Source organism: Pseudoglutamicibacter cumminsii, from assembly GCF_003143995.1.
Classification (GTDB): domain Bacteria; phylum Actinomycetota; class Actinomycetes; order Actinomycetales; family Micrococcaceae; genus Pseudoglutamicibacter; species Pseudoglutamicibacter cumminsii_B.
In genome coordinates, this window is record NZ_QFWG01000014.1 from 1 (window position 1) to 53,049 (window position 53,049).

At 61.6% G+C, this 53,049-nt stretch carries 45 protein-coding genes and 3 riboswitches; of the genes, 24 read left to right on the plus strand and 21 right to left on the minus strand.

Annotated elements, in window-relative coordinates; all coding sequences use genetic code 11:
- Window positions 1–1,247 (plus strand): DUF7507 domain-containing protein (locus tag CAY35_RS09655; protein ID WP_445934051.1); only part of this gene is annotated, 1,247 nt, incomplete at its 5' end.
- A gap of 112 nt (window positions 1,248–1,359) precedes the next feature.
- Here CAY35_RS09655 and CAY35_RS08745 read toward each other — a convergent pair.
- On the minus strand, window positions 1,360–1,623 hold the full coding sequence (locus CAY35_RS08745; RefSeq protein ID WP_109304266.1) for a GlsB/YeaQ/YmgE family stress response membrane protein: 264 nt from the start codon (window positions 1,621–1,623) through the stop codon (window positions 1,360–1,362).
- Between the two features lie 301 nt (window positions 1,624–1,924).
- Between CAY35_RS08745 and CAY35_RS09900 the strand changes: the two genes are divergently transcribed.
- Window positions 1,925–3,523 carry a proline dehydrogenase family protein gene (locus CAY35_RS09900; RefSeq protein WP_258265726.1) on the plus strand — a complete coding sequence of 533 codons (1,599 nt, stop codon included), beginning with the start codon at window positions 1,925–1,927 and terminating at the stop codon, window positions 3,521–3,523.
- Complete coding sequence (locus tag CAY35_RS09905; RefSeq protein ID WP_258265730.1) at window positions 3,490–5,535, plus strand: aldehyde dehydrogenase family protein; 2,046 nt, start codon at window positions 3,490–3,492, stop codon at window positions 5,533–5,535. Before CAY35_RS09900 ends, CAY35_RS09905 begins: the two co-directional genes overlap by 34 nt.
- A gap of 72 nt (window positions 5,536–5,607) precedes the next feature.
- Here the strand turns inward: CAY35_RS09905 and CAY35_RS08755 are convergent, their stop codons facing one another.
- From CAY35_RS08755 to CAY35_RS08785, 7 genes are all read right to left on the minus strand, one after another.
- The gene (locus CAY35_RS08755) at window positions 5,608–6,405 is read right to left on the minus strand and encodes an IclR family transcriptional regulator (RefSeq protein WP_109304238.1); all 798 of its coding nucleotides are present in this window, start codon (window positions 6,403–6,405) and stop codon (window positions 5,608–5,610) included.
- Window positions 6,405–7,490: an enoyl-CoA hydratase/isomerase family protein gene (locus tag CAY35_RS08760; protein ID WP_109304239.1), complete on the minus strand. Its 1,086-nt coding sequence runs from the start codon at window positions 7,488–7,490 to the stop codon at window positions 6,405–6,407. Before CAY35_RS08760 ends, CAY35_RS08755 begins: the two co-directional genes overlap by 1 nt.
- A gap of 179 nt (window positions 7,491–7,669) precedes the next feature.
- Window positions 7,670–8,590 carry an LLM class flavin-dependent oxidoreductase gene (locus CAY35_RS08765; RefSeq protein ID WP_109304240.1) on the minus strand — a complete coding sequence of 307 codons (921 nt, stop codon included), beginning with the start codon at window positions 8,588–8,590 and terminating at the stop codon, window positions 7,670–7,672.
- A gap of 166 nt (window positions 8,591–8,756) precedes the next feature.
- Window positions 8,757–10,307 carry an FMN-binding glutamate synthase family protein gene (locus CAY35_RS08770; protein ID WP_258265727.1) on the minus strand — a complete coding sequence of 517 codons (1,551 nt, stop codon included), beginning with the start codon at window positions 10,305–10,307 and terminating at the stop codon, window positions 8,757–8,759.
- Window positions 10,308–10,515: 208 nt separating this feature from the next.
- The gene (locus tag CAY35_RS08775) at window positions 10,516–10,719 is read right to left on the minus strand and encodes a cold-shock protein (protein WP_035756264.1); all 204 of its coding nucleotides are present in this window, start codon (window positions 10,717–10,719) and stop codon (window positions 10,516–10,518) included.
- A 277-nt stretch (window positions 10,720–10,996) separates the two neighbouring features.
- Window positions 10,997–11,395: an RNA-binding S4 domain-containing protein gene (locus CAY35_RS08780; RefSeq protein WP_109304242.1), complete on the minus strand. Its 399-nt coding sequence runs from the start codon at window positions 11,393–11,395 to the stop codon at window positions 10,997–10,999.
- Between the two features lie 14 nt (window positions 11,396–11,409).
- Window positions 11,410–12,648, minus strand: a complete 1,239-nt coding sequence (locus tag CAY35_RS08785; RefSeq protein ID WP_109304243.1) for an AI-2E family transporter — start codon at window positions 12,646–12,648, stop codon at window positions 11,410–11,412.
- Between the two features lie 79 nt (window positions 12,649–12,727).
- On the opposite strand from CAY35_RS08785, the gene CAY35_RS08790 reads away from it, so the two are divergent.
- Window positions 12,728–13,519, plus strand: coding sequence for an alpha/beta fold hydrolase (locus tag CAY35_RS08790; protein ID WP_181377549.1), 792 nt, complete (start codon window positions 12,728–12,730; stop codon window positions 13,517–13,519).
- Between the two features lie 23 nt (window positions 13,520–13,542).
- Here the strand turns inward: CAY35_RS08790 and CAY35_RS08795 are convergent, their stop codons facing one another.
- The gene (locus CAY35_RS08795; RefSeq protein WP_109304245.1) at window positions 13,543–14,823 is read right to left on the minus strand and encodes an acyl-CoA dehydrogenase family protein; all 1,281 of its coding nucleotides are present in this window, start codon (window positions 14,821–14,823) and stop codon (window positions 13,543–13,545) included.
- A gap of 217 nt (window positions 14,824–15,040) precedes the next feature.
- On the opposite strand from CAY35_RS08795, the gene CAY35_RS08800 reads away from it, so the two are divergent.
- A complete protein-coding gene (locus CAY35_RS08800; protein ID WP_109304246.1) occupies window positions 15,041–16,297 on the plus strand; it encodes a mechanosensitive ion channel family protein in 1,257 nt (418 codons plus the stop codon).
- 29 nt (window positions 16,298–16,326) lie between these two features.
- Here CAY35_RS08800 and CAY35_RS08805 read toward each other — a convergent pair whose 3' ends face one another.
- The 6 genes from CAY35_RS08805 to CAY35_RS08830 all read right to left on the minus strand — a co-directional run bounded on the left by CAY35_RS08805 (window position 16,327) and on the right by CAY35_RS08830 (window position 22,381).
- Window positions 16,327–17,085 carry an iron ABC transporter ATP-binding protein gene (locus CAY35_RS08805; protein WP_109304247.1) on the minus strand — a complete coding sequence of 253 codons (759 nt, stop codon included), beginning with the start codon at window positions 17,083–17,085 and terminating at the stop codon, window positions 16,327–16,329.
- Window positions 17,082–18,119, minus strand: coding sequence for an iron chelate uptake ABC transporter family permease subunit (locus CAY35_RS08810; protein ID WP_109304248.1), 1,038 nt, complete (start codon window positions 18,117–18,119; stop codon window positions 17,082–17,084). The genes CAY35_RS08805 and CAY35_RS08810 overlap by 4 nt, the downstream gene beginning before the upstream one ends.
- Complete coding sequence (locus CAY35_RS08815) at window positions 18,112–19,260, minus strand: ABC transporter permease (protein ID WP_109304249.1); 1,149 nt, start codon at window positions 19,258–19,260, stop codon at window positions 18,112–18,114. Before CAY35_RS08815 ends, CAY35_RS08810 begins: the two co-directional genes overlap by 8 nt.
- 150 nt (window positions 19,261–19,410) lie before the next feature.
- Entirely contained in the window at window positions 19,411–20,358 is a 948-nt protein-coding gene (locus CAY35_RS08820) for a siderophore ABC transporter substrate-binding protein (protein WP_109304250.1), read from the minus strand.
- Between the two features lie 274 nt (window positions 20,359–20,632).
- Window positions 20,633–21,436, minus strand: a complete 804-nt coding sequence (locus CAY35_RS08825; RefSeq protein WP_109304251.1) for an SDR family NAD(P)-dependent oxidoreductase — start codon at window positions 21,434–21,436, stop codon at window positions 20,633–20,635.
- 90 nt (window positions 21,437–21,526) lie between these two features.
- Window positions 21,527–22,381 carry an MBL fold metallo-hydrolase gene (locus tag CAY35_RS08830; protein WP_258265728.1) on the minus strand — a complete coding sequence of 285 codons (855 nt, stop codon included), beginning with the start codon at window positions 22,379–22,381 and terminating at the stop codon, window positions 21,527–21,529.
- Window positions 22,382–22,545: 164 nt separating this feature from the next.
- On the opposite strand from CAY35_RS08830, the gene CAY35_RS08835 reads away from it, so the two are divergent.
- On the plus strand, window positions 22,546–23,259 hold the full coding sequence (locus CAY35_RS08835; RefSeq protein ID WP_109304252.1) for a copper resistance CopC family protein: 714 nt from the start codon (window positions 22,546–22,548) through the stop codon (window positions 23,257–23,259).
- A 21-nt stretch (window positions 23,260–23,280) separates the two neighbouring features.
- Here the strand turns inward: CAY35_RS08835 and CAY35_RS08840 are convergent, their stop codons facing one another.
- On the minus strand, window positions 23,281–23,820 hold the full coding sequence (locus tag CAY35_RS08840) for a MarR family winged helix-turn-helix transcriptional regulator (RefSeq protein WP_101630847.1): 540 nt from the start codon (window positions 23,818–23,820) through the stop codon (window positions 23,281–23,283).
- Between the two features lie 169 nt (window positions 23,821–23,989).
- On the opposite strand from CAY35_RS08840, the gene CAY35_RS08845 reads away from it, so the two are divergent.
- The 6 genes from CAY35_RS08845 (at window position 23,990) to CAY35_RS08870 (ending at window position 32,412) form a co-directional block, all read left to right on the plus strand.
- Window positions 23,990–24,970, plus strand: coding sequence for an RNase H family protein (locus tag CAY35_RS08845; protein ID WP_109304253.1), 981 nt, complete (start codon window positions 23,990–23,992; stop codon window positions 24,968–24,970).
- A 59-nt stretch (window positions 24,971–25,029) separates the two neighbouring features.
- Window positions 25,030–25,875, plus strand: coding sequence for an SGNH/GDSL hydrolase family protein (locus CAY35_RS08850; protein WP_309136533.1), 846 nt, complete (start codon window positions 25,030–25,032; stop codon window positions 25,873–25,875).
- A 129-nt stretch (window positions 25,876–26,004) separates the two neighbouring features.
- Window positions 26,005–26,095, plus strand: a riboswitch (glycine riboswitch).
- Window positions 26,096–26,265: riboswitch (glycine riboswitch) on the plus strand. It abuts the riboswitch before it with no gap.
- A gap of 81 nt (window positions 26,266–26,346) precedes the next feature.
- A complete protein-coding gene (gene gcvP / locus CAY35_RS08855) occupies window positions 26,347–29,247 on the plus strand; it encodes an aminomethyl-transferring glycine dehydrogenase (RefSeq protein WP_109304255.1) in 2,901 nt (966 codons plus the stop codon).
- A 78-nt stretch (window positions 29,248–29,325) separates the two neighbouring features.
- Complete coding sequence (gene gcvT, locus CAY35_RS08860) at window positions 29,326–30,453, plus strand: glycine cleavage system aminomethyltransferase GcvT (protein WP_109304268.1); 1,128 nt, start codon at window positions 29,326–29,328, stop codon at window positions 30,451–30,453.
- 48 nt (window positions 30,454–30,501) lie between these two features.
- Entirely contained in the window at window positions 30,502–30,882 is a 381-nt protein-coding gene (gene gcvH / locus CAY35_RS08865) for a glycine cleavage system protein GcvH (RefSeq protein ID WP_109304256.1), read from the plus strand.
- Window positions 30,883–31,005: 123 nt separating this feature from the next.
- Window positions 31,006–32,412, plus strand: coding sequence for an L-serine ammonia-lyase (locus CAY35_RS08870; protein WP_109304257.1), 1,407 nt, complete (start codon window positions 31,006–31,008; stop codon window positions 32,410–32,412).
- 26 nt (window positions 32,413–32,438) lie between these two features.
- On the opposite strand, the gene CAY35_RS08875 is transcribed toward CAY35_RS08870, so the two are convergent.
- The 3 genes from CAY35_RS08875 to CAY35_RS08885 are packed head-to-tail and all read right to left on the minus strand — an operon-like array spanning window position 32,439 to window position 35,982.
- Entirely contained in the window at window positions 32,439–33,164 is a 726-nt protein-coding gene (locus tag CAY35_RS08875) for an ABC transporter ATP-binding protein (protein WP_109304258.1), read from the minus strand.
- Between the two features lie 3 nt (window positions 33,165–33,167).
- Window positions 33,168–34,922, minus strand: coding sequence for an ABC transporter permease (locus CAY35_RS08880; protein WP_258265729.1), 1,755 nt, complete (start codon window positions 34,920–34,922; stop codon window positions 33,168–33,170).
- Between the two features lie 25 nt (window positions 34,923–34,947).
- The gene (locus CAY35_RS08885) at window positions 34,948–35,982 is read right to left on the minus strand and encodes a thiamine ABC transporter substrate-binding protein (RefSeq protein ID WP_109304259.1); all 1,035 of its coding nucleotides are present in this window, start codon (window positions 35,980–35,982) and stop codon (window positions 34,948–34,950) included.
- 51 nt (window positions 35,983–36,033) lie between these two features.
- Window positions 36,034–36,139: riboswitch (TPP riboswitch) on the minus strand.
- Window positions 36,140–36,557: 418 nt separating this feature from the next.
- On the opposite strand from CAY35_RS08885, the gene rpmB reads away from it, so the two are divergent.
- The 7 genes from rpmB (at window position 36,558) to CAY35_RS08925 (ending at window position 43,842) form a co-directional block, all read left to right on the plus strand.
- Window positions 36,558–36,794, plus strand: coding sequence for a 50S ribosomal protein L28 (gene rpmB, locus CAY35_RS08895; RefSeq protein WP_035756281.1), 237 nt, complete (start codon window positions 36,558–36,560; stop codon window positions 36,792–36,794).
- Window positions 36,794–36,961 (plus strand): 50S ribosomal protein L33, encoded by a 168-nt coding sequence (rpmG, locus tag CAY35_RS08900; RefSeq protein ID WP_035756283.1) that lies wholly within the window; start codon window positions 36,794–36,796, stop codon window positions 36,959–36,961. The genes rpmB and rpmG overlap by 1 nt, the downstream gene beginning before the upstream one ends.
- A 3-nt stretch (window positions 36,962–36,964) precedes the next feature.
- Window positions 36,965–37,270, plus strand: a complete 306-nt coding sequence (gene rpsN / locus CAY35_RS08905) for a 30S ribosomal protein S14 (protein ID WP_101630840.1) — start codon at window positions 36,965–36,967, stop codon at window positions 37,268–37,270.
- 310 nt (window positions 37,271–37,580) lie between these two features.
- Entirely contained in the window at window positions 37,581–37,859 is a 279-nt protein-coding gene (locus tag CAY35_RS08910; RefSeq protein WP_101630839.1) for an HU family DNA-binding protein, read from the plus strand.
- Window positions 37,860–38,056: 197 nt separating this feature from the next.
- Window positions 38,057–40,363: a cytochrome c oxidase assembly protein gene (locus CAY35_RS08915; protein WP_109304261.1), complete on the plus strand. Its 2,307-nt coding sequence runs from the start codon at window positions 38,057–38,059 to the stop codon at window positions 40,361–40,363.
- A gap of 187 nt (window positions 40,364–40,550) precedes the next feature.
- Complete coding sequence (locus tag CAY35_RS08920; protein ID WP_109304270.1) at window positions 40,551–42,404, plus strand: NHL domain-containing thioredoxin family protein; 1,854 nt, start codon at window positions 40,551–40,553, stop codon at window positions 42,402–42,404.
- Window positions 42,405–42,582: 178 nt separating this feature from the next.
- The gene (locus CAY35_RS08925) at window positions 42,583–43,842 is read left to right on the plus strand and encodes an MFS transporter (protein ID WP_109304262.1); all 1,260 of its coding nucleotides are present in this window, start codon (window positions 42,583–42,585) and stop codon (window positions 43,840–43,842) included.
- A gap of 69 nt (window positions 43,843–43,911) precedes the next feature.
- Here CAY35_RS08925 and CAY35_RS08930 read toward each other — a convergent pair whose 3' ends face one another.
- A complete protein-coding gene (locus tag CAY35_RS08930) occupies window positions 43,912–44,739 on the minus strand; it encodes an AEC family transporter (protein WP_109304263.1) in 828 nt (275 codons plus the stop codon).
- Window positions 44,740–44,948: 209 nt separating this feature from the next.
- Here CAY35_RS08930 and CAY35_RS08935 point away from each other — a divergent pair, with 209 nt between their 5' ends.
- Window positions 44,949–45,521 (plus strand): NADPH-dependent FMN reductase, encoded by a 573-nt coding sequence (locus tag CAY35_RS08935; RefSeq protein ID WP_019174205.1) that lies wholly within the window; start codon window positions 44,949–44,951, stop codon window positions 45,519–45,521.
- A 112-nt stretch (window positions 45,522–45,633) separates the two neighbouring features.
- Here the strand turns inward: CAY35_RS08935 and CAY35_RS08940 are convergent, their stop codons facing one another.
- Window positions 45,634–47,499, minus strand: a complete 1,866-nt coding sequence (locus CAY35_RS08940) for a phosphoenolpyruvate carboxykinase (GTP) (RefSeq protein WP_070491708.1) — start codon at window positions 47,497–47,499, stop codon at window positions 45,634–45,636.
- A gap of 244 nt (window positions 47,500–47,743) precedes the next feature.
- Here CAY35_RS08940 and nrdI point away from each other — a divergent pair, with 244 nt between their 5' ends.
- The 4 genes from nrdI (at window position 47,744) to CAY35_RS08960 (ending at window position 53,009) form a co-directional block, all read left to right on the plus strand.
- Complete coding sequence (gene nrdI, locus CAY35_RS08945; protein WP_019174207.1) at window positions 47,744–48,259, plus strand: class Ib ribonucleoside-diphosphate reductase assembly flavoprotein NrdI; 516 nt, start codon at window positions 47,744–47,746, stop codon at window positions 48,257–48,259.
- Window positions 48,256–50,430, plus strand: a complete 2,175-nt coding sequence (gene nrdE / locus CAY35_RS08950; RefSeq protein ID WP_109304264.1) for a class 1b ribonucleoside-diphosphate reductase subunit alpha — start codon at window positions 48,256–48,258, stop codon at window positions 50,428–50,430. Before nrdI ends, nrdE begins: the two co-directional genes overlap by 4 nt.
- Window positions 50,431–50,544: 114 nt before the next feature.
- Window positions 50,545–51,573, plus strand: a complete 1,029-nt coding sequence (nrdF, locus tag CAY35_RS08955) for a class 1b ribonucleoside-diphosphate reductase subunit beta (RefSeq protein ID WP_082784698.1) — start codon at window positions 50,545–50,547, stop codon at window positions 51,571–51,573.
- A 215-nt stretch (window positions 51,574–51,788) separates the two neighbouring features.
- Window positions 51,789–53,009, plus strand: a complete 1,221-nt coding sequence (locus CAY35_RS08960) for an ATP-binding protein (protein ID WP_109304265.1) — start codon at window positions 51,789–51,791, stop codon at window positions 53,007–53,009.
- Window positions 53,010–53,049: the final 40 nt, after the last annotated feature.

A 53,049-nucleotide genomic window follows, 5' to 3' on the forward strand; every position in this document is an offset into this window, starting at 1 on the left:
AGGGCGTGAAGCTCGCAGTTGGTCAGGCTAAGACCTTCACAGTGACCCTGACTGGTGATGTCGCAGCTTCCGGTGTCAACTGGGTTGCTGTTGGCGAGTGTGAAACCGTTGGCGAGGGCAACCCTGCCAAGGGCTTGTTCAACAAGGTCGCCATGGAAGATGATTCCGATGGGCCTGAGAACAACGACGCCTGCGTTCCAGTCATCAAGGAAGGCAAGCCAGCGATCAGCTTGATCAAGAAGATCAACGGCCACGACGCCAACACCATCGATGAGGCAGCGTTTGTCCGCGCAGGCGAGGACATGGACATCACGTTCATCGCCCGCAACACTGGTGACGTCACTCTCAACGATGTGAAGGTAACCGACGACAAGGTAGCCACGAAGGACATCAAGGCTCCGAAGGTGAAGTACAACGCAAACGGCGAAGAAGCCGGAGCGTTCAACGGAACCCTCGAGCCAGGTGAATACGCAGTCTTCACTGCAACCATCAAGGCACCTAAGGCTGGCGGTCACCACGTGAACGTCGGTACTGTCGAGGGCGTTCCTGAGATCCCAGGTGAGCCAGGCGAGCCAGGTAAACCAGGCGAGCCAGTCACCGACGAAGACGAAGCGCATGGCCTCGTACCGTCGCTGCACATCATCAAGTACATCAACGGCGAAGACGCCAACACCGAGGAAACCTCAGTTGCCGTCAAGCCAGGCTCGATGATGGACGTGACCTACAAGGTGACCAACACCGGCAAGGTCGAGCTGAAGGACCTCCGCGTACACGATGCGATCAAGGACCCAGCAGGCGACATCCGCGTTGACGGAGTCACCTGTGAATCCACGGTTCTGCAGCCAGGAGAATCGACCATGTGCGCAACGAAGATCAAGGCCCCAACCGGAGACGGTGAAAAGCACTTGAACGTTGCATACGCGGAAGGTGTGCCACCACAGCAGACCCCAGAGGATCCAATCCCGGGCGAGCCAACGCCGAAGGAGCAGCCGGAAACCCCGGTACGCTCCAACGACGACCCTGCGAACGCTCACACCCCGGTACCGAACGTGCCTCCAACGGAACCACCAACTCCAAGTGAGCCACCGGTACCGAGCGAGCCACCAGTGCCGTCGGAGCCTCCAGCGCCGGGGAACCCGCCGTTGGCACGCACAGGTGCGGAGGTTACCCCGTGGATGATCTCCGGGCTCGCAGCTATCGGCTTCGCTACCTCGCTCTTGCTGGTAGCGCGCCGACAGAAGGCATAACGCCCACCACGAATAGTTGCCCTAGCTAGCAACAAAAAGGTGCCGCACCAGGTTCAACCTGGTGCGGCACCCCTTTTAAAGCCTCGTGTTCGAAGCTCAGAAAACCTATCGATTACTTAGCACGAGCCGAGCCTCGGGAGAAGATACCCAAGATACCCAGCAAGATGCACGTTCCTGCGATCGCGCAAATCCACGTACGCAACTCGAAGAAGGTGCCCGTACCCGTGCCAAAGATAACGGAGCCAAGCCAGCCGCCGAGCAGGCCGCCCAAGATGCCAACCACGATGGTTGCAATGATTCCCATCTGGTCGCCCATGATGGCCTTAGCGATTGCACCGGCAATTAGACCTACGAGAATCCAACCTAGAAAACCCACGGTCAACACCGCCTTTCATATATAGGACACCCCCAAGGTGAGGGCGCCATCTATCTACGAGCCTACGGCAAATCTGAGAAATAGCGAGGAAACAGCGGAAATTACGCCGTAAGCATCGCTACTGTTAGGTAGATTTTTCAGTGGATAGTAATTTCTACCGAATGATAAATGACGGATGTAAGTAAGTCGGCGTTCTGTCTATCATGGCGGTGCAATACACGACGGAAACATCCACGCGACGGACACGAGACGCTCGAGCGCCTCAGATTCCGAGCGGCTCAAAAGATAGGAGCGCGTACGCATGACGGGACGTCACACGGCTGAATCGATCACCCGCCGGCCCATCGCTTGGCACGGGTCAGAGATGCAAGGCATGGTCCGCCCATGGGACCTCACAGACGAGGCCGTACAGCAAGTGCGTGACTGGCTCACCGCTGCTCGTGACTACCCCGTAGATAAAGCGGCGCAACAGCTCGCCGGCGTGCTCTCCGACCCTGACGGCCTCGACTTCACCGTGGGCTTCGTCGACCGCGTGATCCGCACCGAAGATGCTGCCGCCGCGGCCAAGGCACTCAACGAAATCGCCGCGAAAGTTCCAGCCTTCCTCCCGTGGTATCTGCAGAGCGCTGTGAAAGCCGGCGGTACCCTCGGCAAGCTAGCTCCGCGCGTCGTGATCCCGGCGGCACGCGCGGCACTGCGCAACATGGTCTCCCACCTCATCGTCGACGCCCGCCCAGACAAGCTCACCAAAGCTATCAAGGCGCTGCGCACCGAGGGCATCGACCTCAACATCAACCTGCTGGGCGAAGCGATCCTCGGCCAAGAGCAGGCCGCACACCGCGTTAAGGGAACCAAGGAACTCATCGAACGCCCTGATGTTGACTATGTGTCGATCAAGGTCTCCGCGACCGTAGCCCCGCACAGCCCGTGGGCTTTCGATGAAGCCGTCAACGACATCGTCGAGCACCTGCGCCCGCTCTACCGTGCAGCCAACAACTCGAGCCCGCGCACCTTCATCAACCTTGACATGGAGGAATACAAAGACCTCGACCTCACGCTCGCGGTCTTCACCGAACTCCTGGCCGAAGACGAGTTCAAGAACACCGAGGCCGGCATCGTGTTGCAGGCATACCTGCCGGACTCCTACGCCGCGATGAAGCGCCTTCAGCGCTTCGCGGCCGAACGCGTCGCTAACGGTGGCGCCCCGATCAAGGTCCGCCTCGTTAAGGGTGCGAACCTCCCGATGGAACAGGTTGAAGCGCAGATGCGCGGCTGGACCCAGACGGTGTGGTCCACCAAGCAGCTCACGGACGCGAACTACAAGGCGATCCTCGACTACGCGCTCACCAAAGACCATGTCAAGAACGTTCGCCTCGGTATCGCAGGTCACAACCTCTTCGACATCGCGCTGCATTTGCACCTCATGCGTGCTCGCGGCATCGAACCGGGCGGCAAGGACGTCGAATTCGAGATGCTTCTGGGCATGGCAAGCCAGCAAGCCCAGGCCGTGCGGCAGGACGTGGGTCGGCTTCTGCTCTACACGCCGGTGGTCAAGCCGGATGAGTTCGATGTTGCGATCTCTTATCTGGTGCGTCGCCTCGAAGAGGGCGCGACTGAGGATAACTTCATGTCCGAGGTCTTCAACCTCGACGATGACCCTGCCGCGTTCAAGCAGGAAGAAGACCGCTTCCGTGAATCTGTCAGCATCCTGTCAGAATGGACCGAGGCGCCAGTTCCGCGCCGCTTCCAGGACCGCAACGAAGAGGACTTCAGCAAGCCAACCTGGGACGCACGTTCACAAACGAGCCAGACACCGACCCGGACCTCGCCTGGAACCGCCTATGGGGCGGAGAGATCCTCAAGAAGATCCCGACCAGTACCCTCGGCAACGAGACGGTAGCCGGCGCGAAGGTCAAGGACACCGCCCGACTCAACGAGGTCTACGACGCCGCCCAGAGGGCTGCCGACGTGTGGCAGGGACTCAGCGCAGACCAGCGTGCCGACGTGCTGCACCGCGCCGGTGACAAGATGAAGGCCCGCCGCGCGGACCTGCTCGAAGTCATGGGCTCCGAAGTTGGAAAGACGCTGGCCCAGGGTGACCCTGAGGTCTCCGAAGCCATCGACTTCTGCAACTACTACGCAGAACAGGCGCGCAATCTCGGCAACTATGCCGGCGCGGAAGCCGAGATGGACAAGGTCACGCTCGTGACCCCGCCGTGGAACTTCCCAGTCGCGATCCCAACCGGCTCGACCGTCTCCGCGCTCGCCGCGGGCAGCGCGGTCGTGATCAAGCCGGCCCGCGCATCGATCCGCTGCGGCGCGGTGTTGACCGAATGCATCTGGGAAGCCCTCGACGAAGCCGGCCTGCCGCGCGACATCCTGCAGATCATCGACGCCTCCTCGCGCGACCTGGGCGATGCGATGATCACCGATGAACGCGTGGGCCGCGTCATCCTGACCGGCGCGTACGAAACCGCGCAAGCCTTCCACGAGATGCGTCCAGGCCTGCCGCTCTTCGCGGAAACCTCGGGTAAGAACGCGATCATCGTGACCCCATCCGCTGACTACGACCTCGCGGCAAAGGACATCGTGGACTCCGCGTTCGGTCACGCCGGTCAGAAGTGCTCCGCGGCATCGCTCGTGATCCTTGTGGGCCAGGCAGGCCGTTCCGATCGCTTGCACCGCCAGATCGTCGACGCCGCACAGTCGCTCGTGGTGGGCTACCCGGAGAACCCGGAGTCGATCATGGGTCCGGTCATCGAGAAGCCAGGCGAGAAGCTGCGCCGCGGACTGACCCAGCTGGAGCCAGGGCAGACGTGGGTCCTCAAGCCACAGCCGCTCGATGACTCCGGCAAGCTGTTCTCCCCAGGCATCCGCGCCGGCGTCCAGCCCGGATCCGAGTTCCACCTCACCGAATACTTCGGTCCTGTGACCGGCGTGATGCAGGCTGAAACCCTCGAAGAAGCCGTCGAATGGGTCAACCAGATCGACTACGGACTCACGAGTGGTATCCACTCGCTCGATGCCGAGGAAATCCGTTACTGGCAGCAAAACATTCAGGCCGGCAACCTCTATATCAACCGCGGCATCACCGGCGCGATCGTCCAGCGTCAGCCGTTCGGCGGCTGGAAGAAGTCCGCAGTCGGAACCGGAACCAAGGCCGGTGGCCCGAACTACGTCCCATCTATGCTGCGCTGGAAGGACTCCAGCAACGGCCTCGGCCCAGTGGACCGCCGCGTCATCGTCTCTACCCCGCACTATTCGATGCTCGTGCACACGTTCGCGCAAGAAGCACGCGCCTGGCTCGAACCGGCGCTCGTTCAGGACGACGCGGACATCAGCTTCTTCGAAGGCCTCCAAGATGCCACAGGCCTCGACGTTGAGGTCAACGGCTTGCGCTACCGCCCTGTCATGGTCCGGATGCGTGTGGCCACGGTCGAGGAAGAAGACCTTGTGCGGCTCGCCCGTGTGGTTGCGGCTGGCTGGCGCGTACTTCGTGCAGTCACCGACCGCGTAGGCACCGCCGCTAAGCAGCGCATGGAAGTCTCGCTTCCAGCTGATGCGCCCGTTGGCATCGCTGACGCCTACCGTCAGCTGGGTGCCGAGGTTGTCGTCCAGAGCGAAGAGGCGTGGCTCAAGACCTGCGCGAAGCTATCTGAGAATCCAGATGGCAGTCGCGTGCGCCTGATCGGCCGGGAAGGCACCCCAGAGATGGAAGCCCTGGCTCAGGCCACCTTCGAAGCGACGACGCAGGCCCCTGACCTCTCCGTCAACGACCATCCGGTGACCCGCTCGGGCCGCATCGAAATGTTGCCGTTCGTCCGCGAACAGGCTGTGACGATGACCGCGCACCGCTACGGAACGGTCAACAAGCTCGCTCGCGAGGCGCTCGGCGACGTCACTCGCTTGTGATGTGACCTAGCCCAGACGTTTGTGGCCCGCTCGAAACCTTCGAGCGGGCCACAAACGATGTATACGGGACTATCAGCGTCCAGGCAGCTTAGGTACCTTCGGCGGGAGGAACGTGCCCACACGCTCAAGCATCTCCTGCGTGATGCTACTGGAGGCTTTCTGGAGGCTCTCAATCAGCGAGGCAGGTTCCTCGGCTGGATCCGCGAGGATCACGTCTATAGCGCCGATCGCATGCCCGTGAGGGCCTATCACCGGTACGGCGAGGACTTCGGTGTTCTCGTGAACAAAACCGGGGTAGCGGGCGTATCCCTGGCTGCGGATCGTCTCGACCTCGTGGCGCAGCCGCGGGTGCGCTGTGGTCATCGCTTCGCCGTGTTCTTCCATGTACTCCGAAACCACCGACATGGATGAGTAAGCGAGTGTTGCCATCCCGGTCGCCGTGTCGTGCACGGGGAGACGCATGCCGCGGTGGACTCCAATGTAATCGGCTCCCTCTTGCTCGCACACGTACTCGACGATGAGCATCTCGTTATCCTCAAGGATCGAGAAATGCACGCCCGTGCGCACGATGCTGTGTACATGAAGCATGTGTAGGTGGGCTACCTGAGCCACCGTCTTGATGCATGACCCACGGTTTCCGATCTCCCACAAGCGTAAACCTGGCAGATATTCGCCATGCTCGTCCCGGAGCAGTAAACCCAGCTCTTCCAGCTGGTTCACAATCCGGTAGGTCGTGGTGCGTGGGATCCCGGAGAGCTCAGAGATCTGGGCAACCGTGAGGGTCGGATGTCGATGATCGAAGCAATCCAGAATCCGGACGGCCCGCTCAAGTATGGGCTCGTTGCGTGTTGCCTGGCTGACGTCGCTCATCACCAGCCACCTTCCTCGCCGTCATCCCATAGGCCAAGCTCATCGTCCTGCGGCTCAAGCATGCGTGCGATCCGGTCAGTATCGACGTCGTCAGCCCGCGGCACCGACCACCGTGGCGCCTTATCTTTATCAACGAGTAGCGCGCGGATGCCCTCAACAACATCAGGGGTGTCCATGACGTAAGACGCGGCGCGATGTTCGCGCTCAAGGGCGCCCCGCAGCTCATCCTCGGCGCGAGACTCCCGCACGAGTTGCAGCGCAGTCTCGCACGCAATCGGGGAGTTAGCTCGGATCCGCTCAGCGGCCTCCGCCGCAGCCGGCCATGGTGAGGCATCCAGCTTCGCCAGAATCTCCGCGACATCGCTGCCCGCGTACGCTTCATCAATCCACGCACGCTGAACATTCAGTTCGGAATGCTGCGGAACCCCATGCATGATCTGCAAGCCCATCGCCAAGTCCTGCCCTGGCAACGCACACAAATCAGCAATCGAAGACAAAACCTCTTCAACCGCATCCTGCGCGATGCAGAAATCCGCGAGACCGAACTCAACGGCGTCACCCGCACCGATGGAATCACCCGTCAACGCAAGGTGCTCGCCAATCCGACCCGGCGCACGGCCGAGCCACAGCGAACCACCGACGTCGGGAACATAGCCGACCCGCACCTCCGGCATCGCAAGCCGCGAATCCGGGGTCACGATCCGCACCGAAGCCGCCGATGCGATACCAAAGCCCGCGCCCATCGTCACGCCGGTCATGAAAGAAACAACAGGCTTAGGGTAGGTCTGGACGGCGGCGGCGAGCTCGAACTCGGCGGCGAGGATGCCCAGCATCTGTTCGGCCTCGCCGGCGAGTAGTGCGCGCCGGAAATTCTGTAGGTCGCCGCCTGCGCTGAAGCCGCGGGGGCCTTCGCCAAGGAGCGCGATCGCTTTGACGTCACCGTTGTATCGCCAAGCGCGCAGGGAACTGTGAACGGCCTCGACCATATCGGGCATGAGGGCGTTCAGTTTGTCAGGCCGATTCAGGCGGATCAGACCCAACCCTTGATGCACGCTGACATCTACGTGCTCGCTGTGTATCGACATGAGCTTCTCCGGTTCCAAGGTTGATCTATGGTCATAGTAACCCGGAATGACCCGTGAGTAACATCACAATGTGCGAATTGTGGACACCGGAGGCCGAATTACCGACCATTCGTTCTGTAATTGAATAAAAATACTGTAATTCCGCGCTTAACTATCCGGTGTACCGGACAATTGGAGGCCTATTTCGACCACGCCTCACCCGTGGAAATGACGGATGCCAGGCGGTCCTCGTGGCTAATCGCATGGTGCGAAAGGATTAACTCATCAGCCTGAGTCTCCTCGGCCATCTGCCGCAACTGCTCAACCACTCGCTCCGGCGTCCCTACAGCGGAGTAGCTCATCATGTTGCGCACCTGGTTGCCGGCGGGCATCTGCAAAATCTGATCGATTTCAGCCTCGTTGAATGGCTGCGAACGGTTCCGTCCCAGCATCGATTGGACGCGGCGACGCAACGCGAACTGGAACTGATCGTTAGCCTCAGATGCCGTCGGAGCCGCCACAACGCCAGCCGCGACCGTGACGCGAGGCTTGTCCAGTCGTTCGGACGGCTTGAACTCTTCGCGGTACACCTTGATGGCTTCATGCAGGTGCGTCGGCGCAAAATGCGACGCAAACGAATACGGGAGGCCCAACTTTGCCGCCAGCTGAGCACCATAGAGGGAGGAACCCAGAATCGTGACCGGGATAGTGGAATCCGGTGTCGCCGGATAAGCCTCAACCCCAGGGATGCGCGACGGCCCATCCAGATAACCGAGCAACTCCATGACATCGGATGGGAAGTGCTCTGCCGCGTCGGGGGAGCGGCGCAGCGCGCGCACCGTAGCCTGATCCGTGCCTGGAGCGCGGCCCAGACCCAACTGGATCCGGCCAGGGTAGAGCGCCTCGAGCATCTTGAACTGCTCGGCCACAACGAGCGGCGCGTGGTTCGTGAGCATCACGCCAGCCGCGCCTACCCCCAAAGTTTCAGTGCGTGCGGCCACGTGCCCCATCAAAACCGCGGTAGCCGTCGACGCGATCTCACTCATGTTGTGGTGCTCGGCGTAGTACATGGTTTCGTAACCGCTACGCTCAGCCGCCTGCGCGAGCTCAACCGCATTCATAAACGGTTGTTGTGGCTGTCATTGCGGCGGGCCGGAACAAGATCCAGCAAGGACAACGCCGGAGCTTTGGTTGGAACAGAAGACGAAGAGGACGCCGTTGAAGTAGCCATAGTAGCTAGTTCAACGGCGGCCTCAGTGGAAATATTCCGATGCGCGGGCGGTCTGCTTATGCGCGGGCCGTCTTGGCGTTGCCCAATCCGTAGCGGCTCGAGCTCGCGTTCTCCCAGTGTTCCTTCCACATGCGTGGGGAATCGCTGAGCAGTTCACCCGGCTCAAGCCACGTGAACAGGCGTGCAAACGAATCGTTGTTGTCAGGCGAGACGTTGCGGCGCAGCATCGCAGGGGAGAGGTCCTCAACACGAGTCACGCCCATCGAAGCCATGATCTTGACCGCCTGAGCCACAGTCGCCTGGTGGAAGTTGTAGACGCGCTCAGCCTTCACATCCACATCCAAGCCGCGCTCAAGGCGAGGGTTCTGCGTAGCCACACCAACCGGGCACGTGCCCTCAGCGCAACGCAACGACTGGATGCAACCCAGCGCGAGCATCATGCCGCGCGCCGAGTTTGTGAAGTCAGCACCCTGAATCAGGCGCTTGACGATCGCGTTACCTTCAGCGATCTTGCCGGAAGCGCCGATCTTGACCTTGTCGCGCAAGCCAGCGCCCACGAGTGCGTTGTGCACAATCATCAAGCCCTGGGTCAGAGGCATACCCATGTGGGTTTCGAACTCAACCGGAGCAGCACCAGTGCCGCCCTCAGCGCCATCGACCACAATGAAGTCCGGCGCCGTGCCAACCTCGATCATCGCCTTGCACATAGCCAAGACGTCCTCGACCGACGTCACGCACAGCTTGTAGCCGGTCGGCTTGCCGCCGGAAAGCTCACGCGTCTTGGCGATGAACTCGATGAGCTCGGTCGGGGTCTTGAACGCCGAGTGCCCAGGAGGAGAAACACACTTCACACCCTCAGGAATGCCGCGAATCTCCGCGATCTCCTTGGTCACCTTAGGACCAGGCAGAACACCACCCAGGCCAGGCTTAGCGCCCTGGGACAGCTTGATCTCGACGGCCTTGATCTGCTCGTTGCTCGAAACATCGCGGAAACGCCCCGGGTCGAACTTGCCGTCCTGATCGCGGACGCCGAAGTAGCCTGTACCGATCTCAAGGATCAGATCGCCGCCCTGCTGGTGGTACGGCGTGAAGCCACCTTCGCCGGTGTCGTGCGCGAAGTTACCCATGCGCGCACCCTTGTTGAGGGCCTTGATCGCGTTACCCGAGAGGGAACCGAAGCTCATCGCGGAGATGTTCAACAGCGACATCGAGTATGGCTTGGAGCAGTCCGGTCCACCAATCTCAACGCGTGGCGGAGTCTGTGGCGGTTCAAGCGGGTTCATCGAGTGAACCATCCACTCGAAACCAACCTCGTTGACCTCAGCCAACGTGCCGAAAGCCTCCTCGGCCTTCTTGCCGTCGGCGCGTGCGTTGACAAGGTCACGCGTCGTCTTATCGAACGGACGGCCATCCCAGTCGCGTTCGATGAAGTACTGCTGGATCATCGGGCGGATCTTCTCCAGCTGGTACCGCGCGTGCCCCAGCACGGGGTAGTTACGCAGAACGGCGTTCTTCTTCTGGATGAGATCGCGAACAGCTACGCCGCCCACGGCAGCGGCGGCACCGATCGCTGCCCACGTACGCTTCTTGAGCTTCTTGCTTGCCACAGTCATCCCCTTGTTGGCGAGGTGAGATAGTCCCAGGCTATCCCTTCCAGCGGGTAGATAGCACGGTCACACACGGATAAATCGCCGCCGATGTGCCCGCAGCTCGATCTTCGCCCGTGCATTAAACGCCCGATGCGACGCAGGCTGAACACTGAAGTGTTCGCTTGCGCCGCATCGGGGCTTAAGAATGAGTTGAGTGAACCTGCGCTTAGAGCGGGGTGATCTCCGTAGCCTGCAGGCCCTTAGGGCCTTCAGCTACAACGAATTCCACGCGCTGGCCCTCTTCGAGAGTGCGGAAACCAGTCGTCTGGATTGCGCTGAAGTGAGCGAACAGGTCATCCGAAGAGTCATCCGGAGCGATGAAACCGAAACCCTTATCCGGGTTGAACCACTTGACGGTTCCAGAAGCCATACGAGCTTTGTCCTTTCTGCGCCCAGCCTTTGTGTGCTGGGCTAATGCCCAGGGTGTGGGCGGTGTTACTACCTTGACTCGCGGCGTGCTGACCGGTCCGGACTGCCTTCGGCGAACAAGATCTGCCTGCAGATGCACAGGCGTACGATTCACGCTACTTTATCGGCGCGCTTTCCTCTAGCGCCCCGCTGCACTCACAGCTCATTCACAAGGCAGTCGAGCGGCAAACGCGAGCCAGCTGGGGCGGACTCGGTGCGAGTGAGGCGCGGGTGCGGCCTCAGCTGAGGTCTAGATCCTCGATGTTTTCAACAGAAGGAACCCACGATGCGCGCAACTGATCCATCTGGCGGCGTTCCTTTTTCGTGGGGCGGCCGGATCCGCGTGGCCGGACAGGCACCGCGGGAATCGCAGGTTTGACGCGCTCCGGAGTGTGGTCGATGTATGCGGTCGCCGCTACTTGTGCAGAAACGCGTTTGACCAGCGGCTTCACGACCTGCAGATGCCGGTCGAAACCGTGCCTTCGAATGCGGACGTTATCGCCCGGCCTGATCGCATACGCCGGCTTCACGGGATCACCGTTGACGCGAATATGTCCTGCCCGGCACGCAGCTGTGGCCTCCGAGCGCGTCTTGTACACGCGCACGGACCACAACCATGCATCGATACGAGCCTTCATGAATGTGCCAGCAGTCAGCTTTGTGCGAGCTGCTTGACTCGCTTAGCTCGCTTCTTAGCGATTTTCCGGACCCGCTTCTTTCGCTGGCGGTACGCAAGGTCATCCACCTTGGACTCCCTACCCGTAAACACCTTGATGACGGCCCATGCCGCAGCGGTCAGCGGAACCGCGAGCAATGCGCCGATGATGCCAGCAAGCACCGTGCCGGCAGTCAAAGCGAACAACACAACGAGAGCGTGAACCCGCAACGCCGAGCCCATAACGACCGGCTGCAGGAAGTTGCCTTCCAACTGGTTCACCACAATCGAACCGATGATGATCGCAAGAGCAGGAATCCAGCCATTCGTCACCAAAGCGACCAAAGCCGCGAGGATCGAGCTGACCAACGCACCCACGATCGGGATGAAACCGCCAACAAAAACAACCAAGCCCAGCGGGAACCACAGCTTCACGCCAAAGACGAGCATGACCAGCGCGATACCTGCCGCATCGACCGCCGCAATAATCGCGGTACCGCGCACATAGCCGCCGAACGTGTCACGCGCACGCACCGCAGCGGTGTGCCACGTAGGCTGCGCCGACTCCGGAACCCACGAGTGCAGGAAACTCCAGATCTTGTCGCCATCACGCAAGAAGATCGCGATCGTGACAATGAACGTACCCATGCCAGCAAAGAATGTGCTCGCTGACGACAAGCCAGCAACAGCACCCGTGCTAAACGTTGAACTGGTCAAGAACTTCTTGACCTGCTCGAGCGCTTCATCCATCTGGCCAGAGTTGAACTGGATGCCCACCTTATTGGCGAGATCGCGCGCTTGGTTGAAACCCTGCACCGCCGAATCCACCAGGCCGCTCCACTGTGTAGCGATCGTCGCTGCGACGCCGCCGACGACACCGCCCAACACCAGAACGGTGGCCACCACAACGACAACCGCGGCCCACGTATCGGACATCCGCCGGCGAAGCCACTCGATCACCGGCCACGCGGCGCACGCCAGGATCGTCGCCAACAGAACGGGGATCACCAGAACAGAAACCTGGATCAGACCATAAATCAACACCGAAGCCAGCGCGATGATGAGCAAAACCTGCGCGCTCCGCGCACCCGCGCGACCCCAGCGGTCCTTCCACGGGTTAGGTAGACCCTCTACGGTCGGCAAGCCGTGAGACGTGTTGGCCTCCGTGCTACCGGAGACCTCCGCTGGCTTCTGCGCCGCGGCGGGGATATGGGTGCGGGTTTCGTGCTGATTCATAGCTCTATCTTGGCACGTTTACGGCTTCACTAGCCGGCCGGTGACGTCAAGCGGGACGCTTTCGCTAGAATCCACACTCGTGAGCTACGCAATCAACCCCACCGACGGAACCCGCATCTACTACGAAGTGACAGGCGAAGGGCCAGCGCTGATCTTCCTGCACGGGTCCGCTTTGTCGCGAGTTATCTGGCGCGGACTCGGCTATCTCAAAGGGCTGCCTGGCTACAGCCACATCCGCATCGATGCGCGAGGCCACGGGAAGTCCGATAAACCCCATGAACCGTCTGCGTATGCGATGGAGCGCCTGGCCGAAGACGTCCTCGCGGTCATGGACGCTGAAGAGATCGCAACCGCCGGAATCGTCGGTTACTCACTCGGCGCACGCACAGGCTGGCAACTCATGACGACGGTCCCGACCCGGTTCGCAGCGTTTGTTGCGCTCGCCGGAAGCCACCGGAAGCAAACCGGTGAGATCAAGAATATTTTCTTTCCCGGCTACCTCGAAACCTTGAAAAACGGCGACATCGACGCGTTCGTTGCGGGCTTCGGGCCGGGGCTTGACCGCGCCACAGCGCTCGCGTTCAAATCCAACGATCCTCTAGCCCTCTACGCGATGTTCGCCGAGATGGAAGACGCCGAGAGGAGCATTCCGGACACGCTCATCGCACAAGTCAGCACGCCAGTGCTCGCGATGGCCGGCGACCAAGACCCGCGGCGTTACGCCGATTCGCAGGACCAGGCGCAGATCGCCCAGAACTGCCGCTTCCACCCGCTACCTGGCCGCAACCACGCCGGAACGCTGTTCTACGCGCAAGACAACCTCGCCGTCATCAAGCCGTTCCTGGACAAGAACTACCCAGGAACGGCTTAGATGGGGCTGGGTTAGTACCTGGCCTAGCCGGTGAAGGTCGACTTGCCCGTAACGCCACGGCCGATCAACAGGGCCTGAACCGTTTCCGTGCCCTCATACGTGTGTAGCGCCTCGATGTCCGCGAAGTGACGAGCCACCCGGTTCTTGATCAAGATGCCGTTGCCGCCCAACAGGTCACGCGCATCGGCCGCAATAGAGCGAGCCGCACGCGTAGCGGTGAACTTAGCGAGCGATGCGAGCTCACCCGAAAGCTCCCCGCGATCCTCCAACTCAGTGCAGTGACGCGCCAAAAGTTGCGCCTGCACGAGGGTGGACTGCATGCGCGCCAAACGCTCATTCACAATCTGAGAATGCGCGAGTGGACGGCCAAACTGAGTCCGCTTGCTCGCATACTGCGCAGCCACCTCGTACGCGCCCATCGCAGCACCAACAGCCGCCCACGCAACACCTAGGCGGGTAGCAAACAAAACCTGCGCCGTATTCTTGAACGACTGCGCGCCCGGCAATACGTTCTCGTCCGGAACAAACACATCCTGCAGGTCAATCTCCGCCTGCCACAAGCAACGCAAAGCCAGCTTCTCCTTCAAATGGAACGCGCTGTAGCCCTCCGAATCCTGCGGAACAATGAAGCCCTTGACCTGGCCGTCGTCGGTATCGCGGGCCCACACAATCGAAATCGCAGGAGCGCCAAACTCAGGACCGATAGCGCCGTTACCGATCCACTTCTTGGCTCCAGTGATGCGCCAACCGCCATCGACCTTGGTGGCCGAAGTTTCGAGGCCGATCGAATCGGAGCCGTGAGTCGGCTCCGTCAACGCAAACGCGCCCGCAACACTGCCTTCAGCGAGCGCCGGGCCCCACTTCTGCTTCTGTTCCTTCGAGCCGCACAAATCAACCGAACGCAACGCCAAACCACCCTGGACGCCGACGATGGTCGACACTGACAAGTCAACCCGGCCAAGTTCCATGCCCACCATTGCGGCTTCGAGGCGGCTTGAGCCTTCGCGGCCATCGACCCCGATGCCGTCACGCAGCAGATCAGCCTCGCCCAGCTCCTTAGTCAGGTGGGCTGGGTACTCGCCGCGATGCCAAAAATCGTCGATGACCGGCGCAACCTTCTCAAGCGCGAAAGCACGGGCACGTTCGCGCGCAGCCTGAGCGGCCTCCGGAAGGTCATTGAAGACGCCCGCCGGGTCGACATTCGGTGCGTCAGGACCGGTTGGGTACAGATCGTAATCAGGTTCTGTGAGCGAAGCCGGGCGGGAAGGGGAAGGCTGTGGAGCGGTGGAGGAAGCGTCAGACATGGGAACTCCTGAAACGAGAAGAAGGCAACGGGCGGCAGGGTTTGAGTAAAACCCTGAGCTGAAATAAAACCTTGAGTTACCCGTAAGTAACCAGATGTGATCAGCCTAACATTTTGCGCGAATTTGACCAGATCCAGACGCGTGAAAACACGAGTGATCAGACCTACTTCACCGCGCATCTAGGCATCCACCAGCAACATGTGAAACGCTGACACCTATGAGATTCCTAGCGAACTGGTTCACAGCCCTGCCCGCAGAAAAAGCGAGCCCCAAGGCAAGTGACGGTGCAAGCGACGGGGCCAGCGACAGTGCAAGCCCAGACGCATCGGAATCTTCGCAACCATCCACGGGATCCAGCCCCTCCGCAGAACCCAGCTCAAGCCCCAGCGGTTTCCTTGAACCAGACCCAAGCGAGCCCACGCTGCCAGGCCTCGAGCCCATCGTCGAAAACGCACCATCCACCCTGCGGCCATGGCTCGCCTTCGGCATCCCGATCGTCGCTGCGCTCATCATCACGTGGCTCGTGTGGTTCATCCTTGCGCGGATCTTGCGGAAACGCCCACGCGTCAAAGAACAGCTCGGACGCCTCCAGATCCCCGTATTCTGCCTGCTGCTCTCCGTGGGGCTTATGTTCGGTACGCCGGGCGTCATCGAGGAGAAAGAGCTCGCGGTTGCGCTCGCCGTGATCCTCAAAGTCGCGGCCGTCGCGTCCATCACGTGGCTTGCTGTGACCGTGCTTTCGGTCGTGGAAGTCTCCGTGGTCGTCCACTACGAAGAATCCGGCGATCCGCGCCAAGTAGCCAAACTGCGCACCCAAATGACGCTCATGCGACGCCTCGTGACGGCGATCGTGCTCGTGCTCGGCGTGGGTGCGGTGCTGCTCATGATCCCGAGCGTGCGCGCGATGGGCGCAACAGTCCTCGCGTCCGCGGGCTTGATCTCGGTGGTAGCTGGCCTCGCGGTTCAAGGCGTGCTGACCAACGTGTTCGCGGGGCTGCAGCTCGCGTTCAGTGACGCGCTCCGTGTAGAAGACATCGTGGTCGTGGAAGGGCAGCGCGGTAACGTCAAGGAAATTACGCTGACCTACGTTGTCGTGAAGCTCGTGGACGGGCGGAAAATGATCCTGCCCTCGACATACTTCACCACCACGCCGTTTGAAAACTGGTCACGCGGCGGCGAAGAAATCAACGGCTCCGTAGTTCTCGACCTCGCCTGGGATGCGCCGGTTGCGGCGCTCCGCAAACGCGTGGAACAGTTGCTGGATGCAACCGACCTCTGGGATGGACGCGTTGGCGAAACGGTCGTCACCAACGCCGCCGGCGGCAACATGGAACTCACCGTCATGTTGAGCGCCCGTAACCCCGGCGACCTATGGGACCTCAGAAACTACATCCGAGAAAACCTCGTCCACGAAGTCATGACGAAGTACCCAGGCTCCCTCCCGGAGGTCATCGGTGGCGGCGGCGCGGCCTAACCGGCCAACGCCGTCTAACCGCCAACCGCCTAACCGAAATAGACGCCGATGCGCTTGCCATCGATCTCGTGGATCGGGATCTGCATCTGATACACCTCAGCGAGCTTTTCGGTCGTCATGAGCTCTTCCGGGGTGCTCTGCTGAACCAAACGGCCATCGCGCATCGCCACAATCGTGTCGGAATATACTGAGGCGAAGTTGATGTCGTGCAGCACCACAACCACCGTCTTACCCTGCTCATCGACAAGGCGACGCATGAGCTTCATCATCTCCACTGAGTGACGCATGTCCAGGTTGTTGAGCGGCTCATCCAAAAGGATGTAGTCGGTGTCCTGCGCCAAAACCATCGCGATGAACGCGCGCTGACGCTGGCCGCCCGAAAGCTCGTCGAGGTACTTGAACGCGAGCGGAGTAATGTCCATCTCCTGCATCGCCTGCGCGATGATCGCGCGGTCCTCACGAGTAGCCTGACCACCGTTGTGCGGGAAACGGCCGAAACCCACGAGGTCGCGCACACGCAACCGCAACGAAACGTGGTTGTCCTGCCGCAAAATAGCGAGCTTCTTCGCCAAGGCCTTCGACGGCGTCTTCGAGACGTCCAAACCATCGACCGTGACGCTGCCTTCCTCCATCGGAATCAGGCGAGAAACCATCGAAAGCAGCGTGGACTTGCCGGCGCCGTTAGGGCCGATGATGCTCGTGAGCCCACCCGCCGGGATCACCGTCGTGACATCGTCCACCACAGTCGTGGCGCCGTACTGCTTGGAAACGTTCTTGATTTCGATCATGACTTCAGCGATCCCTTCAGCAACAGCGTGATGAACACAATGCCACCAGCAAACTCAATCACAACGGACAACGTGGTCGAATGGCCGGCAAGCCGCTCAACAACGAACTGACCCACGACCAAAGCGACCGCGCCGATCAGCGAAGAAACAATGAACAAGGTCCCGTGACCAGCCCCTGGGAGAGCTTGATACGCGAGCGAAACCACAAGCAGGCCGAAGAACGTGATCGGCCCGACCAAAGCGGTGCACGTAGCAACCAGAACCGCAGACAAAATAAGCACGATGGTCGTGACCTTCTGGTGGTCGATGCCGAGGCTGGTTGCCATGTCACGCCCCAACGCCATCGCGTCCAGGGTGCGGCGCATACGCCACGCGAAGAACACGGCCACGGCGACAACCACAGCAGAGGCACCCAGAAGAGTAGGGTCAACGCGGTTGAACGACGCGAAGAATAGGTCCTGAAGTTGCGTGAATTCGCTCGGGTCCAGCAACTTCTGCAGAAGGGCCGAAATGCCGCGGAACAACGTCCCCAAAACGATGCCGACCAACAGCATCAAGTGCAGATTGGCGGTGCGCCCGGTGAACATCCAGCGGTACAGCAGAACCGCGAACAGGACCATGAGCCCCAGCTCGATACCGAAGCGCAGTAGCGGGGAAGCGGTCATCCATGCGGTGCCACCCAAAATGAATACCGCCGTGGTCTGCAACAAGATATAGAGCGCGTCCATACCCATAATGGACGGGGTCAAAATCCTGTTGGCCGTGACCGTCTGGAACGCGACAGTCGAAACCGCCACCGCAACCGCGCACACAATCATCGCGCCAACACGGGTGCCGCGCAGCTTCAACGCGAAGTCCAATGCCCCCAGGAGATCCCACGTCAAAAAGAACGCGACCGCAATCGCGAGCCCAGCACCCATCGCGGCAATCCAGATCCACGCACGCCGCGCATCGCGCCGTTCAGCCTTCATACCTTGAGCGACCAGCTCATCCAGGGTGGGGGACGGTGTTGCAATCGTCTTCTGGTCAGCCATGTGCAGCCTCCTGTGCAGCGCTCTTGCGCATCGCGGCGGCCTTCTTAGCCGCCTGGCGGGCCCGCTTCTTCGACGACGGCGGAACGTTCTGGTAGCGCTGGTGAATGATCATGCTGAGGAACACGATGGAGCCCAACACGGACATGATCATGCCCACCGGAACTTCGTATGGGATCCGGATGAGGCGGCCGGCGATGTCGCATGCCAGGACCATGCCGGCGCCGATCAACGCGGTCCACGGGACTGCGCGGCGCAGGTGGTCGCCCACAAGAACAGAAACGAGGTTAGGGACCACGAGGCCCAGGAACGGGAGGGCACCCACGGTTGTCACGGTCACCGCTGAGATAAGAGCAACGACAGCCATACCGAGGCGGACGGTGACGCGATAGTTCATCCCGATCGATGTGCAGAAGTCGCTACCGAGCCCGGCCGCGGTGAACCGGTCCGCAGCGATGTAGCCGACGAGGCCGACGACCGCGACGATCCACAACAGTTCGTAGCGGCCCTGGATGATTCCGGAGAGGTCGCCGATCATCCATGCGTTGAGGGTCTGAAGGAGGTCGTTGCGGTAGGCGACGAACGTTGCGGCCGCCGATACGACGCCGCCGAGCATGATGCCAACCAGCGGGATGAGGAGTGTTGCGCGCGTCGGGAGGTTGTTGATGATCGCGAGGAACAGTGCGGTGCCGACGAGAGAGAAAACCGTGGCCACGCCCATCTTGCCGATCACCGGCATGGCTGGAACAAAGATCGTGACGGCGAGGATGCCGAGCATCGCGGATTCGGTCGAGCCGACCATGTTCGGTTCAACGAAGCGGTTGCGTGCCAGCTGCTGCATGATGAGGCCGGAGATCGCGACGGCGGCGCCGGCTAGGAGCGCGGCAACGGTGCGCGGGACGCGTGAGATCCAAAAGACCTCTTCCGCTGCTTTGTCACCATTGAGCAGATCGGAGACGGACAGCGGGGCCGCCCCCACGAAGAGTGAGACGCCTGCGAGCGCGATGACTGCGGCGAATGCCAGGAGGAGGACCCACCAGCGGGTCGCGAACGATTTATCGGCTGGCCCGAAGGTGACACGGCGAGGCCCCGGTGAAGGCTTCAGCTTCGCCCGGGGCGGTGTGTTGGCTGTCGTTTTGTTCATGGTTATTACCGAGTTAATCATGAGGCGACGATGGAGCGACGTGCTCGAATCATGCGTTCCGGTTGTTCCCTATGGTTGACGTGCCGAATGGTTGACATGCCGATGGGTGGGGCGTCGTTGTCGACGCCCCACCCATCCGTGGTTTATAGGCTAGTTGAGCGCTGTTTCAACTTCATCGATCATCTTCGGAACCGTGGTCAGGCCGTAGCCAACCAGGTACCACGATGCGGAGTCGAGGTAGACGATCTTGTTGTTCTTAGCGGCATCAGTCGTGTTGACGAGTTCGTTGTCGAGAACCTTCTTGGCTGCCTCGCCGCCGGATTCGCCGATGGCCTGGTCTCGGTCGATCGCGAAGATCACGCCTGGGTTCTTGTCCTTGACGAATTCGAAGGAAACCGATTCGCCGTGAGGGCCTTCCGACTTCACGTCAGCGGCTGACTTGAAGCCGAGGATGTCGTTGATGAGAGCGAAGCGGGAGCCGTTGCCGTATGCGGTGAGCTTGCCGCCGGAAACCATGACGGTCAGGCTGGTCAGGCCGGACTTTTCAGCGCGAGCCTTGACGTCATCGATGCGCTTTTCGAGCTCGCCCAGCTTTTCGTCGGCTTCTTTTTCCTTGTCGACAATCTTTGCGAGGGAGCGAGTGTTTTCCTCGAAGGACTCGAGTGGCTTCGTTGCGTCGACGGACATGTCGATGGTCGGTGCGATCTCGCGGAGGTCCTTGTAGGCGTCTGCGGTGCGGCCGGAAATGATGATGAGGTCTGGCTTTTCAGCTGCGACCTTCTCGAGGTCCGGCTCCTTTGGTCCGCCGATCTTGGTGTACTTGTCGGCCTCGAGGTACTTCATCTGCTCTGGGTAGACGAACTTGGCGACGCCTGCGACGTCGGTGCCGAGAGCCTTGAGCGTGTCAGTGGCAGCGAGGTCGTAGCTGAAGATCTTCTTCGGGTTCTTCGGTACCTCGGTGGTTCCCTGTGCGTGTTTGATCTCGACGGTTTCCGCCGAGCCCTTCTCGTTTTCTCCGTTGGCGGAGCAGCCGGTCAGCGCGAGGGCTGCGGCGGCAACGACGGCGGTGAACCGTGTTGCGAGACGTGTACGCTTCATGGGTTTCTCTCGTTCTATCTATCCGTTGGGAAGGCGGTGCGGATGTCCCGAGGCCGCCGGTTTTGATTAGGAAACATATTTGTTTCGTAATCGTCTGAGTATGAGGTTAGGCGATCCTATTCAGGGTGCGCAAGTGGAGGTTTCTTTACGGGCGGGTGGAGTGGAGGTTTCCTCTTCGTTTTAGGTGGATGTTCACGAAAACAAAACGCCGCCCGGTGCGGAACCTTGCGGTTTCGCGCCGGGCGGCGTCATTGAATTGTGGGTTATGTCACAGTTAGCGTTTTGTTGAGCTCGCTGAGTTTGCGACTACTTTCTGAGCGGTTTTCGCTGGGATGAAACGCAAGAGGAAACGAGCCAGACGGTAGCGGCGGGATGGGATGCACAGGGCTTTGCCTGTCGCTGAAGCGTGGAGGCTTTCCCGCACGACTTGTTCTGGCTGGAGCCATGCGATTTTCGGTACGCGGCTGACGTTCATGTTCATGCGTTCGTGGAAGGACGTGCGGGTCATACCGGGGCAGACCGCGGTCACGGATACGCCGCGCTCTTTGTAGCGGCGGGATGCGTATTCGGAGAATTCGACGATCGCGCGTTTCGCAGCGGAGTAGGTGCTGACTCCGGTGAAAGCCGCGATCGATGCGATGTTGATGATGCGGCCGCCTCCGCGTTGGATCATCGCTGGGATTGCGGTGTGCATGAGGCGCAGTGGGATTTCGGTGTGGATGCGCCAGTGGTCGCGTTCGTCATCCCACTCGCTTGAGGCGAAGCCGTTGATGAGCCCGAAGCCTGCGTTGTTGACGAGCAGTTCAACGGGGTCGATGTCTGAGCTGAGGCGTTTCTCTACTGCGGCGATGCCTTCTTCTGTGAGGAGGTCGCCGATGAGTGTTTCGACGTGGACGGCGTAGCGGCTTTCGAGCCGGTGGGCTACGCGTGCTAGCGCTTCGGCGTCGCGGGCGCATAGCACGAGGTGCCGGCCTTGCGCGGCGAGTTGTTCTGCGAATTCTTCGCCGATCCCGGCGGTTGCTCCGGTGATCAGTGCTGTACGGTGTGGGGCGTTGAGTGGAGCTGGGGTGGTGTCCATAATGCAACCCTAATTCTTTGGCGATGTGGCGTGAACTCTTTGGCGACGGGATGGCGGCGATGCCTGGCCGCGCTGTCTGGGGCGACGTGCTTACGCGCCTTCTTCGAGTGCAGCGAGCTGGGCGCTCACGGTGTGTTCCGCGGCGGGCCGGACTGACGCGTCGACGTCGGCGTAGACGATGTCGGTCACGTTGGTGACAGTCGGTTCGTCGCCGCGTTCGCGTACGGTGCGCACGGCAGTGCGGACTTGTTCGAGGCGTTCGCGGCGGTGGGCGAGGTATTCGCGGGCCGTCTCGGCTACAGAGGGGAGGAACCCGGCGTGAGCGGGCAACGCTGGGATGTCGCCGAGTGCTTCGAGTTTTTCGAGCGAGTTCAGGTAGTCGGTGAGTCGACCATCCGGGTGGTCGATGATCGTGGTCCCGCGGCCCAGGATCGTGTCCGCGGTCAGCACGCCAAGGGGGCGCGCATCGGCGGCTGATTCAACGAGGATGCTGATCGAGTCCGATGTGTGGCCCGGCGTCGCCATGATCTTCAGCTGGATGTCGGCCCCGGTAACCTCGATGACCTCTCCATCTGTGAGGGGTTGCTGGTCTTCACTACAGAACTCAGGGCTGATCGCGCGGCTTGGTGCGCCGCTCAGCTTCCGTAGCCGCTCGAGGCCTCCGACATGGTCGGGGTGCCGGTGGGTGAGCACGATGAGCGCGATCGGGTGCGAGGCCAGCGCGGCCTGGTGCTGTTCGTCGTCCTCACCTGGGTCGACAACGATCGCCCCGGCATCGCTGGGGATCCAGTATGTCTGTGTGCCGTCCAGCGTCATGGGGCCAGGGTTATTCTGCTGCAGCATCCACACGCCCTCGACAGGCGTCGCAACAGCGCCGTCAATAATTGCGCCATCGGGAACAGCGCCATCAACAACCGCGTCCACATTCTGCTCACTCTGTGTCATGCCCCCAGTATGCAGGAACCCCCTGACAGTTTTCGGAGGTCGGCGGTTCCCGTGTGGGGTGGGTGTGCGACTAAAGTTGTCGTAGTGACCCGTGAAGTATCCGCGCCTGCCTGTCGGCAAGAGGTGGCGGCGCGACGGGAACGGTCAACGGTAAGGATTGAACTGTGGGTGTAGGTGTCCGTTTGTCTCGGCGCGTGGTGGTGGTGCTTGCTGCCGCGATGCTGTTGTTCTCCGGTATGTTCGCGGGCTTTGGGGCTCAGAGCGCGTTCGCGCATGACCAGCTCATCGCGGGGGATCCACCTTCGGGTAACGCGATCCAGAAGGCCCCTAAGAAAATCACGTTGACGTTCTCTGGCGAGATCAAGCAGGTCGCTGGTGGCGAGGCGAATCAGATCGTGGTTGTGGACCGTGACGGTAACGAGTTCACGCACGGAGACATCACGATTAAGGGCACCAAGGTTTCGAGGGATTTGAAGCCGCTTCCGGCTGGGACGTATGACGTCCAGTGGTCGGCTTTGTCATCGGATGGCCACCGGATTCAGGGCGACGGCAACTATTCCTTCACGATCACAGAAGGCGCTTCCAAGAAGGAAGTCGATGCGTGGGAGAAGAAGCACGGCGAGGGCAGCTCGGAAGAGCCTTCGGATAGCGATGCGGCCGGGCAGGGGACGGAAGGCTCCGAAGGAACGGGTGCGGACGCTAGCTCGCAGCCGCAGGCATCGGGCTCGGCTGATGCTCAGGAAGGTTCAGTGATTCCCGAGTCGACTGCGGACACCACGACCATCATGTGGATCGTTGGCGCAGCGTTCGTGGTGGTTTTCTTGATCGGTCTTGTCCTACAGCTGACTCGCAAGAAGTCGGCGCATCAGCGCCACTAGGAAGAGCGCTAGTAGAAAAACTCAGCCTCTGCGGCGAGCGTTTTGTTCGTCGCATGCGTGGTTGAGACGAACCAGCATGTCGAGCAGTTGCATGTGCTCTTCGGCGGTGAGCGGGTCGAACACGGTTTCACGCACGAAGGTCACGTGGTCTGGGGCGGCGTTACGCAGGACATCCCACCCGCGTGGGGTCAGGATCACGTCTTGAGCGCGCCGGTCGTGGCCTTTCGACGGGGCGCGTTCGACGAGGTCGCGTTCCTCCATGCGTCGCAGCAAGTGGGAAAGGCGGGAACGTTCCCAGCCGAGCGCTTCGGCTAGTTCGCCGGCGCGCACGCGGTGCTCGGGGGAGTCCGAGAGCGTTGCCATCACGGAGTATTCGCCGGTTGAGAGTGCGGAGTCGTGGAACAGCTGCCGGTCGAGCGTTGACGGGAAGCCCCAGATGAACTCGCGGAGCGCGTACCAGAGGTCGGCTTCTTGCTCGTTGAGCCACCGCACGTCGTCGTGGGACGGCGGGCCGGGGTCCTGAGATGGCGTGCTGTGTTCAGGGTTTTGTTCTCGGGTCATCGCAAACACTCTCCATGTCGTTGATGTATCAATGGTCACATGGTCCGGATGCGTAACCAAGTCTTTGTCGGCCTCCATCGCCCCCGTCAGCACGCGCCGTCCCCGCACGCAACCACCGCATCGTGCTGGCCTGTGACGTCAATAGCCCGGTTCGTGATGGGATAGAACCATGAGTTCTGCACGCAAGCCCACCGAAACCGCATCCGACGCCCCGACGATTGTTGCGGCGGCAGACGGTTCGGCCCTCGGCAACCCAGGCCCCGCCGGTTGGGCCTGGTACATCGACGACAACCAGTGGGCTGCCGGCGGCTGGCCCAACGGAACCAATAATCAGGGCGAACTACAGGCGGTCCTTGAACTGTTGCAAGCGACCGAAGGCGCGGGGGCCCCGCTCAAGATCCTGTGCGATTCTCAGTACGTCATCAACTCGCTCACTAAGTGGCGTTTCGGTTGGAAGAAGCGCGGCTGGAAGAAGGCGGATGGCAAACCGGTTCTGAACGCTGAGCTCATGAAGGCGCTCGATGCGGCGCTCGCCGGGCGCGACGTCGAGTTCGAATGGGTTCGCGGCCACACGGGCCATGAGCTGAATGAAGCCGCAGACGACCGTGCCCGTGCGTGCGCTCAGGCCTATAAAGATGGCGAAGCTCCCGACGAAGGCCCCGGCTTCAGCGGCGCTGCACCGGCTTCGACGTCGCCGCGGGCCTCGATGCCGCCGCGGGCCTCAGATTCGGTGCAGGAACCCGCGCTAGGCGAGCGGGAAGGTTTCGACATCGGCGCAACGGAAAGCCAAAACGCCCGTGAGCACGACGTCCGTGAGCTCTTGGCGGCGGCGGAGGCCGACCTGCTGGACAGCATCGATCAGGACGACGAACCAACCCTGCGCTACCTCCTCACCGATGATTTCCGCGGCGTTTCTGCCAACGGAACCCTCCATGGAATCGATGGCTTGCGCGGCCAGGAACCCATCGAAAACCTCGAGATGATCACAACCGAACGCGTCAGCGGCGACGTCGCCTACGTCGCCTACCGCGCGCATCGGGCATCAACTGCCGATGCGGTGGTGCTGTCCTGGTGGCGGCTCACCGGCCAGCCCGGGCAACAGCGGTGGCAGTGTTTCTTCCGGCAAGAGACCGCGCACATCAACGTTTAAGGCGACGCGACGCGGCACGGGGGTTCGCGATTGCGGACTAACCTCGTAGGATCGCATGTGTGAGTCAACGCAACGAGGAACACAAAGTGCCAGCATCGTCAGCGGATATGAGCAAAGAGAACCCGCCGTATCAACAGCGCTACGTGGCGATCGGCGATTCCTTCACCGAAGGTGTCGGTGACGTTGAACTGAACCGCCCCAACGGAGTGCGCGGATGGGCAGACCGAGTTGCTGAACGACTGTGCCGCGAACACCCGGATTTCGGGTACGCGAACCTTGCGATCCGCGGCAAGAAAGTTCCGCAGATCATGGAGGAGCAGTTCGAGCCGGCGCTCGCGCTCAAGCCGACGCTTGCGACCGTGTGCATGGGCGGCAACGACATCATGCGCCCGCGCGTCGACATCGACTCCATCGCAGGCGGAGTGCACCACCTCGTGTCCGAACTGCGCGGAATCGGGGCGAAGGTCGTGCTGTTCACGAGCCTCGACGTCTCCAAGAGCCCGCTCTATCGGGCGCTCGCCGGCCGCGCCGCGCTGTACAACGAACGCCTCCGCGAGATCGCAGACGACACCGGCGCCGTCATCGCCGACTACTGGCGCTGGCGCGAACTCCAAGACCCCGGCTACTGGTCCGAAGACCGCCTGCACATGAACAGCCGAGGCCACGAACTCACGGCCCGCAGGACCCTCGATGTGCTCGGCTACGAGGTCGGCGGATTCGACGTTGAACCGATCGAGCTGCCCGAACTATCCAAACTCCAGCGCGCCCGCACCAACGCCGAATGGGTCCGCGAACACGCAGGCCCATGGGTGCGCCGCCGCATCAAACGCGTCTCATCCGGCGACACCCTGAGCCCGCGCTACCCCGAATACGTGCGCATCCAAGCGCCTGAGGATCAGGGCTAGGAGAACCGGGCCCCAACCCTCCCGGGTTGACCCGGGCGCACTTCACAGGATCGCAAGCTCACCGGTAGACTGACGTGTGCTGTGAATCTCACGCCCGCACCCAGCGGGATGGGCGCCGCAGCACGCCGACCACGCTTTGCGGGAGAGACCTCCCCAGCGAGGCGCCGTAGGAGCAAACCCTCCCCGGGAAACTCTCAGGCAACCGCACCGCAAAGCACAGGCGACCCTGGAAAGCGGAACCACGCCATCGCAGGCAGGTTCCCACCGATGGTGCAAGCGCATGACGCCGGTGCAGTGCCTGTTGCGGATGCAACAGCAATGCCGGATGCAGTAGCAAAGCTCAGCAAGGACAGCGCGGAAGCTCTCAGGTTCCAAGACAGGGCGGGGAGGACAACCAAACAGAGGGGCATTAAGCGTCCCGAACGTTGCCCCGTAATGTCGAACCTCGAGTTGAGAAGAGCAGATCACGTCATGACAGGCTCAGCTATGTCCGCATTCGTTTCCCGCCACATCGGCCCTCGTGGCTCCGAAACCGAACACATGCTGGAAACCGTTGGCTACGCGTCTCTAGATGCCCTCGTCGATGCCGCTGTCCCGTCCTCCATCCGTATGGAGGAACCGCTGGACATCCCTGAGGGGCTTTCGGAGGAGGAAGCGCTCGCCGCGTTGCGTGCCCTGGCGCAGAAGAACACGCTGCGCGTCCAGATGATCGGGCAGGGCTTCTACGACACCCACACTCCGGCTGTGATCCGCCGCAACATCGTTGAAAACCCGGGCTGGTACACTGCCTACACCCCGTACCAGCCGGAAATTTCGCAGGGCCGCCTCGAAGCGCTCTTGAACTTCCAAACGATGGTCGCTGACCTCACGGGCCTTGCGATCGCGAACGCGTCGCTGCTCGACGAAGCCTCTGCTGTTGCCGAAGCGATCCTGCTGATGCGCCGCGCAACCCGCGCCAAGGACGACGCGCTCACTGTGGTCGATGCTGACATGTTCCCGCAGACCCTCAATGTGGTTCGTGGCCGCGCTGAAGCGCTCGGCGTCCCGCTCGAGGTGCGCGACTTCGCAACCGAAGGCCTCCCAGAAGGACCGATCTCGGGCATCGTGCTGCAGCAGCCAGCTGACTCGGGTGCGATCGTCAACCACGCCGAGATCATCGCGGAAGCCAAGGAACGCGGCGCGAAAGTCACGATCGCAACCGACTTGCTCGCGCTGACCCAGCTGACCTCGCCAGGCGAACAGGGTGCCGACATCGCGGTCGGTAACTCCCAGCGCTTCGGTGTCCCACTGTTCTTCGGTGGCCCACACGCGGCATTCATGGCTGTGAACAAGGGCCTCGAACGCAACTTGCCAGGCCGCCTCGTCGGCGTCTCCTACGACACCGAAGGCCGCCCCGCTTACCGCCTCTCGCTTCAGACCCGCGAACAGCACATCCGCCGCGAAAAGGCGACCTCCAACATCTGCACCGCCCAGGCGCTGCTCGCCGTCGTCGCGTCGATGTACGGCGTCTACCACGGCCCAGAAGGCCTCAAGGCCATTGCACGCCGCACCCACGCCCACGCATGCGCGCTCGCGGCAGGCGTTGAAGCGGCCGGCGCCAAGCTGGCCACCACATCGTTCTTTGACACCGTCCGGTTCTCGGCTGACGGGACAGCGGACTCGATCGTTGACGCGGCAGACGCCGCAGGCATCAACATCCGCCGCGTAGACGCCAACACGGTTTCGGTTTCAACCGACGAAACCACGACCGACGAGCACGTCGAAGCCGTCATCTCTGCCGTCTGCAAGGCCCTGATCGCTAACGCTGACGACGCGATTTCCGCAGCATGTGAAGCACGCGAAGCATGCGAAGGCGACTACGGCAAGGCAACTGACCTGGTCCGTGAATCTGAGTTCATGACGCACCCGATCTTCAACTCGGTGCGCTCCGAAACCCAGATGATGCGCTACCTGACCCGCCTCGCTAACCGCGACCTCGCACTCGACCGCACGATGATCCCGCTGGGTTCGTGCACCATGAAGCTCAACGCCGCAGCCGAGATGGAAGCCATCACGTGGCCTGAGTTCGCGGGCATCCACCCGTTCGCCCCGGTAACCCAGACCCGCGGCTGGCGCGAACTCATCGCCGACCTTGAGGAACGTCTCGAAGCGATCACCGGCTACGCGGGCGTCTCGATCCAGCCGAACGCCGGCTCCCAGGGCGAATACGCGGGCCTGCTCGCGATCCGCCAGTACCACCAGTCGCGTGGCGAAGCCGACCGCGACGTGTGCCTCATCCCGGCCTCCGCGCACGGAACCAACGCGGCATCCGCTGTTCTCGCTGGCCTGCGCGTTGTGGTCGTCAAGACCGCCGACGACGGCTCGATCGACGAAGCCGACCTCGCCGCAAAGATCGAAGCGAATCAGGGCAAGATCGCCGCGATCATGATCACCTACCCATCGACCCACGGCGTATTCGACGCGCAGGTGGTTGAGGTGTGCAAGGCAGTCCACGATGCGGGCGGCCAGGTCTACATCGACGGCGCGAACATGAACGCGATGGTCGGGCTGGCTCAGCCGGGCAAGTTCGGTGGCGATGTGTCCCACCTGAACCTCCACAAGACGTTCTGCATCCCGCACGGCGGCGGTGGCCCGGGTGTTGGCCCGGTTGCTGTGGCCGAGCACTTGGTTCCGTTCCTGCCGGGCCCTGCTCTGGAAGGCCGCGACGACGAGGGTCTTGGTGGCCGCGACGGCGCACCGATCACCGCGGCAAGCTTCGGTTCCGCGGGCGTTCTGCCGATTTCCTGGGCATACATCGCGATGATGGGCCCTGCCGGCCTCACGGAAGCGACCAAGCACGCGCTGCTAGGCGCCAACTACATTGCGGCTCGCCTCAAGCAGGCTTTCCCGATCCTCTACACGGGTAACGCTGGCCTGGTTGCGCACGAATGCATCCTTGACCTGCGTGAGCTCACGAACAAGACGGGTGTGACCGCTGAGGACGTGACCAAGCGCCTCATGGACTTCGGTTTCCACGCGCCAACGCTCGCGTTCCCGGTCGCTGGAACCCTCATGGTTGAGCCAACCGAGTCTGAGGATCTTGCGGAACTGGATCGCTTCATCGACGCGATGCTGACCATCCGCGAAGAGATCGACGAGGTTGCCGACGGCATCCACTCGCTCGAAGGATCCCCGCTGCGCAACGCTCCGCACACCGCGGACATTGTGACCCGCACCGAGTGGGACCGCACGTACTCGCGCCAGCAGGGTGCGTTCCCTGGCGAGACGTCGCTAACGGACAAGTACTTCACTCCGGTGAGCCGCATCGACCAGGCCTACGGCGACCGCAACCTGATGTGCGAATGCCCTCCGCTTTCGGCTTTCGAGGATTAGTCCGTGGCCGATAACCCAACCCATACCCAAGACACCACCGGCGTTTCGCCGACCCTCCACGAAAGGGTTCCAACGAACATGCATACGACGTCTCGTCACACCCCGCTTCATGAGACCCATGAGGCGCTGGGTGCGTCCTTCACCGATTTCGGCGGCTGGGACATGCCGCTGCGTTATGGCTCCGAGCTTGCAGAGCACAAGGCTGTGCGTGAGGCTGCGGGTGTTTTCGACCTCTCTCACATGGGTGAAGTCCGAGTCACCGGACCGGATTCTGCCCGCTACCTCAACACGGCGCTCGCAGGTAACCTCGCGGCGGTCGCCGTGGGGCGCGCGAAGTACTCGCTGCTGTTGAACGCTGACGGCGGGATCATCGACGACCTGATCGTCTACCGCCTGGGCGAAACCGAGTTCCTCGTGGTTCCGAACGCGTCCAACACCCCTGCGGTGGTTGAGGCGCTCAAAGAACGCGCTATCGGTTTCGATGTGACCGTCGAGGATGAATCGGATGAGACCGCTCTGGTTGCGGTTCAGGGTCCGAACGCTGAGAAGATCGTTGCCGCTGTCACGGCGGAAGCTGACCGCGATGCTGTGGTTGGTTTGCGCTTCTATTCGGCCGCGCGCGCCACGGTTGCTGGTGCGGCTGCGCTGGTTGCTCGCACGGGTTACACGGGTGAGGACGGCTACGAGATTTACGTAGCGAATGCCGATGCGAAGGCCGTGTGGGATGCGGTCGCTGAGGCTGGTCAGGAGCATGGCTTGCTTCCGTGCGGCTTGGCTGCGCGTGACTCGCTACGTCTTGAGGCCGGCATGCCGCTGTACGGCAACGAGCTCTCTGCGACGACCTCGCCGCTCGAGGCCGGTTTGGGCCCAGTGGTGTCGTTGAAGAAGGAAGAGCGTTTCGAAGGCCGTGACGCTTTCGAAGCTGCGAAGGAAGCCGGCCTTGGTTCGACGAGCGGTCGACGTTTGGTGGGCTTGAAAGGCCTTGAGCGTCGGGCCGCTCGCGGCGGCTACACCGTGATGCTCGATGGCGCTGAGGTTGGCCAGGTCACGAGTGGACAGCCTTCCCCGACGCTGGGTTATCCGGTTGCGTTGGCGATGGTTGACGTTGCCCACTCTGAGGAAGGCACCGAGCTGGCCGTCGATATCCGAGGCAAGATGCTCGGATTTACTGTGGTGCCACTCCCGTTTTATCGTCGTTCCAACTAAAGTCACACAAGAGAGGCCTGTTCGGGGCCTGAACATCAAGGAGAGACCATGTCCGATGTTAAGAAGAACCTCCGTTACTCGGCTGAGCACGAGTGGGTCGATGATTCGAACCCGGTGAAGGTCGGTATTTCTCAGGTTGCTGCTGACGCCCTGGGCGATGTTGTCTACGTTGACCTGCCTGAGGCTGGCAGCGAGGTCACCGCAGGCGAGACGTGTGGCGAGGTCGAGTCGACCAAGTCGGTTTCCGACCTGTATGCACCGGTGAGCGGCACGATCGTTGAGATCAACCAGTCTGTGATCGATGATCCTGCTCTGTTGAACTCGGATCCTTACGGTGAGGGCTGGCTCTTCACCGTTGAGGTGACCTCGGAGGGCGAGCTGCTCTCCGCTGAGGATTACGCTTCCGCGAATGGCGGCAACCTCGTCTAAAGCGTCGTTTGACGCGTTTTCCGTGGTGACGGGGCCAGGCAGGGCGCCTCGTCACAGGGACACATAACCTTCACGCACGCCCACCTTCACGGCGGGCGTGCCGTGCTGTCTCTAGGAGTACACATGTACCTGAGTATTTTTGATCTTTTCTCTGTTGGTTTGGGGCCATCGAGCTCTCACACGGTGGGGCCGTTGCGTGCTGGCCGGGACTTCGTGCAGCGTCTTGCCGCTAACCCTTCGGCATACAGCCGTCTGGCTGGCTTGCGGGTCGATGTGTATGGCTCGCTTGCCGCCACGGGTAAGGGGCATGGCACGTTCACGGCGTTGCTGCTGGGGCTTGAGGGTTATGCCCCGGAGACGGTTTTGCCTGAGGAAGCTGAGGCTCGGTACGCCGCGTGGGAGCGCGGCGAGAAGCTCGCGGTGGGTTCCGCGCTGGACGGCGTTGAGACTGTTGAGCTCGCGTTCGGCGTGGACGATATGACGCAGCGTCCGCTCACCGTCCTGCCGCGCCACACGAACGGTTTGAAGATCGCGGCTTTGGAGTCCGCTGGTGGCGTCATCGCGGAGGAGACGTATTTCTCGATCGGTGGCGGCTTCATCGAGCGGGAAGGTGACGAGGACGCGGCCGCCCACGTGGACGTCGACGTCCCATACCCGTTCGATACGGGAGCGGAGCTTCTGAAACAGTGCAAGGACAACGACCTCGCGATCTGGGAAGTCGCGTTAGCGAACGAGGAAGCGATCCGTGACCGTCAGGAGGTCCTGGACGGTATCGATCACTTGTGGCAGGTCATGGAGGACTGCAAGGATTCCGCGATCAAGCGCACGGGCGTCTTGCCGGGCGGCTTGAACGTTTCGCGCCGTGCCCCGCGTTGGCACAAGGAACTATACGAACGCGACACGGACCGCTCGTTCGAGTACTGGCAGGAATGGGTCAACCTCGCGGCTCTGGCCGTGAACGAGGAGAACGCTTCGGGCGGCCGCATCGTCACCGCTCCAACCAACGGTGCCGCGGGCATCATCCCGGCGGTCGGGTTCTACGTGACCCACTATGCGCGGGCGTGCCGCGACCAGGCCCCTGAGGTCATTGCGGAGCAGGTGCGCCGTTACCTGCTCACAGCGGCCGCGATCGGAAACCTGTACAAGAAGCAGGCCTCGATTTCGGGCGCTGAGGTCGGCTGCCAGGGTGAGGTCGGTTCCGCGTCGTCGATGGCGGCGGCAGGCCTTGCCGAGGTGCTGGGTGGTGAACCGTGGCAGGTTGAGGTCGCCGCTGAGATCGCGATGGAGCATAACCTTGGCCTGACGTGTGACCCTATCGGCGGCCTGGTTCAGATTCCGTGCATCGAGCGGAACGCGCTCGCCGCTACGAAGGCCGTGAACGCTGCCCGCATGGCGATGATGGGCGACGGCACTCAGAAGGTGAGCCTCGACGAGGTCATCAAGACGATGTGGGACACCGGCCAGGACATGCTCGATAAGTACAAGGAGACGGCTCGCGGCGGCTTGGCCGTGAACGTCGTTGAGTGCTGACGTAGCTGCCGCCTAACCGAGTAGCTTTAGCCGAGCAGGCGTTCGATGCGCGGGTCGGTTGCCGCTACCGAGTCGATCTCGTCCCAGGTTCCGTGGGCGATGAGTTTGCCGTGGTCGAGGATCGCTACGTGGGTTGCGATCGCTCGGGCTTCGGTGTGGTCGTGGGTCACGTGGACGGCGGTCGTGTTGGTGCTGGCGAGGATGTCTCGCACTTGTGGCGCGAGCGTTGCACGCAGGCCGCGGTCGAGTGCGGAAAACGGCTCGTCGAGGAGTACGACTTTAGGCTCCGGGGCGAGTGTGCGGGCAAGCGCGACGCGTTGAGCCTGGCCGCCGGAGAGCGAACGGATGGGGCGTTCGGCGTAGCCGTCCAAATCAATAAGTGACAGCATCTTGTCAATCTGCTCTTTGCGCTGTTCTTTCGGGACTCCGGCCATCTCGAGGCCGTAGCTAATGTTGCGGCCCACATTGCGGTGCGGGAAAAGCTGGCCATCCTGGAAGACCATCCCGATGTTGCGGCGGTGCACCGGGACCTCGGCGATGTCCACGCCGTCGAGCAGGATCTGGCCAGCAGTTACGTCTTCGAGACCCGCGATGCCACGCAGAAGCGTGGACTTACCTGAACCCGAAGCGCCCAAAAGGCTCAAGACCGAACCCGGCTCGACGCCCACGCTGACCCCACGCACCGCAACAGTTCCGTCAGGGTAGGTGACATCCACATCGCGCACTTCGAGTGCATAGGAAGTAGTAGCCATAGGTTAGTCCTCCTGAGTTGCGGTAACAGCACCGCGTCGTGCGGACGTCGAAGCGAGTTTCGCGGCGCGGGTTGAGCGTTCGGCAAGCCATTCGCACAGGCCCATCGCGGTAGCCGCGACCAGGGCCAAGATCACGGAGGCCGCCATGCCCATGCCGTAGTTGTCGGCGCCGGGGCGGCCCATGAGCCGAACGATTGTGACCGGCAGGGTCTGGAAGTCGGGGGAAGCGAGGAAGCTCGTCGCGCCGAACTCACCGAGCGCGATCGCAAACGACAATCCCGCGGCGAATCCGATGCCGCGCGCGACCATCGGCCCATCGACCGTCAACGCGACCCGTAGCGGGCTCGCCCCCAAGGTTGCGGCGGCCTCCCGGAGTTTAGGGTCAACCGAACGAAGGATCGGGATGATCATGCGCACCACAACCGGCAACGCGACCACCGCTTGAGCGAACGGCACGAGCGTTCCTGAACGCGCGAGGTCCGGGAACGCGATCTGTAGCGACACGATGAAACCGAAACCGATCGTGACACCCGAGATGCCGACCGGCAACATCACGGCCGCGTCCACGATCTTCTGCGCTCGACCGAACGCGGGCGTGCGCGCGTGCCGGGAGAGCCACCACGCCAGCGGAAGCCCGGCGATCAAGGTGATCCACATGGCGTCCGATGCGGTCAGCAGCGAGTTCCGCAGCGTCTCCAGCGGGGTCGCGCCGCCGCCGAAGCCTGCGCCCGAACTAGTGGCCAAGAGCTTGTAGTTGTTGAGGCTCCAGCCGTGCGGGGTAGAGAACGAGCGCAGCACGAGTGCGAACAGCGGCGCGATGATGAGCGAACCGACCGTCGCGAACGTCACCACCGCAGGGAACCAGTCGCGGCGAGCCAACGGCCGCAAGCGCGGCTGCGAGAGCCGCAGCGCCGTCTCTGACTTAGAACGCGCGCGCTGCGAAACCGCGAGTGAGGCGATCACGATCACGAGCTGCAGAATCGACAGGGCCGCGGCTTGCGGTAGGTCCAGGAACGTCTTGGTTTGGATGTAGATCTCGGTTTCAAGGGTTCCGAACCCTGGCTTCCCGAGCGTCATCATGAGACCGTACGCCGTCGAGCAATACAAGAAAATGAGCGAAGCCGCGGACCAGATCGACGGCTTCAAGGCCGGAAGTGTCACGGTCCAGAACGCCCGGAAGCGGCTCGCACCTAGCGTTCGCGCCGCCTCGGCTTGGCGCGGATCCAGATCAGCCCACACCGCACCGACTTGGCGGACAACAACCGAGAAGTTGAAGAAGATCATCGCAAGGATGACCGCGGTCATCGACTGATCCAGTCCCAAGAACCCGAGCGGTCCGTTCTCGGCGAGAAGCGCGCGGAACGCGACACCCACCACGACGGTCGGCAAAACAAACGGGATGGTCGCGATCGCCCGGATCACGCCGCGGCCGGGGAACGAGCGGGTCGAAAGGATGTGGGCCCCGAAAAGCCCCAACGCGATCGACCCGATCGTTCCACCCAAAGCTAGGCCGAGCGTCTGTGCGATGAGCCGCCACGTGCGCTCAGCCAGCACAACCTCGAGCAACGGCCCCCACCAGGTTCCCTCAACGCCTTCGTGCGGCGTCACGCCGCGGCCGATCATCGCCGCGACCGGCCACACAAAGAAGTACGCGAGGAAGATCGCAGGCAGCGCGAGCGCCGCAACAGACCACAGGATGGTCACGATGCGGCGCTTGCGTGCCAGCTTGCCCCGAAGGCGGTTCTGCTCGAGTGTCACTTGTCGGACTTAGTTCTTCCCTGCGCTAGTTCTTCTCAGCGATCGCACGGAACTCCTTGATCCACTCGTCGCGCTTCTCAGCGATCTCAGACGGATCAGGGGTTACGGAAGTCTTCGACAGCGGCGCGTGAGTTGCCCACTCTTCCGGAAGCTTCGCATCGGGATTCACTGGGTACATGTACATCTGCTCAGGGATCGCGTTCTGCATCTCATCGCTCAGCATGAAGTCCACGAAAGCCTTCGCGCCCTCAGGGTTCTTAGCGCCCTTGAGCACGCCCGCGTACTCGACCTGATCGATGCAGGTTGCGTCGATGTTCACGGTCTTGCCGCCCTCATAAGCAGGGGAGGAGGAATACGAAACAACCAGCGGGTACTTACCCTTGCCCTCGGAACCCGAGAAGTCAGTGTTGTACGCGTTCGACCACGAGGCAACAACCTTGGTTCCGCCGGCCAGCATGTCTTCCCACGCCTTCTTCCAGTCGCTGGTCTGGTGCATCGTGGCAACCATGAACGCGAAACCAGGGGAGGACTGCGCCGGGTCCTGAGCGACCAAGAGCTTGGCGTACTCAGGCTTGGTGAGGTCCTCGGTGGTCTTCGGCAGCTCAACCTTGTTCTTCTTGAACCACTCGGCGTCAGCGTTGATGCACACCTGGCCCTGGTCGATCGGAGTCAAAGCGTCGCTGTTGGTCAGCTTCTTCGCGGCTTCCGGCAGGTTCTCCGGGACGTAGTCTTCAACGACGCCCTTCTTGGTCAGCGCGCCGGCCTGGAGGTTGTCGACGCCGTAGAAACCGTCGGCGGCTGCCTTATCTTCAGCGAGCAACAGCTGGTTGACGACGGAGGATGCGTCACCAGGGGAGGTCGTCTTGAGCTTGTAGCCGGACTCAGATTCGAACTTCTTGATCTGTTCCTTGGTCAGTTCAAACGAATCATGCGTGATGATCGTGACCGTCTTGTCTTTCGATTCCTCGTTTTCCTTCTGAGCCGCAATTGAGCAGCCGGTCAGCGACAAGCCAGCGATCGAGAGCGCCGCGGTGGCCGCCAGCAAAGGATTCTTACGCATATTTCCCACATCAACCTTCCGTGTCATGAAGGGGGTGGCCCGTGTGCGCCCACGAGAGTAGATTCGAACTTCCTACACCGGTACTAACCGGATCAGGTTCGAGGGTCTGCCGCGACCGGCACTCTCAGCGCTCGGTAGCGCTCCCCTGTCGATGTGTATAAGCGTAGCTAAGATCTCGATGCGGTACAGACTCGGTGCGGATGTGGCTCATGTCGCTTACCATAATTTGCTCCTGATATGCGGGATTGTCTAAGATAGATAGGCGTTCTGTTGCCACGCGTTAATTTCGCGTGCCCCAACAGCCCGTCACACGGAAGAGAAGGTGAACAGTGGGTAGGGAAAAATGCCCACGCCTCGCCCGGACCACCGTTGTTTGAAACCTGTCTGATGGTCAACCACTGGCTGGATCTCACCCAGCTGCTTTAGGCCCTCCAGCGTTGTAAGCACGGTGTCCCCAACTGGGTAGCGGGACCTCGCAGCGTCAACGGCTGCGCACACCTGACTCCAGGTGAGCCAACACCACAGCCAGACGGCAAGGGACCGCAGCACAACTGACCAACACTGGAGGAGTGAACATGGCACAGCGTTGCCAGGTGACCGGTGCAGTGCCCGGATTCGGACACAGCATCTCGCACTCGCACCGCCGCACGAAGCGTCGGTGGGACCTGAACATTCAGAAGAAGCGGTACTACGTACCGTCCCTCGGCCGGACGATCACCCTGAATCTGTCCACCAAGGGCATCAAGACGATCGACGCACGCGGCATCGAAGCTGTCGTCGCTGAGCTTAAGGCGAAGGGAGAGAAGTTCTGATGGCTAAGGCACAGGATGTTCGCCCAATCATTAAGCTCAAGTCCACGGCTGGCACCGGTTACACCTACGTAACCCGTAAGAACCGCCGCAACAACCCGGACCGCATCGTACTCAAGAAGTACGATCCAGTGGTTCGCAAGCACGTCGATTTCCGTGAGGAGCGGTAAAGCATGGCTAAGAAGTCTAAGATCGCCAAGAACGAGCAGCGCAAGGTGATCGTGGCTCGCTACGCCGAGCGCCGCGCCGAGCTCAAGAAGACCCTGATCGACCCGAACGCATCCGACGAAGCCCGCGAGGCAGCACGCGTCGGCCTGCAGAAGCTTCCACGTGACGCTTCCCCAGTTCGCGTTCGCAACCGTGACTCCATCGACGGCCGCCCACGTGGTACCTTCCAGAAGTTTGGTATCTCCCGCGTGCGCTTCCGCGAAATGGCTCACAAGGGCGAGCTGCCAGGCATCACCAAGTCGTCCTGGTAATCGCTGGTTGAACCTCAGCCAGCTGAGGAACACATAGCTTCACCGAACGTCCCGGAACAGCTGAACCATGTTCAGCTGTTCCGGGACGTTCGCGTTTAAGCGGGAAATCTCGCGTTTATGCGGCTCAGGAACCCGCGAAAACCGCCAAATCTGGCGAAAAACTGGGTAAATTCTCACTCAGGGCGGAAAATTCGTCCTAAAACGCGCGAAAACCACTCAAAACCTGTTAGTTTCTTATCCAGGCCCCGAAAACTGGGGCAATCCTCAGCTCTCACTGGTTGGGGAGTATCCGAGTCCAGGAGGACAAGTAATGAACCGCAGCGAGCTTGTCAGCGCAATCGCTAACAACACCGGCCAGACCCAGACCACGGTTAACGACGTGCTGGATGCCCTCTTCCAGACCGTGACCGAGCAGATCTCCCAGGGCAACAAGGTCTCCATCCCAGGCTGGATGGCTTTCGAGCGCACCGACCGTGCAGCGCGCCAGGGCCGCAACCCACAGACCGGCGAGACCATCCAGATCCCAGCTGGCCACTCCGTCAAGCTCTCCGCTGGCTCCAAACTGAAGGCTGCTGTTTCCAAGAAGTAAGTCTTCCAGCGAAAGCTGAGCGAAGAACCCGCTACAACCACAACGGTTGTAGCGGGTTTCCTTTTAACGGCTTCGCTTTCAGCCAGAGCACAGGCACCGCCTAAACTGGTTCTGATGAGCTTCGCCCTCCGAACTTCGTGTGAACAAAGTTCGCGGTAGAACAGAGTCCCTGAAAGAAGAGCCCCAGAAAGGCGTCCATGTCGCAGTCGCAGGTTGCAACGTCCAAGCGTGCGTCAGAGAAGCCCGCCCGCGGAAAGCAAGATGCCCCCTCCGCACGCAACGCCGGGCTAGCTGCTGACAACCCTCGCGTTGCACACGCGCTCACGTGGGGTGCCATCCCCATCGGGCTCATCACTTTGTTCATCGCGCTGACCTACTCCGGGACAGCGCTGTCCGTTCTGTTGGGTGACCCCGGCGTTGTAACCCGTTACGGCCTTCCGATCTCGCGCTGGGTACACGACGTCAGCTTCTCTGTGACTCTCGGAAGCCTCATCTTCCTGTGCGCGATCATCCCGCGCACAACCCGGCCGAAACGAACCACCAGGGCCGCAGGCTCCACTGACGGCGGGGAATTCACGAAGGCTTTCAACCGGCTCGTATTGGTCGGATCCATTGCGGCCGTGGTCTGGGCTTTCTCCGCGATGGCGACGCTCGTGCTCAGCTATTCCGACGCCGCAGCGCTACCGGTCACGGCTGACACCTCGTTCACCAACGGCATCTTCGACTACATGCTGAACTTCGACTTCGGTCGAAGCTGGGTAGTGGTGGTTGCTCTCGCGATCATCACCAGCACCATCATGTTTGCGGCACGCAGCGCCAACGGCCTTGGCTGGGCCGCGGGCTTCGCTGGTGTTGCTCTTGTACCTCTCGCCCTGCTCGGCCACGCTGCCGGCGGTGACGACCACTGGGGTGCCGTGAACTCGATCGGCCTCCACCTGCTCGGTGTCGTGGCCTGGGGCGGCGGCCTTGTTGCTCTCGCCATGGTCTCCGGGCTGCTTGGCGGCCCACAAAAGAACATCACCGGCGCTGACACCAACCCGTCCGCAGCGGAAGTCCTGCAACGCTTCTCGCACCTCGCGGGCGCATCGTTCTTCCTCGTAGCGCTCTCCGGCGTAGCCGCAGGTGCGATCCGCGTCCACACCCTGGAGCAGCTTTTCGGGACCCAGTACGGCTGGTTCCTCATCATCAAAGCGGTCTTGTCGATCCTGCTGGGCTTCCTCGGGCTCATCCACCGCGCCAACATCATCCCGCGGCTCAAAAACGGCGACCTCACCGCGCGCACAGCCGCGTGGCGCATCATCGGCGTTGAAGTGGCCATCATGTCCGCAGTCGCGGCCATCGCTGTGGTGCTCGCGCGCACCCAGCCGCCGGTATCCACCGCACCACCGGAGGTTATGTCGCCGGCCCGCCGCCTCTCCGGCTACGAACTGCCGCCAGAGCTCACCATCTCATCGTGGGCGACAGTGTGGCGCTTCGACTGGCTGTGGGTAGCGATCATCGTTTTCCTCGCGATCGCGTACGCCCGCTGGACGCGCCGCGTCCACGCGAAAGGCGGACACTGGGACTGGTGGCGCACCCTCAGCTTCTACGTGGGGCTCGCGTTCCTGTTCTACATCACGTCGGGGCCGATTGCCGTCTACGGGCAGAACCTTTTCTCGATGCACATGGTCGCCCACATGGCGCTCACGATGGTCGCGCCGTTCTTCCTGGTCGTCGGTTCGCCGATCGCGCTCGCGCTCAAGGCGATCCCGGCGCGGCGCGACGGAACCCGCGGCCCGCGCGAATGGACGCTGGTTTTCCTGCACTCCAAGTGGGCTAAGGGCGTCACGAACCCGATCGTCGCGGCGGTGAACTTCACGACCTCGATCGTGATCTTCTACTCGACTGACCTCATGTGGTTCTCGATGAAGTTCCACATCGGGCACGAGTTCATGAACTTCCACTTCCTGCTGACCGGCTACGTCCTGGCCGTCAACATGATCGGCCTCGACCCGTTGCCGCATCGTGCGCCACACTTTGTGCGGCTCGTGATCCTGCTGATCACGATGATCTTCCACGCGTTCTACGCGACCAGCATCATGGGCACCGACGTCTTGATCCAGCCGGACTGGTTCGGCAACCAAGGCCGTGAGTGGGGTCCGAGCGCGATCGAAGACCAGCGAATAGGCGCCGGCGTGATGTGGGGCATCGGCGAAGTGCCGACGCTCATGCTCGCCGTGGGTGTGGCTGTTGCGTGGTCGCGTTCGGAGGAACGCATCGCCCGCCGCGATGAGCGCGTGGCCGAGCGCACCGGCAACCGCGAGCTACGCGACTACAACGAGATGCTGCAGCAGCTCCAGGGCGACCAGGCGCAAGGCCTCGAGGAGGCTCGCCGAGCGGCCCGGATCCGCGCGGGTCTGCCGGTCGATGGTTTGCCGGAGGATGAAACGACGGCCAGCGCATCAGACGCTGCGGCACCGGATGCTGACGCCCCGGGTGGCAAGGGCGATACGCCGCGGGCATAAAGCGCGATGTTACCCGCTGTATCCGCTCGCGCGCACCCAACTTTTAGAATGGGACACAGTCCGTTGCGCTACGTGTGCAACGAGTGAGAGTCCCGTCTGAATCCCAGGAGTTTAGGTGTCTGCAGAGTCTGATGCACTTCGTACCGGCGTCCGTTTGCGCGCGAGCGAGCTTCGCGGCCGCGGCTGGATGAACACCGGCGGTAAGGACCTTGATCTCGCGAGTCTTCGCGGCAAGATCGTGCTCCTGGATTTTTGGACGTTCTGCTGCATCAACTGCCTGCATGTGCTCGATGAGCTGCGTCCGCTTGAGGAAAAGTACAGCGACGTGCTCGTCACGATCGGTGTGCACAGCCCCAAGTTCGAGCATGAGGCCAAGAAGGAAGCGCTTGAAGCCGCGGTTGAGCGCTACGAGATCGAGCACCCGGTTCTGGATGACCCGGAGCTGATGACGTGGCAGGCCTACACCGCGCGTGCATGGCCAACGCTGGTTGTTGTTGACCCTGAGGGCTACATCGTTGCGCACCTTTCGGGCGAGGGCCACGCCGCTGGCCTCGAGTCTTTGGTCGAGGAGCTCATCGAGGAGCACGACGCGAAGGGCACCTTGCACCGCGGCGACGGCCCGTACGTCGCACCGCCGGCACGCGAAGGCGACCTGCGCTTCCCGGGTTCGGCCATCGAACTTCCGGACGGCCAGTTCCTCGTGGTTGACTCCGGCCACCACCGGTTGACGATCATGGACACCGACCTCGTGACTAAGGTCGGCCAGATCGGTTCCGGGAAGCGTGGCTTCGCGGACGGCGACGCAGAAACTGCGCAGTTCAACGAACCGCAGGGCGCCGCGGTTGTGCCTGCCCACATCGCGGAGAAGATCGGCTACGACGTCCTGGTTGCTGACACCGTCAACCACCGTTTGCGTGGCGTCAACACGGCTACCGGCGAGGTCACGACCGTTGCTGGCAACGGCGTGCAGCGCCTGCTCGATGCGGAACGCGCCCGCCTCCAGGACGCCGGCTGGGCACGTGAGCTGGGCGAGAACGCTACCGAGCTTTCGCTCTCGTCCCCGTGGGATCTCGCGTGGGCTGAGAAGGCTGGCCGCTTCATCGTTGCGATGGCGGGCACACACCAGATCTTTGGCTTTGACCCGATCAAGGCCGAGGTGACGTTGGAAGCCGGCTCCGGCATCGAAGGTTTGGATGACGGCACGGCGGATGTCGCGATGTTCGCGCAGCCGTCCGGTGTGGATGTGGATGCGAACGGCGACGTGTGGATCGCGGATTCGGAGACGTCCGCGGTGCGTGTGCTGCGTCTGGGTGAGGACGGCACGGTCGCCAAGGTTGAGACCGCGACCGGCCTCGGGCTCTTCGATTTCGGTTTCCGCGACGGCCCGGCCGATGAGGCTCGCCTGCAGCATCCGCTGGGTGTTTCGGTGCTCCCGGACGGTTCGGTTGCGATCGCGGACACCTACAACGGTGCGGTGCGCCGCTACGACCCTGCAACGCATACGGTTGGCACGCTCGCTGAGGGCCTGCAGGAGCCGGCTGAGGTGCTCGTCGACCACAGCGTTGACGGCGATCCGGTTCTGTTGGTCGTTGAAACCAACCAGCATCAGCTCGTGCGTGTCCCGTTGCCGAAGGAAGCGACCACGGTTGACCGCGGAGCATCGCAGACGCAGCGCCCTAAGACGCTCGTGAAGCCGGGCCAGCACAAGCTCACCGCGCGCTTCACCGCTCCGGTGGGGCAGAAGCTGGACTACCGCTGGGGCGACCCGACGCAGCTGCAGGTTTCCGCGTCCCCTGAGGAACTCATCCTTGAGGGTGCTGGCACGAGCCAGGGGCTTGTGCGCGAACTCGTGCTCAACCCGGAGATCACCGAAGGTGTCCTGCACATCACGGCACGCGCCGCGGCGTGCGATGGCGAGGAAGGCCAGGAGATCCCGGACCACGCGGCCTGCCACCTGTACCAGCAGGACTGGGGCATCCCGGTTCAGCTCGATGACGCGGGCGAGGACCACCTCGAGCTTGACCTGCGCGGCCTGAACTAGCGCCGGCGGAGCTAACCGGCGCGGCCGGAGCCAGCGCCCACATCGGCGATTCTCCGCAGAAGCATCTCTTAACAAGGCGGGACCCTAGGCGTAGGGTTGATCTATCGTTCAATCCACGCCGGGGTCCCGTTTTGTGTGGCCCCACCGGTTTCTGCGCCGTTGAGGAGGCCGCCTATTCATGTCCCGCATGTTCGCCTCGCTGCAGATCAAGAATTACCGGTGGTGGTTTTTCGGCGGCTTGGTTTCGAATATCGGGACGTGGATGCAGCGCATCGCGCAGGATTGGCTGGTCCTGACCCAGCTGACTGATAATTCGGGGACCGCGGTGGGCGTCGTGATGGGTCTGCAGTTTTTGCCGATCCTCTTTTTGTCTGCCTATGCGGGCGTGATGGCTGACCGGTATCCGCGGTTGCGCATCGTCCAGATCGCGCAGGCGTTCATGTGTGTGCTCGCGGTGATCCTGGGTGTCATGGTGCTCACGGAGACGGTTGAGCTGTGGCATGTGTATGCTTTCGCGACGCTGCTGGGTGTGGGTGCGGCGTTCGATGCGCCGGCCCGTCAGGCTCTCGTGAATGACTTGGTGCCGTCCAAGCTGGTTCCGAACGCGGTTTCGTTGAATTCGACGAGCTTCAATTCGGCGCGGCTGATCGGCCCGGGCGTTTCGGGGCTGTTGATTGCCGCGGTCGGTACGGGCTGGGTTTTCTTGATCAACGCCGCGAGTTTCGCGGGCGTTCTGCTTTCGCTGTTTGTGATTTCCCGGAACATGCCGGCGAACAGCCAGCCGCGGGTTCCGCGTAAGCGTGGCCAGGTTGTTGAGGGCATCAAGTATGTTGCGCAGCGACCTACGCTCATCATGATCATGGTCCTCGCGTTTGTGGTGGGTTCGTTTGGGCTGAATTTCCCGGTGTTCAACTCGGTTATGGCTACCACGGTGTTCGATGCGGATGCCGAGGTGTTCGGTTTGCTCGGCACAATCCAGGCGTGCGGTACGTTGGCTGGCGCGTTGATGGCGGCGCGGAGGCAGGGTTCGCGGCTGAAGTTTGTGGTGGGCGGCGCGATCGGTTTCGGTATCACTGTGATCGCCGCGTGTGCGGCTCCGTGGCTGTGGCTGTACGCGCTTTTGCTGATCCCGACCGGTTGGGCCGCTGTGACGTTCTTGAATTCGTGCAATGTGACGTTGCAGATGACGGTGGACCCGCGCTATCGCGGACGTGTGATGGCGCTGTACATGGTTTTGGTTATGGGCGGCACACCGCTTGGCGCGCCTTTGATGGGCTGGCTGGCCGAGGTCCTGGGCGCCCGCGCGTCTGTTTTCTTGGCGGGGCTGATTTCGTTGCTGGCTGGTTTGTGGGGACTGTGGCACTGGAACCGGCATGCACCGCAAGGCGAGTTGCGGCGCCGTGTGCGCCGCATCCGCGTCCGCTTTGTGGGCCGCTGAGTAGCTGAGGTTACACGGCCGGCTGAGCCGCTACCGCATCGTACGCCGCCTCACCGGCCGCAGCAACGCTCACCCGAACAGCATCGCGCAGATGAACATGAGCGGCACCCCGAGCAGTGTGGAGAGCAGCACGGTGTCTTTCGCGGTGACCATGCCTTGGTTGTAGTGGGTTGCGGTCACGAACACGTTTTGTGCGGTGGGGAGCACGCCGAGGATCACGGCCATGAAGATGCCGGCGGAATCGAGCTGGAATACGACGGCGGCCAGCAGCCACGCGATGAGCGGGTGCACGATGAGTTTGAAGGTGAGCACGAGCACGACGTCGATCCGCCGGCCGTTGCCGTGCTGGAGCGGCTTGGAACCTACGAGTGAGATACCGAACGCCATGAGCATCGCCGGGACCGCGGCGCCACCGAGGATTTCGATGGGGTTCATGACGGTTTCTGGAATGGTGGCTCCGGTGGTGGCTACGATGACGCCGGCGAGTGAGGCGAGGATCAGCGGGTTAGTTGCGATGCCTTTGAGCGCGCCGACCACGCCGGAGCCGACGCGCTGGGTCTGAACATCGAGGCAGATGAGGGAGAGCGGCTGGAGGATCGCGAGCTGGAACAGCAGGACCGGCACGGAGTAGGTGGCGTCGCCGAGCACGAAGATCGCGATGGGGATGCCGAGGTTAGCCGAATTGACCATGCCGGCCGAGAGCGCGCCAACGGTGAGTTCAGCTGACCTGCGTTTGAGGGCGAGGCGCGCGATCAGCACGTAGAGCGTCATGACGGTGAATGCGCTGATCGCGGCGATGAACACTTGCGGCCCGAAGATGACAGCGACGTCGGCTCGCGCGATTGTGTGGAACAGTTGAAAGCCAGTGGCTTGGATCCCCGCAAGTTCCGGGAGCACCAGGCCGCGCTTGGTGCTCGGAGCTTCGGTTACTCATGAGGTTCGCAATGGCGGAATTGTTAACCTAGGCTTGACCTCGTGAGCGAGTGCCGGTTCTGCTCGGCTTGGGGCAGCGACCGGCAGCTCGCGCCGCGCGAGTCTGTGGCGTATGAGGGCGCGGATCGCGGTGCATGATCCACAGTTGAAATAGAGAAAAGAGAGTGAAACGTATGACGAAGCGCGTGAGTGTGATTGTTGGGAGCCTGCGTCGTGGATCCTTTGCCCGTAAGATTGCGCACAACCTGATTCCGATGTTCCCTGAGGGGTACGAGGCGAAGATCGTGGAGATCCGCGACCTGCCGCTGTACGATTTCGACTACGACGACCCAGAGGTCACCGACAAGCCGGTGCCGGCGGAGTACACGGAGTTCCGCGAGACGATTAAGGCCTCTGACGGGGTGCTGTTTGTGACCCCGGAGAACAACCGCACCATCCCGGCGTGCCTGAAAAACGCGGTGGATATTGGGTCGAAACCCAACGCCGACGTTGCGTGGAAGGGACTCCCGGCGGGAATTGTGAGCCACTCTGTTGGACGCATGGGCGGGTACTCGTCGCAGAAGAACCTGCGCCTTGCGCTTTCCTACTTCGACATGCCAACGCTTGGCCAGCCCGAGGTGTTCCTGTCGCAGTCGCCTGAGCTTTTCGGTGACGGGGATAAGATCACCCGCGAGTCAACCGTTGAGTTCCTGCAGAAATACATTGACCGCTTCGCTGAGCTGATCGAAAAAACCAGCCGCGATTAGTTTTCGCGGGCGCGTAACCCAAAGGCGAGGGGGAAACCGAACACGTTTCGGTTTCCCCCTCGTTTGTTGTGTGGCAGTTTTGTGTCGCCGCGGCCGCGCGGTGGCGCAGGCGCTAGCTGTCTGCGCCCCCTGCGTCAGTTGCCGCCTCGGCCCGCAACGCCTCGACAAGCGCCTCGTGTGCGTCCCAGATTTCGCGCGGCATATCGGGCAGCTCGCGCAGGTGCTCAGCGCGGTGATCGGTTTCCTGCAGCCAGCGTTCAACGTCAACCCGCAGCAGTTTGTCGAGATCCGCCGCGTCGATTTCGAGACCGGTAAAGTCGAGCTCTTCAACAAGCGGGAGCACGCCGATCGGGGTTTTGCGTCCCTTGACTTTGCCGTCGCGGTACTGTGTGAGCCAGTTCAGCGCGCGCAGGTTCTCGCGGAAGCCCGGCCACAGGTAACGACCGGTTTCGGGTTCGCGCTGGAACCAGTTGACGTGGGCAAACATCGGCATCTCTTTCAGCTGCCCGAGCACTTTAAGCCAGTGTTCGGCGTAGCGACCCTCGGAGTACGAGAAGAACGGACGCATCGACATCGGGTCGTAACGCAGCTGCCCGTCAAGCCCGTCCGCTGCGAAAGTCGCCTCGGCGCCGAGTGTCAGCCCGTCGTAGACGCCATCAACAAGGTTGTCGATTGCGCGGATCAGCGGTTCACGATCGCGGGTGCGGCCACCGAAGATAATCGCGTCAACGACCACGCCCTCGGGTTTGGAGACGTCTTCGGCGAGGTTCGGGATGCGCTCCAGCGGAATAGTGAAGCGGCTGTTCGGGTGCGCCCACGGTTCGTTTTGCTGCTCGGCGGTGCGGTCGGTGATTTTCGCGCCGGTCCAGTCGAGCCACCCTGCCGGGTCGGCCGGGGGTTCGGGGGTGAGACCCTCCCACCACACCTCGCCGGTGACTTCGTTGTAGGCGGTGTTGGTGAAGATCGTGCCCGATCCCTCAGCGATTGCCGCCATCGCGGTGGGGTTGGAACCCTCGTTGGTGTCTTTTGCGACACCGAAGGCACCGTTTTCGGGGTTGATGGCACGGAGTTTCCCTTCGTCGTCAACCCACATCCAGGCGATGTCGTCGCCGTAAAAATCAACGCGGTAGCGGTCGCCGAGTCCGTTTGGCGGCAGCGTCATCGCGAGGTTGGTTTTCCCTGACGCGCTCGGGAAGCCGCCGCACACGTGCGTGGTGACGCCGGTTTCACGGTCGTGGATCCCAAGCAGCAGGAACTGCTCCGCGAGGAACTTCCCTGAGGCGTAACCGTCGTAGGACGCCTGGCGCAGACCGTGGGCGATTTTACCAAGCAGCGCGTTGCCGCCGTACGCGGAGCCGAAGTGCAAAATGGTGCGCTCGTCTGCGACGGTCACAAACATCCGCTCGTCGGCGTCGGTGCCCTGCTGCAGCGCGGTCAGGTCACCCGTGAGGTGCACACCGCGCACGAAGAAGTCCTGGTCGCTGACACCGTCGAAGTGCTCAATTCCGACGCGGGCCATGCGGATCATCTGCAGCACCACGTTGCGGTCGTCGGTGAGCTCAACTCCGAGCGCGAAGTTCGCAAGCGGGGTGCCGGGAGGGGCCATCAGGTACGGCACCACGTACATGGTTTTACCCGCCGAAGCGCCGCGCATGCGGCTCGTCAGCAGCGGTTTGACCTCGCTTGAGTGGCGCCAGTTGTTGTAGCGCCCGCGATCCGCCTCGTCAGCCGTGGCGACAAAGGTGCGCTCTTCGGTGCGGGCGGTGTCTTTCGGGTGTGACCGTGAGTAGTAGCGACCTTTGCCTGCGCGGAGCATTTCGCCGGCGGCGATGGCCTCTTCGAGCAGCCTGGCGTCATCCGCTGCTGAGACGAGCTCGATCTTTTCAGGATTGGTGATCTCTGCCCACTCGCTCACAAAAGCGCGAACGCTTTCCACGTGAATCTCTGGAGGAACTTGAAATTGCTTTGATGCGGTCATCAGGCGCCCTCATTCATTCTTTAGTTTCCGGGTCTCACTTGTGCTCTCTACCGTAGTACGTCGAGTCTGACAGCACCATAAGTATCCCCCTTGAGTCTTGGGTTCGGTATGACGTAGTCTGCACTTCGGCGTGTCGTAGATTTGTGAGAGTATTCGTGCTAAACACTATATGTGGTGCCCGCAATGTGGGTCAGGACTAGATGTAGGGGTGGGATTGCTGAGGCGCAAATGCTGAGAGGAGAACATGCTGATGAGTGAACGCAGGGAAGGCCGAACACGAAGCGTCGCGGAGGTGCGAGTGCTCGAGGGGCAAGATTCACCTGACCTGGTGTTTTTCTCGAGCGTTTCGGAGAACACCCTCCGCTTCGTCGAGAAGCTCGAGCGCCCGGCGGTGCGGATCCCACTCCGACCGCGCACAGAGGGAATGATCCGAGTGACCAGGCCCTACGTGCTCGTGGTTCCGACCTACGGCGGCGGAGCGCAGGCCGGGGCGGTGCCGCGGCAGGTGATTACGTTCCTGAACGATCCTGCAAACCGCGCGCTGATCCGCGGCGTGATTACCGCGGGGAACACCAACTTCGGTGAGCACTACTGCATCGCAGGACCGATCATCTCAGCCAAGTGCAAAGTTCCTGAGCTGTACCGCTTTGAACTTCTTGGCACCAACCGCGACGTTGCTCGAGTCAAGGCTGGTTTAGACGAATTTTGGGCACGACAGAACACATTAGAAGCAGAAGCAAATGAGGAGGACGTCGCATGACGATCGCCACACCATCAGAAACAACCACCCCCAACACTGCAGGGGTTGGCGGGGTCGGCGAGCGGAAGGACTACCACGCGCTCAACGCCCAGCTGAACCTGTTTGCGGCGGACGGGTCGATCCAGTTTGACAAGGATCACGAAGCGGCGGAGGCCTACCTGAACCAGCAGGTCATCCCGAACACGAAGCAGTTCGCTTCGGTGTGGGAACGCCTGGAGTGGCTGATCGAAAACGAGTACTACGAAGCCGAATACCTGCGCGCCTACGACAAGGACTTCGTCGAGCGCCTCCACGAACAGGCCGACGCTTTCGGGCACAAGTTCCAGACCTTCCTCGGTGCGTTTAAGTTCTTCACCTCCTACGCGCTGAAAACCTTCGACGGCAGCCTCTTCCTCGAAAACTTCGAGCAGCGAGTTGTTGCCACGGCGCTGTTCCTCGGTCAGGGTGACGAGGAACTGGCTTCGAAGACGGTCACCGAGATCCTCTCGGGCCGTTTCCAGCCGGCAACTCCGACGTTCTTGAACGCGGGTAAGAAACAGCGCGGCGAGCTCGTGTCGTGCTTCCTGCTGCGCGTTGAAGACAATCTCGAATCGATTGGCCGCAGCGTTAACTCTGCGCTGCAGCTGTCCAAGCGCGGCGGCGGTGTGGCGCTGCTGCTGTCAAACCTCCGCGAGGCGGGTGCCCCGATTAAGCAGGTCGAGAACCAGGCTTCCGGTGTTGTTCCCGTGATGAAGATCCTCGAAGACAGCTTCAGCTACGCGAACCAGCTCGGCGCTCGCCAGGGCGCAGGCGCTGCGTACCTGCACGCGCACCACCCCGACATTATGCGGTTCCTCGACACGAAGCGTGAAAACGCTGACGAGAAGATCCGCATTAAGACCCTGTCGGTTGGGGTTGTGATTCCGGATGTGACCTTCGAACTGGCTAAGCAGAACAAAGATATGCACCTGTTTAGCCCCTACGATGTGCTTCGCGAAACCGGTATTCCGCTTTCGGATCAGTCAATCACCGAGCGCTACGACGAGTTCGTCGCGAACCCGCGGATCCGCAAGACCACGATCAGCGCGCGCGAGTTCTTCAAGACCCTCGCTGAGCTGCAGTTCGAGTCGGGCTACCCGTACGTGCTGTTCGAAGACACTGTGAACCGTGCGAACCCGCTCGAGGGGCACATCAACATGTCGAACCTGTGCTCGGAGATTCTGCAGGTGAACACCGCCTCTGAGTACGACGCCGCAATCGGGTACGAGACGATCGGTCACGACATTTCGTGCAACCTCGGCTCGCTGAACATTGCGCAGGCAATGGCCAGCCCGGACTTCGGCGCAACCGTTGAGATTGCGGTGCGGGCGCTGACGAGTGTGTCGGATCAGACCGACATTCAGGCGGTGCCGTCAATTGCCGAGGGTAACCGTGCGTCACACGCCATCGGCCTCGGCCAGATGAACCTGCATGGCTACCTCGCTTCGCAGCGCATCCACTACGGCAGCGAAGAGGGAATTGACTTCACCGACGCGTACTTCCGCACGGTGACCTACCACGCGCTGCGCGCTTCGAACCAGCTGGCGATTGACCGCGGTGCGACCTTCGCGGGCTTCGAGAAGAGCGACTACGCTGACGGCAGCTACTTCGACCGTTACACGGCCGAGGAGTGGGTGCCAGAAACCGCGCGGGTGCGTGAGCTCTTCGCCGAGGCTGGAGTTGCGCTGCCGACGGTTGCGGACTGGGAACAGCTGCGCGAGTCGATCCGCGAACACGGTATCTACAACGCGTACCTGCAGGCGGTGCCACCGACCGGGTCGATTAGCTACGTGAACAACTCGACGGCTTCGATCCACCCGATCGCCTCGAAGATTGAGATTCGTAAAGAGGGCAAGCTCGGCCGCGTGTACTACCCGGCTCCGCACATGACAAACGACAACCTCGAGTTCTTCGAAGACGCCTACGAAATCGGCGCCGAGAAGATCATCGACACCTACGCTGCTGCGACCAAGCACGTGGATCAGGGTCTGTCGCTCACGCTGTTCTTTAAAGACGAGGCGACCACTCGCGACATCAACCGCGCGCAGATCTACGCGTGGCGCAAGGGCATCAAGACGCTGTACTACATCCGCCTGCGCCAGCCCGCGCTCGAGGGAACCGAGATCGAAGGCTGCGTTTCCTGCGCGCTGTAGTCGCGTTCGCGCCCGCGTGTGCGCCCGTGCTGCGCGCGCGGGCGCACCGCGCGCCGTCCGCGCACTCCGCGCACTGACCACCAGACACCACTAGTGAAAGAGCTTTATTGAACTATGACTGATCCGTTGAACACCGACCGCCCGCTGCAAGAGATCTCGGTCACCCCGCCGTCGTACCGCCACGACCCGACAGCCCGGCTGCGCCCCATTAACTGGAACCGCGTCACCGACGACAAAGACCTCGAGGTGTGGAACCGTCTGACCGCGAACTTCTGGCTACCAGAGAAGGTGCCGCTGTCAAACGACATCCCCGCGTGGCAGAAAATGACCCAGGAAGAGCGCACCCTCACGATGCGCGTCTTCACCGGTCTGACCATGCTCGACACCGTGCAGGCAACTGTCGGTGAGATCGTGCAGATCCAAGACTCCCGCACCGAACACGAAGAGGCCGTCTACACCAACATTGCGTTCATGCAGTCGGTGCACGCCCGCTCGTACTCCTCGGTGTTCTCAACGCTGACGAGCACCCCGGAAATCGACGACGCCTACCGCTGGGCAGTTGCCAACGATCTGCTGCAGGAACGCTGCAAGAAGGTGCTGCACCACTACTACGGCGATGATCCGCTCAAGCGTAAAGTGTCTTCGACGCTGCTGTCGTCGCTGCTGCTGTACGCAGGGTTCTACCTGCCGCTGCACTTCTCGGTGCACGCGACGCTGACGAACACCGCAGACATGATCCGCCTGATTCTGCGTGACAAGGCAGTGCATGGTTACTACTCGGGTTACAAGTACCAGCGCGGACTCGAGACGCAGAGCAAAGAGCGTCAGGAAGAGATGCGCAAGTTCACCTTCGACCTGCTGGAAGAGCTCTACGAGCTTGAGCTGCAGTACTCGGGTGAGCTGTACGAGCCGCTCGGCCTGATGGACGACGTTGCCGTGTTCGTGCGTTACAACGCGAACAAGGCGCTGATGAACCTCGGTTACCCGTCGCGGTTTACCGCTGAAGAGACCGAAGTGAACCCTGAGATTCTCGCGGCGCTGTCACCTGGCAGCAACGAAAACCACGACTTCTTCAGTGGATCAGGATCGAGCTACATCATCGGTAAGGGCGAAGACACCACCGACGACGACTGGGACTTCTAGGCTCAAGGGCTTAACGGCTCGAGGGCTCAGCGGCTCGATTCGGGCCGCACCGTCCGAATAGCGCACCGCGGGTTGGACGCTGGCACACGCCGGCAACCTTCCCGCGGTGCGCTGTTTTGTGCCCGAGCCAGCGCGATTCTTGTCGACTAAGATCGACAAAACCTCCGCAAAGTAGCAGCTTGTCGACTATACTCGACAAAATAGGGAGGTTTGTGGTGGACAGAATCATTGAACGCCCGAGATACTTTTCGCGGATCCAGCCCTTTATCGACAAACCCCTCGTGAAGGTGCTCACCGGTGTGCGTCGCTGCGGCAAATCTACGATTCTGCAGCAGCTGCAAGAAGTGATTCGCGCGGGCAGCGCTGATCCACAAGTGTTTGCGATGAATTTTGAGTCCGCTGACGGGCTTCACATCACAGACGCAGCGGCGCTGCTACGGCGCATCGAAGCCGAAAACATCAACAAAAACACCCGCGCGTATTTCTTCTTTGACGAAATTCAGCAGGTCGCCGACTGGGAGAAAGCCATCAACGCGATCCGCGTCGACTATGACGCAGATATCTATGTCACCGGGTCGAATTCGCGCATGCTTTCCGGTGATCTCGCCACACATCTTGCCGGTCGCTACGTTGAGTTCTTGATCCAACCGTTTTCGTTTGCGGAATTTGTCGAGCTGCACCGCCAAAGCGACCGCACACTGAGCGAACACTTCCAGCACTTTGTGCAGTTCGGCGGTTTCCCGGCGTTGAAATACTTCAACCTCGACCGGGAACCCTCGCTCGACTACCTTGACTCGGTGTACAACTCGGTTGTGCTCAAAGACGTGATTGAGTATCACCAGATCCGCGACGTCGACATTTTTCACCGCATCGTCGGTTACTGCTTCACAAATATTGGAAAAACCTTCTCGGCGCAGTCACTGGTGCGTTTTTTCAAAAGCGAGGGGCGCACCGTTTCGGTTGATACCGTGTTGAACTACCTTGAGTTTTGCGTGAACGCTTTCTTGATTTATCGGGTTCCGCGCTTTGACATTGCGGGGAAGGCGAGGCTTCGGGCAACTGAGAAGTACTATGCGGTGGATCACGGTTTTCGTGAAACGCTCGGCCTTTCGAACCAGGCCGACATTGAGCTGACCCTCGAAAACATCGTGTGCGTGGAGCTGCTTGCGCGCGGGTACGAGGTAAGTGTCGGAAGAGCCGGCGCGCGCGAGATTGACTTCATCGCCCGCAAAGGTTCCGACACCGAGTACTTCCAGGTGAGTTACCTGCTCGGCAGCCAAAACACCGTCGACCGCGAGTTCGGTGCCCTTCGCGGGGTTACCGACAACTTCCCGAAAACCGTGCTGAGCATGGACCAGTTCGACATGAGCCGCGACGGGATCCAACACAAAAACATTATCGAGTGGCTTGTCGAGCCCTCACCGTTGCACAGCTAGGTGTCATCGCCTAGCCTGAATACCAACATGACCGGTACTG

Bases quoted from the DNA above. Each gene is read 5' to 3' on its own strand.
- gcvP (WP_109304255.1), top strand. From the start codon at position 26,347: ATGACAGGCTCAGCTATGTCCGCATTCGTTTCCCGCCACATCGGCCCT.
- CAY35_RS08795 (WP_109304245.1), bottom strand. From the start codon at position 14,823: ATGTCTGACGCTTCCTCCACCGCTCCACAGCCTTCCCCTTCCCGCCCG.
- CAY35_RS08775 (WP_035756264.1), bottom strand. From the start codon at position 10,719: ATGGCTTCTGGAACCGTCAAGTGGTTCAACCCGGATAAGGGTTTCGGT.
- CAY35_RS08785 (WP_109304243.1), bottom strand. From the start codon at position 12,648: ATGAATCAGCACGAAACCCGCACCCATATCCCCGCCGCGGCGCAGAAG.
- CAY35_RS08780 (WP_109304242.1), bottom strand. From the start codon at position 11,395: ATGAAGGCTCGTATCGATGCATGGTTGTGGTCCGTGCGCGTGTACAAG.
- nrdE (WP_109304264.1), top strand. From the start codon at position 48,256: ATGACGATCGCCACACCATCAGAAACAACCACCCCCAACACTGCAGGG.
- CAY35_RS08940 (WP_070491708.1), bottom strand. From the start codon at position 47,499: ATGACCGCATCAAAGCAATTTCAAGTTCCTCCAGAGATTCACGTGGAA.
- CAY35_RS08825 (WP_109304251.1), bottom strand. From the start codon at position 21,436: ATGGACACCACCCCAGCTCCACTCAACGCCCCACACCGTACAGCACTG.
- CAY35_RS08820 (WP_109304250.1), bottom strand. From the start codon at position 20,358: ATGAAGCGTACACGTCTCGCAACACGGTTCACCGCCGTCGTTGCCGCC.
- CAY35_RS08910 (WP_101630839.1), top strand. From the start codon at position 37,581: ATGAACCGCAGCGAGCTTGTCAGCGCAATCGCTAACAACACCGGCCAG.
- CAY35_RS08765 (WP_109304240.1), bottom strand. From the start codon at position 8,590: ATGAATGCGGTTGAGCTCGCGCAGGCGGCTGAGCGTAGCGGTTACGAA.
- CAY35_RS08845 (WP_109304253.1), top strand. From the start codon at position 23,990: ATGAGTTCTGCACGCAAGCCCACCGAAACCGCATCCGACGCCCCGACG.
- CAY35_RS08875 (WP_109304258.1), bottom strand. From the start codon at position 33,164: ATGGCTACTACTTCCTATGCACTCGAAGTGCGCGATGTGGATGTCACC.
- CAY35_RS08755 (WP_109304238.1), bottom strand. From the start codon at position 6,405: ATGAGCGACGTCAGCCAGGCAACACGCAACGAGCCCATACTTGAGCGG.
- CAY35_RS08805 (WP_109304247.1), bottom strand. From the start codon at position 17,085: ATGATCGAAATCAAGAACGTTTCCAAGCAGTACGGCGCCACGACTGTG.
- CAY35_RS08870 (WP_109304257.1), top strand. From the start codon at position 31,006: ATGTACCTGAGTATTTTTGATCTTTTCTCTGTTGGTTTGGGGCCATCG.
- CAY35_RS09900 (WP_258265726.1), top strand. From the start codon at position 1,925: ATGACGGGACGTCACACGGCTGAATCGATCACCCGCCGGCCCATCGCT.
- CAY35_RS08925 (WP_109304262.1), top strand. From the start codon at position 42,583: ATGTCCCGCATGTTCGCCTCGCTGCAGATCAAGAATTACCGGTGGTGG.
- gcvH (WP_109304256.1), top strand. From the start codon at position 30,502: ATGTCCGATGTTAAGAAGAACCTCCGTTACTCGGCTGAGCACGAGTGG.
- CAY35_RS08830 (WP_258265728.1), bottom strand. From the start codon at position 22,381: ATGACACAGAGTGAGCAGAATGTGGACGCGGTTGTTGATGGCGCTGTT.
- CAY35_RS08885 (WP_109304259.1), bottom strand. From the start codon at position 35,982: ATGCGTAAGAATCCTTTGCTGGCGGCCACCGCGGCGCTCTCGATCGCT.
- CAY35_RS08920 (WP_109304270.1), top strand. From the start codon at position 40,551: ATGAACACCGGCGGTAAGGACCTTGATCTCGCGAGTCTTCGCGGCAAG.
- CAY35_RS08840 (WP_101630847.1), bottom strand. From the start codon at position 23,820: ATGACCCGAGAACAAAACCCTGAACACAGCACGCCATCTCAGGACCCC.
- nrdI (WP_019174207.1), top strand. From the start codon at position 47,744: ATGCTGATGAGTGAACGCAGGGAAGGCCGAACACGAAGCGTCGCGGAG.
- gcvT (WP_109304268.1), top strand. From the start codon at position 29,326: ATGCATACGACGTCTCGTCACACCCCGCTTCATGAGACCCATGAGGCG.
- CAY35_RS08915 (WP_109304261.1), top strand. From the start codon at position 38,057: ATGTCGCAGTCGCAGGTTGCAACGTCCAAGCGTGCGTCAGAGAAGCCC.
- CAY35_RS08935 (WP_019174205.1), top strand. From the start codon at position 44,949: ATGACGAAGCGCGTGAGTGTGATTGTTGGGAGCCTGCGTCGTGGATCC.
- CAY35_RS08760 (WP_109304239.1), bottom strand. From the start codon at position 7,490: ATGTCGATACACAGCGAGCACGTAGATGTCAGCGTGCATCAAGGGTTG.
- rpsN (WP_101630840.1), top strand. From the start codon at position 36,965: ATGGCTAAGAAGTCTAAGATCGCCAAGAACGAGCAGCGCAAGGTGATC.
- CAY35_RS08800 (WP_109304246.1), top strand. From the start codon at position 15,041: ATGAGATTCCTAGCGAACTGGTTCACAGCCCTGCCCGCAGAAAAAGCG.
- CAY35_RS08810 (WP_109304248.1), bottom strand. From the start codon at position 18,119: ATGGCTGACCAGAAGACGATTGCAACACCGTCCCCCACCCTGGATGAG.
- CAY35_RS08815 (WP_109304249.1), bottom strand. From the start codon at position 19,260: ATGAACAAAACGACAGCCAACACACCGCCCCGGGCGAAGCTGAAGCCT.
- rpmB (WP_035756281.1), top strand. From the start codon at position 36,558: ATGGCACAGCGTTGCCAGGTGACCGGTGCAGTGCCCGGATTCGGACAC.
- rpmG (WP_035756283.1), top strand. From the start codon at position 36,794: ATGGCTAAGGCACAGGATGTTCGCCCAATCATTAAGCTCAAGTCCACG.
- nrdF (WP_082784698.1), top strand. From the start codon at position 50,545: ATGACTGATCCGTTGAACACCGACCGCCCGCTGCAAGAGATCTCGGTC.